This is a genomic window from Noviherbaspirillum malthae, assembly GCF_015352985.1.
GTDB lineage: Bacteria > Pseudomonadota > Gammaproteobacteria > Burkholderiales > Burkholderiaceae_D > Noviherbaspirillum > Noviherbaspirillum malthae.
The window spans coordinates 172,276-228,187 of record NZ_JACYXF010000005.1 but is presented as its reverse complement, the minus strand read 5'-3'; the positions used below and the strand labels follow the sequence as shown (position 1 = coordinate 228,187).

53 protein-coding genes (1 of these 53 cut by a window edge) are annotated in these 55,912 nt (G+C 63.2%); 23 read left to right on the top strand and 30 right to left on the bottom strand.

Annotated features, from left to right (window positions below; genetic code table 11):
- The 4 genes from IGW03_RS10690 to IGW03_RS10675 form a co-directional block, all read left to right on the top strand.
- On the top strand, positions 1–174 hold the 3' portion of the coding sequence (locus tag IGW03_RS10690; protein WP_194722538.1) for a hypothetical protein. The gene continues 33 nt to the left of window position 1, outside the view; the window shows 174 of its 207 coding nt (coding positions 34–207); the start codon falls outside the window, past its left edge; it ends in the stop codon at positions 172–174.
- 314 nt (positions 175–488) lie between these two features.
- Complete coding sequence (locus IGW03_RS10685; protein WP_194722537.1) at positions 489–863, top strand: response regulator; 375 nt, start codon at positions 489–491, stop codon at positions 861–863.
- Positions 864–1,004: 141 nt separating this feature from the next.
- Positions 1,005–1,205, top strand: coding sequence for a hypothetical protein (locus tag IGW03_RS10680; RefSeq protein ID WP_194722536.1), 201 nt, complete (start codon positions 1,005–1,007; stop codon positions 1,203–1,205).
- 65 nt (positions 1,206–1,270) lie between these two features.
- Positions 1,271–3,496, top strand: coding sequence for a PhoX family protein (locus IGW03_RS10675; protein WP_194722535.1), 2,226 nt, complete (start codon positions 1,271–1,273; stop codon positions 3,494–3,496).
- A 133-nt stretch (positions 3,497–3,629) separates the two neighbouring features.
- On the opposite strand, the gene IGW03_RS10670 is transcribed toward IGW03_RS10675, so the two are convergent.
- Positions 3,630–4,610, bottom strand: a complete 981-nt coding sequence (locus IGW03_RS10670) for a LysR family transcriptional regulator (protein WP_194722534.1) — start codon at positions 4,608–4,610, stop codon at positions 3,630–3,632.
- Positions 4,611–4,794: 184 nt separating this feature from the next.
- Between IGW03_RS10670 and IGW03_RS10665 the strand changes: the two genes are divergently transcribed.
- The gene (locus IGW03_RS10665) at positions 4,795–5,115 is read left to right on the top strand and encodes a hypothetical protein (RefSeq protein WP_228535315.1); all 321 of its coding nucleotides are present in this window, start codon (positions 4,795–4,797) and stop codon (positions 5,113–5,115) included.
- A 14-nt stretch (positions 5,116–5,129) separates the two neighbouring features.
- Positions 5,130–5,555: a hypothetical protein gene (locus tag IGW03_RS10660; RefSeq protein WP_194722533.1), complete on the top strand. Its 426-nt coding sequence runs from the start codon at positions 5,130–5,132 to the stop codon at positions 5,553–5,555.
- Between the two features lie 101 nt (positions 5,556–5,656).
- On the opposite strand, the gene IGW03_RS10655 is transcribed toward IGW03_RS10660, so the two are convergent.
- Genes IGW03_RS10655 through IGW03_RS10640 form a run of 4 tightly spaced genes read right to left on the bottom strand, consistent with a single transcriptional unit; the run spans position 5,657 to position 7,055 of the window.
- Positions 5,657–6,079, bottom strand: coding sequence for a hypothetical protein (locus IGW03_RS10655; protein ID WP_194722532.1), 423 nt, complete (start codon positions 6,077–6,079; stop codon positions 5,657–5,659).
- A gap of 59 nt (positions 6,080–6,138) precedes the next feature.
- Complete coding sequence (locus IGW03_RS10650) at positions 6,139–6,399, bottom strand: DUF5985 family protein (RefSeq protein WP_194722531.1); 261 nt, start codon at positions 6,397–6,399, stop codon at positions 6,139–6,141.
- A gap of 4 nt (positions 6,400–6,403) precedes the next feature.
- Entirely contained in the window at positions 6,404–6,661 is a 258-nt protein-coding gene (locus IGW03_RS10645; protein WP_194722530.1) for a DUF5985 family protein, read from the bottom strand.
- A 1-nt stretch (position 6,662) separates the two neighbouring features.
- Complete coding sequence (locus tag IGW03_RS10640; RefSeq protein WP_194722529.1) at positions 6,663–7,055, bottom strand: hypothetical protein; 393 nt, start codon at positions 7,053–7,055, stop codon at positions 6,663–6,665.
- A 210-nt stretch (positions 7,056–7,265) separates the two neighbouring features.
- Here IGW03_RS10640 and IGW03_RS10635 point away from each other — a divergent pair, with 210 nt between their 5' ends.
- On the top strand, positions 7,266–9,794 hold the full coding sequence (locus IGW03_RS10635; RefSeq protein ID WP_323744955.1) for a penicillin-binding protein 1A: 2,529 nt from the start codon (positions 7,266–7,268) through the stop codon (positions 9,792–9,794).
- Between the two features lie 10 nt (positions 9,795–9,804).
- Here IGW03_RS10635 and IGW03_RS10630 read toward each other — a convergent pair whose 3' ends face one another.
- A complete protein-coding gene (locus IGW03_RS10630; RefSeq protein ID WP_194722527.1) occupies positions 9,805–10,245 on the bottom strand; it encodes a GFA family protein in 441 nt (146 codons plus the stop codon).
- A 164-nt stretch (positions 10,246–10,409) separates the two neighbouring features.
- On the opposite strand from IGW03_RS10630, the gene IGW03_RS10625 reads away from it, so the two are divergent.
- Positions 10,410–10,880: a Dps family protein gene (locus IGW03_RS10625; RefSeq protein WP_194722526.1), complete on the top strand. Its 471-nt coding sequence runs from the start codon at positions 10,410–10,412 to the stop codon at positions 10,878–10,880.
- A gap of 21 nt (positions 10,881–10,901) precedes the next feature.
- On the opposite strand, the gene IGW03_RS10620 is transcribed toward IGW03_RS10625, so the two are convergent.
- From IGW03_RS10620 to ltaE, 3 genes are all read right to left on the bottom strand, one after another.
- Entirely contained in the window at positions 10,902–11,141 is a 240-nt protein-coding gene (locus IGW03_RS10620; protein ID WP_194722525.1) for a DUF2061 domain-containing protein, read from the bottom strand.
- 129 nt (positions 11,142–11,270) lie between these two features.
- Positions 11,271–11,945, bottom strand: coding sequence for a hypothetical protein (locus IGW03_RS10615; RefSeq protein WP_323744954.1), 675 nt, complete (start codon positions 11,943–11,945; stop codon positions 11,271–11,273).
- 293 nt (positions 11,946–12,238) lie between these two features.
- Positions 12,239–13,303, bottom strand: a complete 1,065-nt coding sequence (gene ltaE / locus IGW03_RS10610; RefSeq protein ID WP_194722524.1) for a low-specificity L-threonine aldolase — start codon at positions 13,301–13,303, stop codon at positions 12,239–12,241.
- A 310-nt stretch (positions 13,304–13,613) separates the two neighbouring features.
- Here ltaE and IGW03_RS10605 point away from each other — a divergent pair, with 310 nt between their 5' ends.
- The gene (locus tag IGW03_RS10605) at positions 13,614–14,042 is read left to right on the top strand and encodes a hypothetical protein (protein ID WP_194722523.1); all 429 of its coding nucleotides are present in this window, start codon (positions 13,614–13,616) and stop codon (positions 14,040–14,042) included.
- A gap of 540 nt (positions 14,043–14,582) precedes the next feature.
- Positions 14,583–15,470, top strand: coding sequence for a response regulator (locus IGW03_RS10600; protein ID WP_194722522.1), 888 nt, complete (start codon positions 14,583–14,585; stop codon positions 15,468–15,470).
- On the opposite strand, the gene IGW03_RS10595 is transcribed toward IGW03_RS10600, so the two are convergent.
- From IGW03_RS10595 to IGW03_RS10560, 8 genes are all read right to left on the bottom strand, one after another.
- Positions 15,467–17,200: a monovalent cation:proton antiporter-2 (CPA2) family protein gene (locus tag IGW03_RS10595; protein ID WP_194722521.1), complete on the bottom strand. Its 1,734-nt coding sequence runs from the start codon at positions 17,198–17,200 to the stop codon at positions 15,467–15,469. The two genes, IGW03_RS10600 and IGW03_RS10595, sit on opposite strands and share 4 nt — an antisense overlap.
- Before the next feature lie 115 nt (positions 17,201–17,315).
- The gene (locus IGW03_RS10590; protein ID WP_194722520.1) at positions 17,316–17,552 is read right to left on the bottom strand and encodes a hypothetical protein; all 237 of its coding nucleotides are present in this window, start codon (positions 17,550–17,552) and stop codon (positions 17,316–17,318) included.
- Between the two features lie 20 nt (positions 17,553–17,572).
- Complete coding sequence (locus IGW03_RS10585; protein ID WP_194722519.1) at positions 17,573–18,571, bottom strand: LLM class flavin-dependent oxidoreductase; 999 nt, start codon at positions 18,569–18,571, stop codon at positions 17,573–17,575.
- A gap of 119 nt (positions 18,572–18,690) precedes the next feature.
- Positions 18,691–19,464 carry a TSUP family transporter gene (locus tag IGW03_RS10580; RefSeq protein ID WP_194722518.1) on the bottom strand — a complete coding sequence of 258 codons (774 nt, stop codon included), beginning with the start codon at positions 19,462–19,464 and terminating at the stop codon, positions 18,691–18,693.
- Positions 19,465–19,545: 81 nt separating this feature from the next.
- Positions 19,546–20,433 (bottom strand): acyl-CoA thioesterase, encoded by an 888-nt coding sequence (locus tag IGW03_RS10575; RefSeq protein ID WP_228535313.1) that lies wholly within the window; start codon positions 20,431–20,433, stop codon positions 19,546–19,548.
- A 45-nt stretch (positions 20,434–20,478) separates the two neighbouring features.
- A complete protein-coding gene (locus tag IGW03_RS10570) occupies positions 20,479–22,044 on the bottom strand; it encodes a class I adenylate-forming enzyme family protein (protein WP_194722517.1) in 1,566 nt (521 codons plus the stop codon).
- Between the two features lie 130 nt (positions 22,045–22,174).
- A complete protein-coding gene (locus IGW03_RS10565) occupies positions 22,175–23,848 on the bottom strand; it encodes a GGDEF domain-containing response regulator (protein ID WP_194722516.1) in 1,674 nt (557 codons plus the stop codon).
- Positions 23,849–23,932: 84 nt separating this feature from the next.
- Positions 23,933–24,700 carry a substrate-binding periplasmic protein gene (locus tag IGW03_RS10560; RefSeq protein ID WP_194722515.1) on the bottom strand — a complete coding sequence of 256 codons (768 nt, stop codon included), beginning with the start codon at positions 24,698–24,700 and terminating at the stop codon, positions 23,933–23,935.
- 309 nt (positions 24,701–25,009) lie between these two features.
- Between IGW03_RS10560 and IGW03_RS10555 the strand changes: the two genes are divergently transcribed.
- Entirely contained in the window at positions 25,010–27,172 is a 2,163-nt protein-coding gene (locus tag IGW03_RS10555) for a putative bifunctional diguanylate cyclase/phosphodiesterase (RefSeq protein ID WP_438943635.1), read from the top strand.
- 626 nt (positions 27,173–27,798) lie between these two features.
- Here IGW03_RS10555 and IGW03_RS10550 read toward each other — a convergent pair.
- Complete coding sequence (locus IGW03_RS10550; RefSeq protein ID WP_194722513.1) at positions 27,799–28,965, bottom strand: mandelate racemase/muconate lactonizing enzyme family protein; 1,167 nt, start codon at positions 28,963–28,965, stop codon at positions 27,799–27,801.
- 90 nt (positions 28,966–29,055) lie between these two features.
- Here IGW03_RS10550 and IGW03_RS10545 point away from each other — a divergent pair, with 90 nt between their 5' ends.
- Positions 29,056–29,961, top strand: a complete 906-nt coding sequence (locus IGW03_RS10545; RefSeq protein WP_194722512.1) for a LysR family transcriptional regulator — start codon at positions 29,056–29,058, stop codon at positions 29,959–29,961.
- Here the strand turns inward: IGW03_RS10545 and IGW03_RS10540 are convergent.
- Positions 29,958–30,524 (bottom strand): NnrU family protein, encoded by a 567-nt coding sequence (locus tag IGW03_RS10540; RefSeq protein ID WP_194722511.1) that lies wholly within the window; start codon positions 30,522–30,524, stop codon positions 29,958–29,960. The two genes, IGW03_RS10545 and IGW03_RS10540, sit on opposite strands and share 4 nt — an antisense overlap.
- Before the next feature lie 243 nt (positions 30,525–30,767).
- On the opposite strand from IGW03_RS10540, the gene IGW03_RS10535 reads away from it, so the two are divergent.
- Positions 30,768–32,030, top strand: a complete 1,263-nt coding sequence (locus tag IGW03_RS10535) for a hypothetical protein (protein WP_194722510.1) — start codon at positions 30,768–30,770, stop codon at positions 32,028–32,030.
- Positions 32,031–32,110: 80 nt separating this feature from the next.
- Here IGW03_RS10535 and IGW03_RS10530 read toward each other — a convergent pair whose 3' ends face one another.
- The 3 genes from IGW03_RS10530 to IGW03_RS10520 form a co-directional block, all read right to left on the bottom strand.
- Positions 32,111–34,273, bottom strand: coding sequence for a DUF1631 family protein (locus IGW03_RS10530; RefSeq protein ID WP_194722509.1), 2,163 nt, complete (start codon positions 34,271–34,273; stop codon positions 32,111–32,113).
- Positions 34,274–34,555: 282 nt separating this feature from the next.
- On the bottom strand, positions 34,556–36,124 hold the full coding sequence (locus IGW03_RS38880) for a methyl-accepting chemotaxis protein (RefSeq protein WP_194722508.1): 1,569 nt from the start codon (positions 36,122–36,124) through the stop codon (positions 34,556–34,558).
- A 164-nt stretch (positions 36,125–36,288) separates the two neighbouring features.
- The gene (locus IGW03_RS10520; protein ID WP_194722507.1) at positions 36,289–37,191 is read right to left on the bottom strand and encodes a LysR family transcriptional regulator; all 903 of its coding nucleotides are present in this window, start codon (positions 37,189–37,191) and stop codon (positions 36,289–36,291) included.
- 119 nt (positions 37,192–37,310) lie between these two features.
- Between IGW03_RS10520 and IGW03_RS10515 the strand changes: the two genes are divergently transcribed.
- Both IGW03_RS10515 and IGW03_RS10510 read left to right on the top strand, forming a co-directional pair.
- Positions 37,311–37,958 (top strand): glutathione S-transferase family protein, encoded by a 648-nt coding sequence (locus IGW03_RS10515; RefSeq protein WP_194722506.1) that lies wholly within the window; start codon positions 37,311–37,313, stop codon positions 37,956–37,958.
- A gap of 8 nt (positions 37,959–37,966) precedes the next feature.
- Positions 37,967–38,941: a pyridoxamine 5'-phosphate oxidase family protein gene (locus IGW03_RS10510; protein ID WP_194722505.1), complete on the top strand. Its 975-nt coding sequence runs from the start codon at positions 37,967–37,969 to the stop codon at positions 38,939–38,941.
- On the opposite strand, the gene IGW03_RS10505 is transcribed toward IGW03_RS10510, so the two are convergent.
- From IGW03_RS10505 to IGW03_RS10490, 4 genes are all read right to left on the bottom strand, one after another.
- Positions 38,935–39,573 carry a 2-hydroxychromene-2-carboxylate isomerase gene (locus IGW03_RS10505; RefSeq protein WP_194722504.1) on the bottom strand — a complete coding sequence of 213 codons (639 nt, stop codon included), beginning with the start codon at positions 39,571–39,573 and terminating at the stop codon, positions 38,935–38,937. The two genes, IGW03_RS10510 and IGW03_RS10505, sit on opposite strands and share 7 nt — an antisense overlap.
- A 2-nt stretch (positions 39,574–39,575) precedes the next feature.
- Positions 39,576–40,424 (bottom strand): CmcJ/NvfI family oxidoreductase, encoded by an 849-nt coding sequence (locus IGW03_RS10500; protein WP_194722503.1) that lies wholly within the window; start codon positions 40,422–40,424, stop codon positions 39,576–39,578.
- A gap of 207 nt (positions 40,425–40,631) precedes the next feature.
- The gene (locus tag IGW03_RS10495; RefSeq protein WP_194722502.1) at positions 40,632–41,585 is read right to left on the bottom strand and encodes a DUF808 domain-containing protein; all 954 of its coding nucleotides are present in this window, start codon (positions 41,583–41,585) and stop codon (positions 40,632–40,634) included.
- A gap of 252 nt (positions 41,586–41,837) precedes the next feature.
- Positions 41,838–43,694 carry a phosphoenolpyruvate carboxykinase (GTP) gene (locus IGW03_RS10490; RefSeq protein WP_194722501.1) on the bottom strand — a complete coding sequence of 619 codons (1,857 nt, stop codon included), beginning with the start codon at positions 43,692–43,694 and terminating at the stop codon, positions 41,838–41,840.
- Positions 43,695–44,044: 350 nt separating this feature from the next.
- On the opposite strand from IGW03_RS10490, the gene IGW03_RS10485 reads away from it, so the two are divergent.
- The 4 genes from IGW03_RS10485 to IGW03_RS10470 all read left to right on the top strand — a co-directional run bounded on the left by IGW03_RS10485 (position 44,045) and on the right by IGW03_RS10470 (position 47,575).
- Positions 44,045–45,031 carry a D-2-hydroxyacid dehydrogenase family protein gene (locus IGW03_RS10485; RefSeq protein ID WP_194722500.1) on the top strand — a complete coding sequence of 329 codons (987 nt, stop codon included), beginning with the start codon at positions 44,045–44,047 and terminating at the stop codon, positions 45,029–45,031.
- A 247-nt stretch (positions 45,032–45,278) separates the two neighbouring features.
- A complete protein-coding gene (locus IGW03_RS10480) occupies positions 45,279–45,716 on the top strand; it encodes a CBS domain-containing protein (RefSeq protein ID WP_194722499.1) in 438 nt (145 codons plus the stop codon).
- 108 nt (positions 45,717–45,824) lie between these two features.
- Positions 45,825–46,988 (top strand): MFS transporter, encoded by a 1,164-nt coding sequence (locus IGW03_RS10475; protein WP_194722498.1) that lies wholly within the window; start codon positions 45,825–45,827, stop codon positions 46,986–46,988.
- On the top strand, positions 46,985–47,575 hold the full coding sequence (locus IGW03_RS10470) for an MOSC domain-containing protein (RefSeq protein WP_194722497.1): 591 nt from the start codon (positions 46,985–46,987) through the stop codon (positions 47,573–47,575). Before IGW03_RS10475 ends, IGW03_RS10470 begins: the two co-directional genes overlap by 4 nt.
- Here IGW03_RS10470 and IGW03_RS10465 read toward each other — a convergent pair.
- Positions 47,532–48,290, bottom strand: coding sequence for an L-asparaginase (locus tag IGW03_RS10465; protein WP_194722496.1), 759 nt, complete (start codon positions 48,288–48,290; stop codon positions 47,532–47,534). The two genes, IGW03_RS10470 and IGW03_RS10465, sit on opposite strands and share 44 nt — an antisense overlap.
- A gap of 11 nt (positions 48,291–48,301) precedes the next feature.
- On the opposite strand from IGW03_RS10465, the gene IGW03_RS10460 reads away from it, so the two are divergent.
- The 3 genes from IGW03_RS10460 (at position 48,302) to IGW03_RS10450 (ending at position 51,841) form a co-directional block, all read left to right on the top strand.
- Positions 48,302–48,592: a hypothetical protein gene (locus IGW03_RS10460; protein ID WP_194722495.1), complete on the top strand. Its 291-nt coding sequence runs from the start codon at positions 48,302–48,304 to the stop codon at positions 48,590–48,592.
- A gap of 103 nt (positions 48,593–48,695) precedes the next feature.
- Complete coding sequence (locus tag IGW03_RS10455; RefSeq protein ID WP_194722494.1) at positions 48,696–51,314, top strand: chemotaxis protein CheW; 2,619 nt, start codon at positions 48,696–48,698, stop codon at positions 51,312–51,314.
- Positions 51,311–51,841: a hypothetical protein gene (locus IGW03_RS10450; RefSeq protein WP_194722493.1), complete on the top strand. Its 531-nt coding sequence runs from the start codon at positions 51,311–51,313 to the stop codon at positions 51,839–51,841. Before IGW03_RS10455 ends, IGW03_RS10450 begins: the two co-directional genes overlap by 4 nt.
- An 18-nt stretch (positions 51,842–51,859) precedes the next feature.
- Here the strand turns inward: IGW03_RS10450 and IGW03_RS10445 are convergent, their stop codons facing one another.
- The gene (locus IGW03_RS10445) at positions 51,860–52,774 is read right to left on the bottom strand and encodes a LysR family transcriptional regulator (protein ID WP_194722492.1); all 915 of its coding nucleotides are present in this window, start codon (positions 52,772–52,774) and stop codon (positions 51,860–51,862) included.
- A gap of 112 nt (positions 52,775–52,886) precedes the next feature.
- On the opposite strand from IGW03_RS10445, the gene IGW03_RS10440 reads away from it, so the two are divergent.
- Positions 52,887–53,525 carry an NAD(P)-dependent oxidoreductase gene (locus IGW03_RS10440; protein ID WP_194722491.1) on the top strand — a complete coding sequence of 213 codons (639 nt, stop codon included), beginning with the start codon at positions 52,887–52,889 and terminating at the stop codon, positions 53,523–53,525.
- 42 nt (positions 53,526–53,567) lie between these two features.
- Here the strand turns inward: IGW03_RS10440 and IGW03_RS10435 are convergent, their stop codons facing one another.
- Both IGW03_RS10435 and IGW03_RS10430 read right to left on the bottom strand, forming a co-directional pair.
- The gene (locus IGW03_RS10435; RefSeq protein ID WP_194722490.1) at positions 53,568–54,617 is read right to left on the bottom strand and encodes an AbrB family transcriptional regulator; all 1,050 of its coding nucleotides are present in this window, start codon (positions 54,615–54,617) and stop codon (positions 53,568–53,570) included.
- Between the two features lie 130 nt (positions 54,618–54,747).
- A complete protein-coding gene (locus tag IGW03_RS10430; RefSeq protein ID WP_194722585.1) occupies positions 54,748–55,686 on the bottom strand; it encodes a tripartite tricarboxylate transporter substrate binding protein in 939 nt (312 codons plus the stop codon).
- Between the last annotated feature and the right edge of the window lie 226 nt (positions 55,687–55,912).

The following is a 55,912-nucleotide window of genomic DNA, read 5'->3' as shown; positions in this document are numbered from 1 at the left end:
CTTGAATCCCTGGCCATGGTGCTCTTCTGGACGCTGGTGATCGTCCTTGCCCTGGCCCCCATCAATTATCTCCGCGACCAGCTCAATGAGCAGATGCAGGAATCCGAACCGCCGCTGCCGCAAGCCGATGCACACGGCGGCAACGCGAGTCCGGCGTTCCGCGGCAAGACCTAGATACCCTATCCATCTTTGGTATGGCCGGGGATAAGTGATATCACTTATCCCCGGTGTGCCTTCCATTTCTCCAATGAATTTCCCGTTTGAGCGATCTCAAACGCGGCGCAGTTTGCGGTCATTGCGGATTGTCATCTACCCGACGTTTGAGAGAATACAGCCCGCGCCGTTTTCAGCGGTGTTTTTTCCATGTAACAGACAGGCGGTTATCAGATGCAGGATTCAGCACGTGTTCGACTTCTTCCCTTCAACCATTCCGTTATTGCCGACACCGGCTCGATCTGCCCGACACGCATGATCGCGGGATGCGCCTGATGGAAGCGACACCGCTCCGAATCCTGGTGGTTGAAGACAACGACTCCCTGCTGGAGATCCTGTGCGAGATGCTCGCCTCGCTCGGCCATCAGGCCGTGGCCGCCGCCAGCGGCGAGGAAGCGCTGGTGCATCTGCGCAAGGGCCGCTTCAACATGCTGCTGGCCGATATCAACCTGCCGGGCATTTCCGGCATCGACCTGGCAACGATGGCCGTTGAAATGGCCTCCAATATCAAGATCATCTTTTCCTCCGGTTTCGGCTACCTTGTGTCGGACCGGCTCGACTTCGACTTCACGCTGCTCAACAAGCCCTACTACATCCACGAGCTGGCGCATGCCATCAGCAGCTCTGCCAGGCAAATTTCGGCGCAGTGACGGGCCGGCAGTCCGTCACTGCCGACATGGGCTGTCATTGAACTGTCATCCGCTCTTCATGTCGCGGTAACAAATCCTCCGTAGCATCACGGCTCGTGAATCAAGCAGGCAACCTGCTCCTGCTGCAGCGGAGGAAACATCATGAATCCCGATATCGTGATCGTCAGGGAAGGCGATGGTTACCGGCTGCTGCATGGACATCTGCGGCTGGCGACCGAACTGGGACGGACCGGTGAAGTGGATGTTGACGTGCGGGGCGAAGGCAGGATAAGGATCGTCCGGGTGCAGGATGAATTGCAGGTATGTCGGGACGGGCGGCGGCTGCCGCTCTACCGGCAGTAAGGACGGATTGTGTCTGCCGGCCGGTTCACATCACGCGACACAACAAACTACATAGGACAAAAGCCATGAATGACCTGACCCGCAACGAGCTGCTGGAACCGGAAGATATTGGTACGAATCCCTCGTCCAATCCTTCCCTCGAGAGCGTGCTCAATGCGCGCCTGAGCCGACGTTCGATCCTCAAAGGCAGCTTCGGCCTCGCTTCCACTGCATTCTTCGGTACCAGCCTCGTTGCCTGCGGCGGCGGCAGCGATGTCATCGCCTCCACTGCACCGGAAATCACCAAGAGCCTCAAGCTCAATTTCAATGCCGTTGCCAAGAGCCTGGCCGATGCCGTCAGCGTACCGGCCGGCTATACCGCCACGGTGCTGTACCGCCTCGGCGATCCGATCGCCGCCGGTGTTGCCGAGTACAAGAACGACGGCACCGAGAGCGGCGCATCGTTCGCGCAGCGCGCCGGCGACCACCACGACGGCATGCATTTCTTCGGTCTCGGCAGCGACGGCAAGTACAGCTCGTCGGCCAGCGACCGCGGCCTGCTGGTGATGAATCATGAAGCCATTACCGGCGCATATCTCCATGCCGCCGGCCAGACCATCGTCGACAACGTGCGCACCGTCGCCGACGAAGTGCTCAAGGAAATGAATGCGCACGGCGTGAGCGTGGTCGAAGTCGTCCGCAACGGGAGCAGCTACAGCTACAAGAAGGATTCCGCCTTCAACCGCCGCGTCACCGCCCTCACCGACATGGCGCTGTCCGGTCCCGCGGCGAAGAGCCCGATGATGATCACCGCCTATTCGGCCGACGGCTCGAAGACCCGCGGCACGGTCAACAACTGCGCCAACGGCTATACGCCATGGGGCACCTACGTCACCTGCGAAGAAAACTGGGGCGGCTTCTTCCGCCGCGTCGCCGCGACCGACGATGCGAACCGCACCGCGAAGGAGCGCACATCGTTCTCCCGCTACGGCATTGCCGGCAACGGCACGCACCTGTGGGCCACTCCCACCACCGCAGCGGCGGGCGACACGACCTTCAGCCGTTGGAATGCGATGAAGCTCGGCGCCAGTACCAACGGCAGCGACGACTTCCGCAATGCGCCCAACACCTACGGCTGGATCGTCGAGATCGATCCCTTCAATCCGGCATCGACGCCGAAGAAGCGTACCGCGATGGGCCGCTTCGCCCACGAGAACGCCGCCTTCCTGCCGCCGGTCGCCGGCCAGCCGCTGGTCTATTACATGGGCGACGATTCGCGCGGCGAATACCTGTACAAGTACGTCTCCACCGCAGCCTGGGATCCGGCCGACGCGACCAGGGGCCTGGCAGCAGGCGACAAGTACCTCGACGACGGCAAGCTCTACGTCGCCAAATTCAATGCCGACGGCACCGGCAGCTGGGTCGAGCTCAAGTTCGGCAGCAACGGCCTGACTTCGTCCAACGCCACCTACGCTTTCGCCGACCAGGCCGACGTGCTGATCAATGCCCGCCTCGCAGCGGACGCGGTCGGCGCCACCAGGATGGACCGTCCGGAATGGGTCGCGGTCAATCCTGCCAACGGCGAGGCCTACCTGACACTGACGAACAACAGCAACCGCGTGCTGGCCAATCCGACTTCCAGCCAGCAGGTGGTCGATGCCGCCAACCCGCGCTTCTACAACGACCCGAAAGGCACTGCAGCGACCGCGCAGAAGGGCAATCCGAACGGCCACATCATCCGCTGGAAGGATGCTTCGGCCACGGCCACCACGTTCCAGTGGGATGTGTTCCTGTTCGGCGCGCGTTCGACCGCCGATGCGGCCAACGTCAACGTCTCCAACCTGACCGCCAACAACGACTTCTCCAGCCCGGACGGCCTGTGGTTCTCGAACAATACCGGCCTGCTCTGGATCCAGACCGACGACGGCGCCTATACCGATGTCACCAACTGCATGATGCTGGCCGCGGTGCCCGGCAAGGTCGGCGACGGCGGCAAGAAGACCATCACCAACGTCGACGGTGCGACCACCAGGGCGATCGACACCTACGTCGGCGCGGCGCCCGGCGACACCAACCTGCGCCGCTTCCTGGTCGGCCCGAAGGAGTGCGAGATCACCGGCGTGGCGGAAACGCCCGACGGCAAGGCACTGTTCGTCAACATCCAGCATCCGGGTGAAGACACCAAGCCGGCTTATAGCAATCCGGCCAGCTTCGGCAGCCACTGGCCCGACGGCGGCAATGCCCGTCCGCGTTCCGCGACCATCGTCATCACCAAGAATGACGGCGGCGTCGTGGGCGGCGGACTGGCCTGATCGCCGAGCGCAGACCCAAGCCTTCCCGAAGCCGGGGAGGTGAAAAAGGAAAAGCCCGCTTCGGCGGGCTTTTCTGTTTTTCATCGTGCGCAATAGCGGGGTCTGCGCCTGCTTTCGCTTTTCAGTCCCTGCCTCAGACCGCGCGCTTCTCGGCGGCGGCAGTGCCCAGCTTGACGAAGCTTTCGCTGGTGGTGCCGCTCAAGTGCGAGCGCAGCCACTTGTGCGCCGGGCTGCGGGTATCCCGCTCATGCCACAGCATGTCGACGTGCACGTTCGGCGTGGCGAACGGCAGTTCCTTGGTGATCAGCGCGCCGGTAATGCCGGTCGATGCGATCAGATGGCGCGGCAGCACGGTGATCAGGTCGGAAGTGGCCACCACGCGGCCGGCGGTGAAGAACTGGTTGACGGTCAGCAGGATGCGCCGTTCGCGCCCGAGCTGGGCCAGGGTTTCATCGATCAGGCCGTGCGCCCTGCCCGAGAAGCTCACCAGCAGGTGATTGGCGGAGCAGTAGCTGTCGAGCGTCAGCTCGTCCTTGGCCAGCGGGTGGTTCTTGCGCATCACGCAGACGTAATGTCCGGAATACAGCTGTTCATGGCGGATCGGCGATACCGAGGCGCCCTGCCCGCCCGCAAGCTGGGCCACCACGCCCGGGAAGAAACCGACCGCCAGATCGATGTCGCCGCGCAGCAGCATCGGCCGCGGTTCGCGCGTGGTGAGCGGCACCATGCGGATCGTCAGGCTCGGCGCCTCGCGTTCGATGGAGCGCACCAGCGCCGGCAGCCAGAGCGCGGCGGTGGCATCGGCCATGGCCATGCGGAAGGTGTTTCGCGCAGTTGCGATATCAAAATTCTGTTCCGGCGTGATCGCTTCTTCCAGTTCCGACAGCGCGCGCCGCACCGACGGCCACAGGGTTTCCGCACGCAGGGTCGGCTTGACGCCGTGCGCGGTGCGGATCAGCAGTTCATCGCCCAGAGCATCCCTCAACCGCCGCAGCGCGTTCGATACCGCGGGCTGCGTCATCGCAAGGCGGCTGGCCGCACGCGTCAGGTTCTGCTCGGTCATCACCGCATCGAAGACGCGCAGCAGATTCAGGTCAAGGGTAAGGAAACTCATGGTCTGGCTCGCAAGGAAAATGCTTCAAGACATAAAACACATCAGAACAGATTGCCCGATCAGCCGTTGATATTCATGCAAAGTATAGCTGATATGCAAAATGTAAATTGGTTTTATAACTTCCTTGTACTTATACTGCAATGCAGCAAAATAAGATAGTAGCAAGCAAAAATATTGGGAGTAAATGATGTCTTTGTTAACCATCGCGTTTCCGGCCGAAGCTGCCTTGCCCGCGCTGCAGGCATTTGCCGGAAACTTCGTCAGCCTGGTCCGCCCCATGGTGGGACTGAGCGTTCTCGCTGCGGTACTGCTCGCTTTCAGGCCGCTCCTGATCGGTCTCCTGCGCGCCGGCCTTCTGATTCTGAAACCGCGTCAGACCCTGGAGCAGCGCTCCGCCCGCAGCGTGCTGCACAGCATCATCATGCTCAACGGCATGGCGCGCGATCTCGATGGCGCACACCCCAGCCTGGCCAACGAATTGCGCGCGCTGGCCTCGCGCGGCTGATCGGGACGAGTCTCATGAACACTCTGTCGCGTTCCGTTCGCCAGTCCGGCATTTCGGCCGAGCCGCCGCGCCTGCTGACCGAATGCGCGCTGTTCGTGCGCCATTCGCGCAGCCTGGCGTCGATGATGCCGGCGTTGCTGTTCAGCGGTGCCGTCAGCCTGCTGGTAAGCGTGCTGCTGCACGGTTTGTCGCTCGATGTGGCCGAAGTCGCATTGCACGGCCGGCTTGAAGCCTGGCTGACCCTCTGGCCGCTGCTGTTCCCCGTGGCTTATCTGGCGAATTTGGCATTGCGCAAGGCGCGTCGCCTGGCCGCCGCCCGCGCGCAGCGCAAGCCGGGCCTGAGCTATGGGGATATCGCCGACGTCGGTGCGCAGGTCGATGCCGCTCAGCGCCTCACTGTCCTGCGCGGACTGAAGCCCGGCAGAGAATACTTTGCCTGAATTCCAGGCGCTGCAGTACGCATGAAAAAAGCCCTGCCGGCGCAAGCCGCAGGGCTTTTTTCATGCGGCTACGATGCGGCCTCCACTGCTGCGGCTCCGCGTTACAGCCTGCTCAGCAGCATATGGGTATCGATGATGCGCATGCCTTGCTGCATGTCCATCCCGTCGGTCGCGCGCTGCACGACGTAGGGGCCGTAGCCGGTCTCGGTGCGGATGGCAAACTGGAAAATGGCATCCCAATCATGTTCATGCGGCACGACCCATACCACCTGGCGTCCGTTGTCCTGCCCTATGCCCGCATGGCGCAGGTTGGCGCAGATGGTGCGGGCCCGTTCTTCCCGCGTCTGGTCATACCTGCCGTGCTCGTCCGGCATCGGCAGTACCGCGGGCACGCGTTTCTGCGACAGCGAGGACGCGCCGGTACGGAAGCGCGCCCATGGTCCGAGCAGGATGCCGGCAACGAAGTCCAGCTCGGCGTCGGACAGGGGCGCATCGAGGTAGTAGCAGGACAGTATGCGGGCCATGATCGCACTTTCTACATCGGCTCGGAAAAAGCCGGCAAGCTTGATGATAGCCCCGGAAATCAGTTCCTGGGCCTGTTCTTGTCATAGATTGCGAACAGGATCAAGCCATAGCTGACCAGGCGGATCAGGTAATAGAACGGCGAATTGTCTTCCGTCTGTGTCGCCGGCCCGAGGGCCAGGCGGTTGAGGGCGTCGATGATGAAGGAAAGCGCGAAGAACAGGAAGAAGCGGTCTCCCGTGCTGCGCCAGAAACGCAGGAAAAACAGGCCGATGACCGAGGAGGCCATGACGATCGCGCCAAGCAGTGTGGTATTGAGCATGTTTTCATTCTTCCCAGATCAGGCCGTAGAGAAGCGGCAGCAAGGCGATCAGGGTCGATGCCAGGCGCCAGGAGATCAGATCGACCGAGGTGGGGAACACGATCCGGTCCAGGATCAGCAGGATGTTGTTGACGGACATGCCGGCAAAGCACAGGCCGCTCCAGAACAGCAGTCGGTAGCCGTTGCGGCGGTAGGCGCGCAGCAGCATCCAGGTACAGAGCATCGATGTGATCGCGCAGAGCGAATAAATGATGGCGGGCATGTCAGGAATCCTTTCGCCATTTGAAGGCATCGGCAAACTGCTGCGCCTTTCTTGTGGAAGTGGAATGAACGAGATTGGTGATTTCGACCAGGTGCGCCGAGTAGCTTGCGGCCACGCGGTCGATGATACCGCGCAGGCTGTCCGATTCGGGCGCATAGAAATACAGTTTGGGAGTCTCTCCCTCGGCGCGCAGGATGCCCGCTTCCTCAAGGCCGGAGAGCAGTTCGGCTGAGATCTTTTCGCTCAGATAAAGGCGCTGTGCAAGGATGCGGTTGTCCCAGCCTGTGCCCTCCTCGTTGCGCAGCAGCAGCATGGCTTCGAGATACGGAATCGAAGGAATGCTGGTCAGCACGAAGCGGCGCACGTCGTCGGCAATGGCAGAAGCTTTGATCATCCGGCAGATTGCATGCAAAAAAGATGCAGTAAAGAAACAACATCTTACTGACCGTGCGGGGCGATGTCGATTCCGTGGGCAGCCGGATTGACCTGCATCAAATCATGGGCGCAAAACCATGGCAAGTCGTCAAGCTTTTTCCAGGGCGCGGGTAAAACCAAACAGGGTGCCTTTTGTCCAAATGTCCATCTTATCGAAAAGGCAGCGACGGTGGACAACAAGAGCAAGCCCGGCCCGAATTCGCATCAATCCCCCAGGAAGCCGCATCAATCCGCTCCGCGCCGCATACTGAGAGGCATCGTTCTCGCCATGACGGCGATCGTGGTCACGGTGCTGGTGGCGACGGCGGTGGCGGTCAGCAGCTATATCGCCAAGATCGCGCCGACCACGCCGGGCATCGAAGACCTGCGGGCCGTACGGGAGGCGCAGCCGAGCGTCCTGCTGTCCGCCGACGGCACGCACTTGGCCACCTTTGCCCGCGGCCAGCAGGAACCGGTCACGCTGGCCCAGATCTCTCCGCATGTGCTCAAGGCACTGATCGCCACTGAAGACCATCGCTTCTACGACCATCCCGGCATCGATATCAGCCGCACCCTGTCGGCCGTGGTGCACACGCTGCGCGGCGACGCCCAGGGCGGCTCCACCATCACCCAGCAGCTGGTGCGCAACGTGTTTCCTCAGGAGATCGGCCGCTCGCGCACCATCGAGCGCAAGGTCAGGGAAATCATCACGGCGATCAAGATAGAAAAGGCTTACGGCAAGGACCAGATCCTGGAAACCTACCTCAACAGCGTGCCTTTCCTGTACAACGTGATCGGCATCGAGATGGCGGCCCGCACCTATTACGACAAGCCGGCGTCGGACCTGGACGTGCTCGAAAGCGCGACGCTGGTCGGCATGCTCAAGGGCACCAGCTACTACAACCCCATTCTCAATCCCGAGCGCGCGCAGAAGCGGCGCAACGTGGTGCTGGCGCAGATGCACAAGCACGGCGTGCTTTCCGCGGATGAATACCAGGCGCTGCGCGGACAGCCGCTGCAGGTGACGCTGACGCGCCAGCCCGACCCGCTCGGTTCGGCGCCGCATTTCGCTGCCTATGTCCGGCGCCAGGCGCTGGAGTGGGCCGAGGCCAACGACTACAACCTCTATACCGACGGCCTGACCATCTACAGCACGCTGGACGACAAGCTGCAAGGCGCGGCCGAGGCGGCGGTGGAGCGGCAGACCAAGGTGCTGCAGGACATCGCCGACGTCGAATGGGGCAGCAAGACCGATCGCGTCGCTTCGCATACGCCGACGGCCTACACCGCCCTGCGCAAGAAGGTCGAGCCGTTCAGCCATTTCTGGAAGGAGCGCGCCGATCTGCTCGATGCCTTCATCCGTGAAACCGGCGAATACAGGAAGGCAGTCGCCGCCGGCCGCAGCGAGGAAGAGGCATTGGCCAGCCTCAAGGCCAACGACAAATTCATGACGCGCCTGCAGGAAGGCAAGACCCGGCTCGAAGCCGGCTTCCTGGCGATGGATCCGGTGTCCGGCGAAGTCAAGGCCTGGGTCGGCAGCCGCGATTTCGAGCGCGACCAGTTCGACCATGTCGCCCAGGCCGAACGCCAGCCGGGTTCCACCTTCAAGCCCATCGTCTACGGCGCGGCGCTGGAACAGGGCCTGCGCCCGGACCGCATCTATCCCGACGGCCAGGTCGAAATCCGGCTGGTCGATGGCGGCGTCTGGCGCCCGACCGACATGAGTGGCTTCAGCAACCGCATGATGAGCATGCGCGAAGGCCTGGTCTATTCAAAGAACACCATCACCGCGCAGGTCATGCAGGATGTCGGCCTGCCCAATGTGATGCGCATGGCGCGCGCGGTCGGCATCGAGCACAGCCGGCTCGATCCGGTGCCTTCCCTCTCGCTCGGCACCAGCCCGGTGACGCTGTTCGAAATGGTATCGGCCTACTCGACGATCGCCAGGGTCGGCGAATACCGCAAGCCGGTGGTGATGCGCAGGATCGCCGACCGCCATGGCAAGGTGATCGCCGAATTCGGTTCCGAGGCGCAGCGCGTCATGTCTGAAGACACGGCGGTGGAACTGATCGACATGCTGCGCGGCGTGGTGCGCTACGGCACCGGCACCGAGGTGCGCAACCGCTTCAACATCGCCGCCGACATCGCCGGCAAGACTGGCACTACGCAGAACAACACCGACGGCTGGTTCATCCTGATGCACCCCAACATGGTGGCCGGCGCCTGGGTCGGCTTCAACGATTCGCGCGTGGCCATGCGCAGCGATTACTGGGGCCAGGGCGGCCACAATGCCATCCTGCTGGTGGGCGACTTCTTTCGCGACACGCTCAAGGCCAAGCTGATCGATACCAAGGCCAAATTCCCGCAGCCCAAGCGTCCGCCGCCCATGATCGTCAAGGAACCTTCCGAGGAATGGGTCAACCGCGTGACGGAAAACATGGAGCTGGCGCCGCCGCCCGGCTACGGCGTGATCGAGCGTGACGGCACCACGGTGGTGGTCGGACCGGCGGCGCGGGAAATGCCCGCGGCCATGCCTGCAGCGGAGCGCGTGAGCGCGCCGGCTCCCCAGCCGGCAGAGGATGAACTCGCCCGCTTTCTCACCGACAGCGGACGCCAGCCATCTTCGCCCGGCATTCCGGTCAACAGCAGCGGCGGCGCGCCGGCGGGCACCTGGAGCGCCGGAGGCGGCGATCTGGGCTTCCCGGCGCCCGGTCAGTAGGGCGTGAATCCTACAGCGTCACTTCGTCTTCCGGTTCCAGTATCGGCGGCGACTTGAACATCTTGGGAATATGCCGGTCCATGTGCGCCCAGGGCAATGCATCGACGGTCCAGATATCGGCCACCGGCTTGAATCCGTCCGGAAAATCCAGCGCGGCGGCATGCACCAGCACCACGGCCGGATTGTTGTCGGGCAAGGCAAGCAGCGGCGTGCCGCATTCAGGGCAAAACAGGCGGGTCGCATGATTGCCGTTCGCCCGCTGCGGACGATGCCGCTTCGGATGGCCCGCAATGCGCAATGCCTGCCCCGGCACCACCAGCAGCGGCGCGCAGGCACCGCCGCTTGCAAGCTGACAACTGCGGCAATGGCAGTTGTACATCGCCAGCGGGGCCGCCGAACATTGAAAGCGGACTGCGCCGCATGCGCAGCCGCCTGGGTAGTCTTTCGTCATGGCAAGCCTCCTTGGTTCCATACCCTGTAGACCCCAGGCGCTGCGCAAAAATCTGCCGCAGTCCTTGCCGCGCTCAGGCCACGCAGCCGAACTGCATTCCGAACTGCGTGAAGGGCAAACGGTCGTAGCGTTACCAACACGACAATCCGACAGGAGTACACCACATGGAAATAGATATCGGAATTTCCGAACAGGATCGCCGCAGCATCGTCGACGGCTTGTCGCGCCTGCTGGCCGATACCTACACGCTGTACCTGAAGACGCACAATTTCCACTGGAACGTGACCGGGCCGATGTTCCAGACGCTGCATCTGATGTTCGAAACCCAGTACACCGAACTGGCTGCGGCGGTGGATGTGATTGCGGAGAGAATCCGTGCGCTGGGAAGCTTTGCGCCCGGCACCTACGGCGACTTTGCCCGCCTGTCCTCGATCAAGGAGCCCGACGGCGTGCCGAATGCGCAGGAAATGATCCGCCAGCTGGTGCAGGATCAGGAGGCCGTCATCCGCACCGCCCGCTCGATGTTCAAGGCGGTGGACCAGGCATCCGATGAACCCACCGCCGACCTGCTGACGCAGCGCATGCAGGTGCATGAAAAGACCGCGTGGATGCTGCGGTCTCTGCTGGAAAACTGAAAAACTGAAGGGCTGGGGATTTTATGTGGCGAGGGGCATGGCGGCAACCGCAGGGCTTGCCGCCTGCCTGCGCGCTTCCATCCGCTGCTGGATGCGCTCCCACAGCTTTTCGTGGAAGGGCATGACGATCACGTTGCAGATCGGTTCGAGCAGCGCGGCAAGCCCGCCGAAGGCCATGGAACCCGTGACCACATACATGGTGATGAAGGCGACGGCCATGTGAACGGCGATCTGGCTGACGGTTTTTGCGGCGGTAACCATGTTCTTGTCCTTTCTTTGCGAATCTCTGCTGCACTACTGCATGCAAGAGATGATAATGATTCGCATTTGATAGAACAAATTGATTTATTCAAGAAATCTGATAGGGCACCGCTATAAACCTCCTCATCTTCAAAACTTATAGCTGACACCGATACGCAGTACCGGATAAGCCTTGAAGCGCTTGACTTCATCGCGCAGCTGTTCGTTTTCACGCGCGAGATCGTTGGCGAACTGTGAACAGACCGACGCGGAGGCCGTACAGCCGCTGTTGCTCAGTGACGTGCGCGGCGAACCCTGCAGCAGGACGCCGATATCGGTGGAAATCGACCAGCCCTTCTCCTTGCTCGACGGACGGCCCCAGCCGATACCCAGATAGGGCGCGACCTTGTTGAAGCTCACCTTGCCATTGACCTGCCCCACCGCACCCGCGCTGTAGCTGCGGCCGTTGACGGTATAGTTGCCTGCTGCATTGGCCTGGCCGTCCACATCGATCTTGTTGCCGTTGTAAGCGAGGCCCGTAGTGAGCCGGAAGGAACTGTCCGCGCTCGGGTACCAGTCCAGCAGCGCGTCATAGGTATTGGCCTTGAGCTTGAGCTCGTAATTCATGTCGCTGGTGCTGCCGCTGTAGGAATAGCCCAGGTAGCCGAGGCCGAGGCGGGCATTCAGGTTGGGCTGCAAGGGAATGCTGGCGTGAAAGCCGATACCCGTCGTTCCGATCTCCCCTGCCACGCCCACGTCGGCATGGGAAGCGCCTGTCATCATCAGTCCTGCGATCAATCCAAAAGCTGCAAACGTTTTCTTCACTCTTTGTTTCCTATGGTAAAGCGGGTGGCCCGGCAAGATTTCGCTGTCGCAAAATTGCTCGGCGTACAGGCGTTTGTGACTATGGGGTAACCCGCCGGTTCCGGCTTTTCTCAGGAAAATGCGTGAAGTTGGGCAAAAATTGAAAGAAGATACAGGATATTGTTGCAGGCGGTTAATGGGTGTCGCCGCCGTCGCCTACTTGATGGAAGGATGAAAAGACAAACTGGAAAGAGGCTGGAATGCGTCCGGTGGCCCGTTAGATGCCGCCGGACGTGCTTTCAATGCAAAAAGAATCAGAAGCGGGCAACGGATTCCAAAGCGCGTTCGACATCGGTGCGATCGATATCCAGGTGCGTCACCCAGCGGATGCGCTTCATTGCCTTCTCCTTGGTCTTGTAATAACCGCTGGTGACGCGGATGTCGCTGGCTGCCAGATGCGCGATGAAGGCGTCTGCAATCTCCGCATCGATATCGAAGAACGCGATATTGGTCTGCGCCGGATGCACGTTCGCCCTGCCGGCCAGCTTCGAGTTGGCTTCAACCGCCTTGCCCAGGCCTTGCACCAGCAGCTGCGCATTGGCGTGGTCCTCGGCCATGCGGCGCACATTGTTTTCCAGCGCATAGATGCCGGCCGCCGCCAGAATGCCTGCCTGGCGCATGCCGCCGCCCAGCATCTTGCGCATGCGCCTGCCGCGTGCGATGAATTCCTTCGAACCCAGCAGCAGCGAGCCGACCGGCGCACCGAGGCCCTTGGACAGGCAGAGCGACAGCGAATCATAGGATTTGCACAACTGGCGCGCCTGCGCGACCGGATCGCCGTCGCCGGCGCTTGCCACTGCCGCATTGAACAGCCGCGCACCGTCGATATGGCTGCGCAGGCCGTGGCGTTCGGCCAGCGCCTGCACGTCGCGCATGTAGGCCGGCGGCAGCACCTTGCCGCCATGGGTGTTCTCGATGACGATCAGCCTGGTGCGGGCGAAATGCGGATCGTCGACCTTGATGGCCGCCTCGATGTCGGCCAGAGCGATGGTGCCGTCAGGCTGGTTCTCCAGCGGCTGCGGCTGGATCGAGCCCAGCACCGCCATGCCGCCCGCTTCCCAGCGATAGGTATGCCATTGCTGGCCGACGATGGCTTCCTCGCCGCGCTGGCAGTGCGCCATCAGCGCAATCAGGTTGGTCTGCGTGCCGCTGGGGGCGAACAGCGCCGCCTCGAAGCCCAGCATCTCGGCCGCCATCTCCTGCAGGCGATTGATGGTCGGGTCGTCGCTGAATACGTCATCCCCGAGCGGCGCCTCCAGCATCGCCTGCTTCATGCCGGGTGTCGGCTGCGTTACGGTGTCGCTACGAAAATCGCTCATGGTAGGCCCTTACAGATTTTTCAAACCGACATTATCGACGTTTTGAAAAAATCCCGCGATGCGAGCGGTTGCGCGATCAAGGCCGCCAAGCCAGGAATCACCCGTTGCCGGGTTCCGTATAAGAAGGACCTCCTTCAGGAACTGTTTGTTACCTCACTTCCACCTATGTAGGTCATAAGCTCATTCAGTCAGTGCGCCAGCATTTCGTCGGTTTTGACTAGTCTAGGCCTTGCAGAGCGGTGTTGCGCGGGCTGCACCGAATGAGCTAAGGACAGCAGCATATTTTTGCTCAGATTCCTAGGAGAATGAAATGGTTTCCAGTCCTACCTTGCGCAATCCGTCCACTATGGTCCCGCCCAGTATTGAAAAGAATCCGCAGGCATCCACGTCCTCTAGCAATAAAGAATTCAGCGACGCCAAACTAAAATTTTTGGAAGAAATACATAACCTCTATCCCACTGGAAAAATGGGAATAAATGATGATCGACAAGTTTTTTTCGATAAGAAACTTCTCGAGCATATAAGGAACGGGGAGCGGATAAATGACACGAACGGCAAGCCATACACTCCCTCTCCTGAACTCCAAAATGCGGCGCGGATCCTCTTGGAAAATGACGCACCGTCTTCGATTAATCCAAATGGGGATCCGTGGTTTAACAAAGGAGATTTGGAGCGCTCCATTGCGCCTTCTTTGTTTGATGATGACAAGGGAAATGCCAAGCGTGGTGACATATTTTGACATCGGTCACGGGGCCGCCTTATGACACCTGCATTCCGTTTGGACCAAATTGAAGCCAGTATGGGGCGGCTTCGGGCTTGGCACCGCATTGACATTCAATCTCGCGGTCGACCGTTCTGGCGGTGGTCAGCGTAGGCGGGGATACAGCCTTGCCCGACTTGTACCGATTCCGGAAAAGCATTCCATGACCTGAGAGATCGCATGATTTTTCGCGTGGTCTCATTGCATTGGTCATTCATTGCCGAATGGTGCGGATTAAAAAATTTGTTGATCAGATCATGGACGAGAATCATGCCGATACTGCGGCAAAAAGCGGGATTGAAAGTGCAACTTTCGGCAATTGAAAACGCACCAGCGATTGCTTGCCGAAAAATCTGAAAGCATTCCATCGCTCTGAAGAGCGCAACATCATCCAGGCAACACTTGGATATCCTGCTGAAGTTTATAGTGGACGATGACACTACCTCTGTTATCATTTATGCAATCAACGGCGGCAAAACTCTCTTTCTTGACGGCAAAGTGTAGTCATCGTCCATCAACATGCCCTTTCCACCTCATCACGATTCTTCCCTCGGCCAGCGCTTCGTTCTCGAGACCATCGGCTTCAGCGATGCCGAAACCAGCCTGCTGACCTCCACCTTCCGCCTCACCGGCCGGCGGCCCTTCCACTATGTCGAGGCCGCTGCGCCGCAGGAGCGCACCGACATCTATCTCGTCAATGCCGACAATCCTCTGGCCATGTGGCAGCTGCAGGCGCGTTCACCCAGTGCGCACGTGCCGGCGGTGCTGATCGGCAGGCAGCAGGAGGCGCTGCCGTGGCCGCTGGTGACCAAGCCGATTCACTGGATGCGCCTGTTCGAGCAGCTCGACCTGCAGATGCGCCTGGCGCTCAGGGAGCGCGCGCGCCGCCGCAATGCGGGCAATGCGGGCAATGCCGGCGGTGCGGAATGGCGCGGCGGCATGTCGCGCCGCGCCTGCGACCGCCATGCGCCGTACCGGCCGCTGTTCGAGGAATCCGGACTGCAGGAATCGGTGCTGGTGGTCGATGACAGCGCCACGGTGCGCGCCTTCATGCGCTCCCGGCTGGCGCCTTTCCGTTTCGATGTGGATTACGCAGAGAGCGGCGAGAAGGCGATCGACATGGCGCAGGCCAAGCACTACACCTGCATTTTTCTCGACATCCTGATGTCCGGCATGGACGGCTACCAGGTATGCAAACGCATCAAGTCCAGCAGCGCGACGCGCGACACCGCGGTGGTCATGCTCAGCAGCCGGGCCTCGGCCTTCGACAAGTTCCGCGGCAGCTGGGCCGGCTGCGACGCCTATCTCGGCAAGCCGGTCGCCGAGGATGAACTGCTGTCCACCATCGCCCGTTTCCTGCCGAGCGCGCGCGACACCGCGCAGGCGCTGCTGGCGAAGGCCGGCTAGCTGATTTCCTGTATCCGGCGTTCGCGTTCCAGCTGGATGACGTGGGCGGTGCCGCCTTCGGACATGCCCAAGCCCTGCAGCACCAGCGCCGACAGCTGCAGACCGGCTTCCAGCGTCTCGGGAATGACCTGCGTCGCACCCGCATGCCGCAGGGCCACCGCATGCTTTTCGTCGCGCGAGCGCGCATAGATCGGAATGTGCGGATATTCGCGCCGGATCGCCTTGACCGCATGCAGCGCCGATGCCGGATGATCCATCGTCAGCACGATCGCGGCGGCTTCCTCGGCCTTGACGGTGCGCAGCAGTTCCAGCCGGGCGGCGTCGCCGAAATATACCGGCAGCCCGAGCGCGTGCAGCCTGCCGACCAGGCGCGCATCGGTTTCGAAGGCCACGTAGGGAATGTCCTGCGCCGCCGCCATCTGCCCGACCAGCTGACCCACGCGTCCGTAGCCGGCGATGATGATGCGGCCGGCCGCCGGCTGCGGCATCTCTTCAGCAGCGTTGGGTATGGTGCAAGCACGTTTTTCGAGCGTGGCGCGCAGCATCTGGCCGGCCTTGGCGACCATCGGCGTGGCGAACAGGCTCAGGCTGACCACCAGCATGATGAACTGCCCAGTCGGCTCCGGCATCAGCTGCGTGGCGACGGCCTGGCCGACCACGATGAAGGTGAATTCCCCGCCCTGGCCGAGAAGCGTGCCGCCCTCGATCGCCCTGCCCCAGCCGAAGCCGCCGATGCGCAGGATCAGCGCGGTGACCGCGGTCTTGATGGCGAACAGGCCGAGCACCGACAGCGGCAGCAGCAGCGGCGCCTTCGCCACTTCCCGCACGTCGATCGCCATGCCCACCGACATGAAGAACAGGCCCATCAGCAAGCCCTTGAACGGCTCGATGGTGACTTCCACCTCATGCTTGAATTCGGTCTCCGCCAGCAGCAGGCCGGCGAGGAAGGCGCCGAGCGCCATCGACAGTCCTGCCCATTCGGTCAGCGCCGCAATGCCGAGCGTGCTCAGCAGCGTCAGCGCCATGAAGACATCCGGCTGGCGCTGGCGGACGAAGGCCTGGAACAGCGGCCGGATCACGCGCCGCCCCAGCAGGTAGATCAGCAGGATGGCGCCCGCCGACTTGAGCAGCGTCAGCAGCACCAGCGCCGCCACGCCTTCGCTGCTGCCCTTGGCCAGTACGCCCATCAGGATCAGCAGCGGCACCACCGCCAGGTCCTGCAGCATGAGGATGGAAAAGCCGGCGCGTCCCAGCGGCGTGCCGAGCGTGCGCTGCTCGTTCATCAGTTGCATTACCACCGCGGTCGAGGACAGCGACAGCACGAAGCCGAGGATCACGGCCGCTTCCAGCGGATTGCCGAACAGCCAGGCCAGCAGCCCGATCAGCGCGGCGCTGAGCATGACCTGCGCGGTGCCTGCGCCGAACACCCAGCGCCGCAATGCCCACAGCCGTTCGGCGGACAGTTCCAGGCCGATCATGAACATCAGGAACAGCACGCCGAATTCGGCCAGGGCGGCAACGCCTGCGCGGTCGGGAAAGGTGAAGTTGGACAGGACCGGCATGTCCTGCGTCCACAGGCCGAGGCCGAAAGGGCCGACCAGGGTGCCGGCGGCGAGAAAGCCCAGCACCTGATTGATGCGAAAACGCTGCAGCAGCGGGATGAGCACCCCGGTCAGGGCAAGGAACAGCAGGGTTTCACGCAGGTACGGCAGGGCTTGATGGACTTCCACTTCGACGATTCCGGGAGAAAAAGGGCGCTCCAAGTGTGGCACATCTTGACGCTTTCAAGCCCGAGCAAATCGCACGGATATTTCACCCTTCATCGAAGGTGGCACCGGCCTCCGCTCAGCGCCTGCGTTTCTTCCAGTTGTAGTCCGGCGACGGATCGGCCACGCCGGGGTGGCCGACCGAATCCGGGTTTTCCGACGACATGGTGACGAAGCAGATGCCCTCGCCGGCGCGTTGCCGGGTGCGCAATTGCTCCATGAACTTCAGCGCGGCGCCCATTTCCTCCGACGGAAAGTCCCTACCCTGCGCGCTGGATTCGCCGTCGGCGACTTCAGTCCAATACACCATGTACATCGCTGTCTCCGCTGCCGTGATCAGCCCTGCCAGGCCTGCGCGACGATTTCATACGAGCGCAGCCGGGCCGCATGATCGAAGATCATGGAATTGATGATGAGTTCATCGGCCTGGGTGGCTTCGATGAAGGACTGCAACTGTTCGCGCACCATCGCCGGGTCGCCGATGATGGAGGCGCGCAGCGTGGACTGCACCGACGCCTGTTCCGGCGGCGACCAGAGGCCGTCCATGCTCTTCACCGGCGGCGGGATCTGTCCGGGCGTGCCGCGCAGCAGGTTCACATGGCTCTGCTGGTGCGAGGTCGACAGGAAACGCGCCTCTTCCTCGGTGTCGGCGGCGAAGATGTTCAGGCCGACCATCGCATACGGCTTGTCCAGCACCTCGGACGGCTGGAAGCGGTCGCGGTACAGCATCAGCGCGGTCTGCATGTAGGCCGGCGAGAACTGGCCGGCGAAGGCGAACGGCAGGCCGAGGTGGCCGGCCAGCTGGGCGCTGAAATCGCTGGAGCCGAGCAGCCAGATCGGAATGTTGAGTCCCTCGCCCGGCACCGCACGCACCCGCGGCGCGCTCGTTTCCGGCTGCAGGTAGGCGCGCAGTTCGGCCAGCTGCTGAGGGAATTCATCGTCGCCCTGCAGCGTGCGGCGCAGCGCGCGGGCCGTCAGCTGGTTGGAGCCGGGCGCGCGACCAAGTCCGAGATCGATGCGGCCCGGATAGAGCGACTCCAGCGTGCCGAACTGCTCGGCGATCATCAGCGGCGCATGGTTGGACAGCATGATGCCGCCGGAACCGACGCGGATGCGCGAGGTCCGGCCGGCCACGTGGCCGATCAGGATGGAAGTGGCGGCGCTGGCGATGCCGGGCATGCCGTGGTGTTCGGCCACCCAGTAGCGGTTGTAGCCCCAGCGCTCGGCATGCTGCGCCAGGTCGACCGTGTTGCGGAAGGCGTCGGCGGCCGTGCTGCCTTGGGTAATGGGCGAGAGATCGAGGATGGAGAGCGGAGTCTGCTTGAGCTGTTTCATGACATGCAAGCCTTTGTTCGATGAAGCGGCCGCCGTATGGGTAACTGGAACAACCAGGCGGCCGAAATCAACTACATGGGCATGCCTTCCGTTTCTGCAAGCGCCTCATCCGCAGATTGTCAGAAAGAAAGCAGGCCCTTCTGCCACAGATAGCGGCCCAGCATCACCACGCATACCGTGACGATCATCGGCCGGATCAGCCTGGTGCCGCCGCGCACCATTGCGTGCGAGCCGCCCCAGGCGCCCAGCACCTGGCCGGCGACCATGGCCGCGCCGGCCGCCCACAGCACCTTGCCGCCGGCGATGAACACCAGCAGCGAGGCGAGATTGCTGGCGAAATTGAGGATTTTGGCCTGGGCGGTGGCCGTCAGCAGGTCGCGGCCGCGCAGTGCAACGCCGGCCAGCGAGAAAAAGGAGCCGGTACCGGGGCCGAACATGCCGTCGTAGAAACCGATGCCCGGCACCACCACGCCCTTGTAGACGGCCTCGTTGACGCGCGGCTTTCGCTCGACCGCGCCGGCATTCGGCGCCAGCAGGAAATACGTCGCAATGCTCACCAGCACGATGGGAATCACGATATCCAGCGTCGCCGCGCTCACGAACTGCACCGCGAACGCGCCGAGGCAGGAGCCGATCAGGGAGCAGACGAACAGCCGCCGCATTTCCGACCAGCGCACCAGCCTGCGCCGCAAAACCATCAGCGACGCCGTCAGCGAGCCGAAGCTGCTCTGCAGCTTGTTGGTGGCCAGCGCCTGCAGCGGCGGCACCTGCGCCAGCAGCAGCACCGGGATGGTGATCAGCCCGCCGCCGCCGGCAATCGCGTCGACGAAGCCGGCAATCGCGGCAGCCGCGAACAGGCCGGCGAGAATCTCCGGCGATAAGACAAAATCCATTCCACTTCCTGTTTTTGTTGCTGTTGTGTCGCCGGATCGCTCCAGGGATGAAGTCCGCCTGAAGCTTGCTCGGGCGTACTTTCAGGCTTTCTTGTCACGCAGGCGGATCAGGCCTTCCTGGGCCATGCTCGCCACCAGCACGCCCTGGCGGTCGTAGACATGGCCGAAGCACAGGCCGCGGCCGCCGGAGGCGTTGGGCGTCTCCATGGCGAACAGCAGCCAGTCATCCATGCGGAAAGGACGGTGGAACCAGATGGTGTGGTCGAGGCTGGCGATCTGCAGGCGCGGATCGCCGACGCGGATGCCGTGCGGCTGCAGCGCGGTCCACAGCAGGCCGTAGTCCGACACGTAGCCGAACAGGGATTCATGCATCAGCCGGTCCTGCGGCAGCGCGATCGGCGCGCGCGTCCAGATCTGGCGCGTGGTCTTGCCCTCGTTGCCGCTCAGGATGTCGCCCTGGAAGTCGGCGCGGAAGTCGACCGGCGTCGGCATGAACGGGCGCTTGGGATTGGGCGGCATCCGTTTCCATTCCTCGATGTTGGAGGCAATGGTTTCCGGATCGGAGAAGGCCGGCGCCGGCTTCTGGTGCGACAGGCCCTCCTCTTCCTGCTGGAATGATGCCGACATCACGAAGATGCGGCGACCTTCCTGGGTGGCGACCACCCGCCGCGTGCTGAAGGAGCCGCCGTCGCGCACCCGTTCCACTTCATAGTCGATCGGCAGCCGGAAATTACCCGGCAGCAGGAACATCGAATGCAGCGAATGCACGCGCCGCTCGGGCACCGTGATGCCGGCCGCATACAGCGACTGGCCGACGACCTGGCCGCCGAACACGTTTGGGCTGCCCATGAAATGGCTCTGGCCGCGGTAGCAGTCGGTGCCGACCTGCTCCAGCTTGAGCAGGTCGAGCACTTCCTGCGTATTGAAAAGAGAGGGATCCTGCATTGTGTCTTTGTTTTCGTTGTTCAAGTCAAAATTCCGGCGCTTCCTGCTTCCCTGCCTGCTTCCCTGATCTCAATCGAGCTTCGTCGCAAAGCCGTCGCGCAGTTCGCGCTTGAGGACCTTGCCGATGGCGCTGCGCGGCAGCACCTCGGCCAGCTCGACCGCGGCCAGCCGCTGCGTCTTGCCCAGCCGTTCATTGGCCCAGGCGCGCAGCGCGGGTGCATCCAGCGCCGATCCTGTTTTTACCACAACAAAGGCCACCGGTGTCTCGCCCCACTTCACCGAAGGCACACCGACCACGGCCGCCTCGACCACATCGGGATGCTGGTGCAGCACCGCTTCCAGGTCGCTCGGATAGACGTTGAAGCCGCCGGAAATGATCATGTCCTTCTTGCGGTCCATCAGCGTGAGGAAGCCCTCGGCGTCGAAGCGGCCGATGTCGCCGGTGCGGATGAAGCGCTTGCCGCTCGGATCGTACCATTCCGCCTCGGCCGTCTTCTGCGGCTGCTTGTGGTAGCCGGCCATCATCGCCGGCGAGTGGCCGACCACTTCGCCCAGTTCGCCCGGGCCGACTTCGCGGCCGGCGTCGTCGATCAGGCGGATGTCGTGGCCCGGCGCCGGCTGGCCGACGGTATGCAGCTTGTCCGGATGCTCGTGCGCGGCCAGCACGCAGGTGCCGCCGCCCTCGGTCATGCCGTAGTACTCGATCAGCCCGCCCGGCCAGCGCTTGAGGATGTCGGCTTTCAATGCTGCAGAGAACGGCGCGCTGGTGCAGAACTTCATGCGGTAGGACGACAGGTCGTATTGCCCGAAATCCTCGCGCGCCATGATGCGCTGGTACTGCACCGGCACCAGCATGGTGTGCGTGACGCGGTGCTGCTGCGCCAGCCCGAGATAGGCGCCGGCATCGAACTTGGCCATCAGCACCACCGTGCCGCCGAGCGACACCGTCGGGAAGAAGCAGACCAGCGTGGTGTTGGAATACAGCGGCGTCGAAATCAGCGTCACCGCATTCTGGTCGTAGCCGTTGACGAGGCCGCGCTGCACATGCGTCCAGCGCATCGAATGCGGCTGCACGATGCCCTTGGGCGCTCCGGTGGTGCCGGACGAGTAGATGATGTTGAAAGCCCAGTCGGGCCGGATATCGACTTCCTGCGGCCGACTCGCTTCCGGCGCCAGCCAGGCGTCGAAGGCCTGGCCGGCGTCGCTGCCGTCGAGGGCGATGACCGGCATGAACAGTTCGCCGCGCACCGGGGAAAGCTGCTGGGCGACTGCGCGGTCGACGAACAGCAGCCGCGCATCCGCATCTTTTGTCATGCCGATCAGGCTTTCCGGCGACGACGACGGCGCCAGCGGCGCCACCGCGACGCCGGCGCGCAGGCTGCCGAGGAAGACCACCGCATAGGACAGCGAGGTGCCGGCGCAGATGGCGACGGCGTCGCGCGGCTTGATGCCGTCGCGCTGCAGCGATGCGGCGACCCTGTCCATCAGGCGGTCGAGTTCGGCATAGCTGACGGTTTGTCCGTCCTGCACCAGCGCCGGATGATCCGGGCGCGCCCTGGCTTGCAGGTGGATCAGATAAGGCAGGGTATGAAAGCTGTCTTCGAGGATGGATTCGATGTGAAGTGGATCGCTCATGCTGTTCATCGGCGGAAAGGAAGGAAAGGAAGAAGCGTTGGCCTCCATACTATTCCAGTTTCAATTTTCGCGTTAGAAAACCGCAGAGCGAAACAGCCCGCCATAGGAAACGGCGACGCCGGCAAGCCCCTCAAGCCTTGGCAATCTGGTTGCGGCCGTCGTTCTTGGCCTGGTACAGCGCCACATCGGCCCGCCGCAGCAGCTCCTCCGCATCGATGTCGGGCGCGATCTCGGCCACGCCCGCGGAGAAGGTGACGCTGAAATCCTGGTGCTCCGCATGATGGCGGATATTGGAAAACGAAGCCCGGATCTGGTCGAGCACCGGCACCGCCGCCGAGGCCGGCGTGTGCGGCATGATGACCACGAATTCCTCGCCGCCGTAACGGCCGATGATGTCACTGCGGCGCAGTCGCTGCTGCAGCATGCGCGACAGCGCGCGGATCACCTGGTCGCCGACCGGATGGCCGTAGGTATCGTTGACGCTCTTGAAACGGTCGATGTCGAGCATCGCCAGCGACAGCGGCTTCTGCATGCGGCGCGCCGTGGCCAGTTCCCGCGCCAGGTGCTCGGTCACCGCCGAATGGTTGAACAGCCCGGTCAGGCTGTCGCGCATGATCAGGCTGCGCAGCTCGCGGTAGCGCTTGACGCGGCTGGTGACGGCGGAGATCAGGTGCAGCGGCCGGATCGGCTTGGTCAGGAAATCGTCGGCGCCGGATGCGATGGCGGTGAGCTGGTTGTCGAGGTTGCTGTCGCTCGACAGGAAGACGATGGGCACGTCGAGATAGAGGGCGTCCTGGCGGATCACGCGCGCCACGTCGATGCCGTCGCAGGCGGGCATGTAGACATCCATCAGGATCAGCTCCGGACGGAATTCACCCATCACCTGCAGGATGTCTTCCACCTTGTACAGGGCGCGCACGTCCATGCCGGCCTGGCGCAGCAGCGTTGCATGGTAGTCGGCGGTTTCCACCTCGTCGTCGATGATCAGGATGCGGCCGGGTTTCTCCTCTTCGCTTGCAAGCAGCCGGTCGAGCAGGTCGACCAGCGCCACCATGTCCAGCGGCTTGGAGAAATAGCCGTCGGCGCCGGCCTTGACGGTGGCCAGGCGTGCTTCGAAGGAACTGCGCGTGGAAATGAAGATGACGGCGAAACGGTGTTCGCTGCTGGCCTTGATGCGGGCGATCTGCGCCGCGCCGGCCAATATGCCGGAGGGAAAGGCAAGATCCATCACCACCGCCGCCGGCGCCTGCCGGCGGACAGCCTGCTCCAGTTCATCCAGTCCGCCGACGGCCAGGACCTCATAGCCGAACTCCCTGAACTGGGCGGCAATGCCGGAAGCCGACCCGGCATCGTCGCCGACCAGATAGATCCTGCGGCCGGCGCCGGCGTCGCTGCCGGCGGCCTGAGCGGCCGGGGAAGCGGCCTGCTGCGGATCGGGCGCACCTTCGCCGTCCTTGGGATCGAGCGCCGCCCAGCGCAGCAATTCCCGTATGCCGGCGGCGAGCGGAGGAAAGTCCTGGCCCGAGGAGCCGCCCTTGATACCCTTGATATAGGCGGTCAGCCGTATTTCCAGATCGCTGGCCTGCTGGCCCAGCCTGGCGAATCCGAAGGTGCCTGCCGAGCCGGCCAGGCCGTGCAGCTTGACCAGCAGCGCATTGAGCTGCGCGGCCCCTTCCGGTTCGCGGATGCACTGTTCCAGCGTTTCGCCGAGGCTGTCCAGCCGCGACGGCAGATTGGCGGCATAAGACGCTTCGATCGCGCGTAGCGTTTGTTCAAGATCACCGGCTTGGTCTTTGTTGTTCATGGCAATGATGACGACGATGCGAATTGCGAATGGTGGAACGATGAATTTCCCGCTTCTTTTCCGCACGTGGCGCTGGCCCAGGCCCTACCGGGTGACCGGCGCCTTGCGTTCCAGCTGCTGGAAATACTCGCTTTCAAGCTTCTTCAGCGGCATGTCCCGCAAGGTCCGGTTGAACGCCTGCTGCATTTCCCTGCCCTGCGGCGTGCGCTGGAAACAGACATGCAGCGGCAGCTCCGCCAGCGGCTTGTCATGGAAGGCGATCCGGTCGCGCTCGCGTGCCAGGCCCGGCTCGCTCAGCAGCAGATAGCGCATCACCAGCTTGTCGATGACCACCGCATCGACCCGGTTGGCCAGCAGCTTGCGCAGGTTCAGCATGTCGTTCGGCGACGAGTCGATGTTCAGCTTGCCTTCCCGCACCAGGGTATCGAAGGCGGGGCCGTTGGAAAATCCGGCGACCACGGCGATTTTCAGCGGCGCCAGGTCCTGCAGGGTATTCCAGGCCAAGGGCGTCCCCTTCAGGTAAGCCAGGCCGACATTGCTGCTGCCGATGGGCACCGAAAAATGGCATTGGCGCGCCCGTTCCTCAGTGTAGTACGCGGGAAAATAACCGGCGTACTGCGCATCGCGCATGCCCAGCTGCACCGCCCGCGTCCAGGGAAAGTAATCGATCCGTACCTGATAGCCGCCCGGCTTGGCCGCCATGGATGCCACATGACCGGACCACCCTTCCCTGTCGAGCATGGTGCCGACGTACGGCAGCCACTCCAGGCTGGCAAGCCGCATGACTTTCGGCGCCTCGGCAGCCGCAGGGGCCGCTGCGAATGCCAGGGCCATGATGAGGCCACGCATCATTGTCATTTCCTTGTTATTCACCGACTGCGTCGCTGTCTCCTCCGCGGCCGTTTTCATGCAACTCCCATAAGTATGGGAAGAGTGTAGCCCAGAGCCGAAAGTATGTCTTCCGGGAAATGGCTCCATTCCCCTGAATTTTTCGCGTTCGGCTGCATTGCCGATTGAAGCGGCGCCGGCAGAGTGCACAGAACCGGTGCGCCGGCCGCCTAGATGGCATGGTATCGAAATTGCTTATAAGAAAGCCAATCATTCATGAAGCCGGGCCGGACATGCCGCAGCCCGAAGACAAGGGACTTGACCATGGCAACGATGCCGATGACGCCGATGACGGCATCTCCCCTGCCATCCGGCCGGACCGACGAGGCGCGCCTGCCTGGCGAACTGCTCGCCAGCTTCGACGGCATGGTATATCGCTGCCGCATCGATGAACACTGGAGCATGGAGTTTCTCAGCAGCGGCTGCGAGCCGCTGACCGGCTATGCCCCGCTGCTGCTGACGAGCGGCCGCATTGCCTACGAAGACATCACCCATCCGGAAGACCGGACGCGGGTGCGCGACTGCATCTATGCCGCGCTGGAAACCAACGAACGCTTCAGCATCGAGTACCGGATCGTGCGCCGCGACGGCGCGGTGCGCTGGGTGCAGGAAATGGGCACCGGCGTGCGTGCCGCCAGCGGCGGTTATGTGGCGCTGGAGGGATTCATCCAGGACATCACCCGCCGCAAGGAATCGGAGCAGGCGCTGCACGAGGCCGAGCGCCGTTTTCGCAGCCTGTTCGACAACGCGGTCGAAGGCATCTTCCAGTCCACGCCGGACAAGGGTTATCTTGCCGTCAATCCTGCGCTGGCGCGGATGTACGGCTATGCATCGCCCGAAGACATGATCGAAACCCTGCGCGACATCGACCAGCAGCTTTATGTCGACGGCGACCGGCGCCAGGAATTTCTGGACCAGATGAATCGCCATGGCCAGGTGATCAGCTTCGAATCCCAAGTCAGGCGGCGCGACAGCAACATCATCTGGATTTCCGAAAATGCGCATACCGTGCGCGACGACGACGGCCGCATCCTGTTCTTCGAAGGCACGGTGGTCGACATCACCGAGCGCAGGATGTACGAAGCCAAAATACGCCACCAGGCCACGCATGACGCGCTGACCGGCCTGCCCAACCGCAACCTCCTGTACGACCGCCTGCAGCAGGCTATCCACGGCAGCCGGCGCAGCCAGGACATCGCCGCGGTCGCCTTCATCGATCTCGACCAGTTCAAGTTCATCAACGACAGCCTCGGCCACCAGGTCGGCGACGAACTGCTCAAGGCGGTGACCGCACGCCTGAAGTCCTGCCTGCGCGCGACCGACACCGTGGCCCGACAGGGCGGCGATGAATTCGTCCTGGTGCTGGCGAACCAGAAAAGCATGGAGGCGATCACCGATACGGTGCGCCGCATCATCGCCGTGGTCGCCGAGCCCTGGCCCCACGGCGGCATCGACCTGCATGTGACCTGCAGCGTCGGCATCAGCGTCTATCCCGGTGACGGGCAGGATGCCGAAACCCTGCTGCGCAATGCCGATTCCGCGATGTACAAGGCCAAGGAACTCGGGCGCAACAACTTCGAATACTTCACCGCCGAGATGAGCCTCAACGCCAACGAGCGGCTGGAGATGCTCAACAGCCTGCGCCAGGTGCTGGCCAACGACGAACTGCTGCTGCACTACCAGCCCAAGGTGGATCTGGCCAGCGGCCGCGTGGTGGGTGCCGAAGCGCTGCTGCGCTGGCGGCATCCGGTGCGCGGCCTGATTCCGCCTGCGAGCTTCATTCCGCTGGCCGAGGAAAGCGGCATGATCGTGGCGATCGGCGAATGGGTGCTGCGCGCGGCTTGCGCCCAGAACGTGGCCTGGCAGCGCGGCGGCGGCCCATGCATTCCGATCTCGGTCAACCTGTCGCCGCGCCAGCTGGCGCGGCACGACATCGTCGACCTGGTTGCCGACGCCTTGCTGACCACCGGCCTCGATCCCGGCTGCCTCGAACTCGAAATCACCGAGACCGTACTGATGCGCGACGTCGACAATTCACTGGTCATACTCCGGAAGCTCAAGGAGCTGGGCGTGCGCATCTCGATCGACGATTTCGGCACCGGGTACTCGAGCCTGAACTACCTCAAGCGCTTCCCGGTGGACACGCTCAAGATCGACCGTTCCTTCGTTCACGACATCGCGACCGATCAGGACGATGCGGCGATCGTGAAGGCGGTGATTTCATTGGCGCATATTCTCAATCTGCGGGTGGTGGCGGAGGGGGTGGAGGAAGAGGAGCAGAAGAGGTTCTTGATGGAGAACGGGTGTGATGAGGTGCAGGGGTTTTATTTTGGGAAGCCGGTGGAGGCGGAGGTGTTTGGGGAGATGTGCCTGAAGCGCAAACCTGATACAGGCGACCAAGCCCGCACAAAGAGGCTGTTGAAAGCTCCCTTCTAACGACGCCAAAAGAGCGTGGCGCCAAGCGGATAAAGAAGCGCGGCTGTCTGAGCCGAAGGCGAGTTTCCGCGCTTCCCGCTTGGTGCCGTGCTCTTTTGGGGACCCCGCAGGGGCGGCGGTAGAGGGGTCGCCTTTCTTTGCTTACTTTCTTTGGCGAAGCAAAGAAAGTAAGTGGCCGCCGGGCCACCCCCGGCTAGCCTCTACGAAGAAATGACCGCATCAGCAACGCGTTGAATGGCGCTGGTGGGAGTGAATCATGGACCTCAGCCTGAGGTCGCCTGAACCTTGTGCGCTCCGTGGAGACTAGCCGGGTCTGGCCCCGGCGGGCCACCTACTTTCTTTGCTTCGCCAAAGAAAGTAGGCAAAGAAAGGCGACCCCGTTGCCAATGCCCCTGCGGGGTCCCCAAAAGAGCGGGCGGCAAAGCGGGAAGCGCGGAAACTCGCCTTCGGCTCAGACAACCGCGCTTCTTTATCCGCTTTGCCGCCCGCTCTTTTGGCATTGTCAAAGGGGATCTGAAAAGCCTTTATGTGCGGGCTTGGTCTCTTTTTCGGAAAGCTTCTCCTAGCGGTAGTGCAGGCCTCCGTGCCTGCACCAAGGACGGCCGTCGAAGAAAAACTTCTTCCCCTTAACTGCTCAGCGCCCGCATCTCGCTATACAAATTCGCCTTCCCCTCAAACCCGATCCCCGGCAACTCCGGCATCGTCACCCTGCTGTTGACCACCTGCACCCCATCCGGAAATCCGCCGAACGGCTGGAACAGGTCGGGATAGGACTCGTTGCCGCCCAGGCCGAGACCGGCGGCGATGTTGAGCGACATCTGGTGTCCGCCGTGGGGAATGCAGCGGCTCGCCGACCAGCCGTGCTGCTTCAGCATGTCGAGCGTGCGCAGGTATTCCACCAGGCCGTAGCTGAGCGCGCAGTCGAACTGCAGCCAGTCGCGGTCGGGACGCATGCCGCCGTAGCGGACGAGGTTGCGCGCATCCTGCATCGAGAACAGGTTCTCGCCGGTGGCCATCGGCTTGTCGTAGTAGTTGCGCAGCACCGCCTGCAGTTCGAAGTCCAGCGGGTCGCCGGCTTCCTCGTACCAGAACAGGTCGTACTGCGACAGCGCCTTCGCATAGGCGATCGCGGTATCCATGTCGAAGCGGCCGTTGGCATCCACGCACAGCTTTTGCCCGTCCTGCAGCACCGACAGCACCGCGTCGATGCGGCGCAGGTCGTCGTCGAGCGAAGCGCCGCCGATCTTCTTTTTCACCACGGTGTAGCCGCGGTCGAGATAGCTGCGCATTTCATCTTTCAGCGCATTCAAATCCTGGCCCGGATGGTAGTAGCCGCCCGCCGCATACACGAACACGTCCTTGTTGACCGTGCCGTCGCCGTAGCGCTCGGCCAGCAGGCGGAACAGCGGCTTGTTTTCGATCTTGGCCACCGCGTCCCAGATCGCCATGTCCATGGTGCCGATGGCCACCGAACGCTCGCCGTGGCCGCCCGGCTTTTCATTGGTGAACATGCAGTCCCAGATCTTGTGCGGATCGAGGTTGGTGCCCTCGTCGTTGACCAGCGAGGCCGGATCGGCGCCAAGAATGCGCGGGATGAAGCGCTCGCGCATCAGGTTGCCCTGGCCGTAGCGGCCGTTGGAATTGAAGCCGTAGCCGACCACCGGCTTGCCGTCGCGCATCACGTCGGTGATCACAGCAACCAGGCTCAGCGTCATCTTGCTGAAGTCGATGTAGGCATTGCGGATGCTGGAGCTGATGGGCAGGGTCTTTTCGCGGATTTCAACGATCTTCATGGCGTCCTCGTGTGTGGGATCAGGAATGGCGCCAGTGTAGACCCGCCGCGGCCGCATATAATTTCTCTACTTTCAAAGCATCCTTCACCCATGGTTAAAAACGACAATCTTTCGGAACTGGCGTTTTTCAGCGTGCTGGCGCGCAAGGACAGCCTGTCGGCCGCCGCCCGCGAACTCGACATCACGCCGCCGGCCGTTACCAAGCGCCTCGCGCAAATGGAGCAGCGGCTCGGGGTGCGCCTGGTCAACCGCACCACCCGCACCCTCAGCCTGACCAGCGAAGGCGAGCTTTACCTGGAGCATGCCGGCCGCATCCTGGCGGCGATGAAGGAGATGGAAGAACAGCTGCGCGCCGGCCGCGATGCGCCGCAGGGCCTGCTGCGGGTGAATGCCACCCTCGGTTTCGGCCGCACCACCATCGCCCCGCTGGTGTCGAAATTCGCACGCCGCTATCCCGACGTGGAGGTACAGCTGCAGCTGACCGACAGGCCGATCAATCTGGTGGAGGAAGCCTTCGATCTCGGCATCCGCTTCGGCGAATTGCCGGATACCCGGCTGAGCGCGCGCCGCATCATGTCGAACAAGCGCTTCCTGTGCGCCGCGCCGGCCTACCTGAAAAAACACAGCGAGCCGGCGTCACCGGAAGACCTGGGCAGCCACAACTGCATCGTTCATCGGCAGAACGACGATGCCCACGGCATCTGGCGCTTGCAAAAGGGACGCCGCACCGACACCGTGAAGGTCGGCGGCACGCTCTCGAGCAACGACGGCGACGTGGTGTTGAACTGGGCGCTGGAAGGCCACGGCATCCTGGTGCGTTCCGAATGGGATGTGGCCAAGTACCTGCAAAGCGGCCGGCTGCGCATCGTGCTGCCCGACTACAACCTCGAGCCGGCCGACCTGTTCGTGTTCTATCCCAGCCGCCGCAACATGCCGGCCAAGGTGCGGGCCTTCATCGATTTTCTGGCGGAAGAATTCGAGGCCGATAAAAGCTAGATTCCCCATGGCACCGAGGCCACGCCGAACAGCTGGCGATGGAAAGTCATTACCAGCAGCGCCAGCAGCACGCCGCCGGTCACCGCCATCAGGTCCTGGCGCGCCACGGGCGTGAACTGCTTGACCGCATGGCGGCTGGTGGCCGAGATCAGGTCGATCACCGCATACGCGAGGAAGGCGCCGAACAGGATGGTGGTCCTCAGTTCGCCGTTGGCCAGCAGGTGCACGCCGGACCACAGCAGCAGGCCGAGCAGCATCGGATGCTTGAGGCGGCTGCGGATATGGGTCTTCATGTTGGCCGAGGCGAACAGCACGAAACTCACCAGCATCACCAGCGGCGCCGCCATGATGGCGGCCGGGAAAGGCGCGAACAGCCGAGGCTCCGCCGGAGCGCGGCCGAAGCCGATGATGATCAGTATGAGGCCGAGCGCAGACGCCAGCGAAAACACGGCCTTGTAGCGCTTCTCCCCGAGCGCGCTGAACAGGCTGTTGCGCAGCCCGGTCAGCACGGGAACAAGATGGATGCCGATGAACAAGACGATGCCTGCAATCAGTAATGTCATGAAGCCTCCTCGGAGTGATTGGAACCACGTTGTCGACGTGCCGCTGTGATTATCGATATTTGATCATGCAGGCGGAACAGAGAAGCTGGGTAATTGCACATATATCTTATAGAACCTTTCGAACCGTGATTTCATGGCTCCACCTACCGCACCAGTATACGCATTGTCCCGGCGGGTATCGCGCCGATGGCCTCGTGCGCACTGGCTTATTGGTGGACGAAATGCGGCCGGAGGTATGCGGCAATGAACTGGCTTCGGCTTCCACGCTCATGTATCCCCTCTCCTTCTGCTCCGGATGTCGACACCGCAAGCAAAAAGACGTTAACGCCTGCCGTTGAGCCGCAGGCCCCGAACGGGTCGGCGCCGGACTCCCGCGTTGTACCTAAGTCCCGGATCGGCAGCCGAATGGCTTCCCGCCTGAACGACATGTGGAAGCAGAATCCAAAGGAAGCAGACGTCAATAACAAGAAGGCGTCTCGGCATGCAAAGGTCAAGATAAACAGCTTGCCTTCCGAAAAGAGGATCTATGCAGACCATGTCACAACGCTCAGCATGGATGAACTGGTAGCCATGTCCTCCGCCTTGAACATTCCATGGACGGGAGATTGCGCACACCTTGAAATGAAAATTGCTGCCCGGCTTGGAAAAGTGTGCCAACTGACCAATTTTGTGTTCAATGGCGCAACGAATCCGCATGGCATGAAGCAAGAATTGACCATGGCATATATCAGTAACAACGAGCTTGACGATCAGAATTTTCGGGCCAACTTCGGCATGACCGTCGAGCAGGCGCGCATCCTGAAGCGAGCGCAGACACTCGCCAATCTCGATATCGTCATGGTGGCCGGGGGCGAAAAGCTGGGGCTGGCGCTCTATTTCGATTCCGCGCGGGCGGCATCGAATCGGAAGGAATGGGCGCAGGCTCTCGTCTTGAGAGGGCGAATCGGCCGTAACACCAAGGAGATCATGAATACCGCACTGGGAACGCACGGTGAGGTGTTTGCGGCAGTAAAGGAAGCTGCGGACGTATTGTCCAAGCTGTCCGAACAAGGATATTTTCGCGTCGATATGGTTGCGGGGCATTCACTGGGAGGCGGCTATGCACAGTATTTCACGGCAGCCTACACAAGCCGGATCAAGGCGGATGGCGTAAAGCCCGCGATGGTGCTGTTCGATCCCATGCTGCTGAATGACAGGCAGGCCGCCGATGCCATCAAGGGGGCACCCTATGGCTATGACTACAGCACGCCGCGAGGAGTGGCCATCACCCTGAATGACTCGAAAGCGCCGGCGCCAACCTTGTTAAGCCGGATGAAGGGAGCGGGATTCAGGCACCCTGGCCTGGTAGAACTCAGGCTCGATGTGCATCCCGGGGATGCCGCTGATAACGGTCAAGGGCTTCCAGTCCACCTCGGCAATCCCAGCCCCGGCTGGCTGCTGGGATATCACGACGAAATGTCGGTATTTGAAATGGCGATACGGCGCTTCACGAAAAAGGAGACATGACAGACGATGCCGCCGCACCGCGGCGGCCATGACATGCCGATACAAGTCTTCTACGTTGTTTGTGCCCGGCCGCCAGCCGTTCAGGCCGCCGATTTGTCGGACGGCCCTGATCCGGCATTGGCGGCATCGGCACCGCCGCGGTCCACGCCGAGCGCCTGCGCCAACGCCTTGCCGATCAGCCCGGCACCCGGCGCGACATGCGCGCGGCCTTCGCGGATGGCCTTGGCCAGTTCCTGCGCGGTCAGCGACAGGGCTTCGCGCCGTTCATGCGTGGCAAAAACATACAGGTTGCGCAGCGGGCTGACCCAGCCGAGGCGCAGCCTGCGGGTGTGGTCTTCGCGGCCGAAGTCGACCCAGTTGCCCTGCTCCAGGCCGGCCACCAGGGCATCGAATTCATCCGGCGCCGGCTCGGGTGCGGCGCTGGCCTCCTTGCGCAGGCGGCGCTCGGCCGCATGCTTGGCCACTGCCAGCGCCATCTGCACCTGGCGTTCCGGCGACAGCTCCACCGGCGCGCGCACGATGGAGGCATGGCACTTCGCCAGGTCGCTGAAGAATTTGGCGCGCGCTTCGTCATTCCAGCGGATCACGTCCAGCCACTTGTTGAGCGACGCGACGATGGACGGCAGCCTGGACAGCAGTTCCTTGCGCTCCTCCGGCGTGATCTTGGGCTTCACGCTCCACACCAGGTCATCCATGGTCTTGAGCGCATTGTCCAGCGCCTGCGGCTTTTCATCCCTGACACTGTAGGCCAGCGTCAGCACCGGCACCCATCTGTCCTGCAGGAAGGCTTCGACGAAGGCGACCACTTCACCGGTGCCGATGCGCAGCGCGACCTCATGCCTGGCCGCGCGCTCGGCTTCCAGCATTTTTTCCCTCTGCAATGCGCCGGCGATCGGCGCGGCCAATGTCTGCGCCGCGGCGGTCTGCTCGCGCTGGCGGTAGGCTTCGAGATCGGCGACCACTTCGGCGAAAACGGCGGGGCGTCGGTCGCCTTCCTGGGCAATGCGGGCGATGCTGCGCTCGATCAGCAGGTAGAGCGGGTCGGACAGGCCTCGCTGCGTTTCCCATCCGCCGCAGAGGCCGACCAGCAGTTCCACGGCACGGCGCGGCGGGTGATTGCGCTTGAAGAAGAATGCCTGGTCCGACAGCGCGGCCTTCAGGGCCGGCAGCTGCAGCTCGAGCAAGGATTTCTGCAGCTGGGGGGCGATGCGCGGATCGGCCTGGACGACTTCGAAGATCCTGGCCAGCAGCCTGAGCACATGGTCGTCGGTTTCGCTCAGCGCATCGCGCGGCGCGCTGCGGCGGATCTCGTCGAGCAGCCCTGCCGGCGGCGGGCCGGCGCGGTGCTTGTCGAAGCCGGTCAGATAGCCCAGGAGCGCATTGCGCGCGACGCTGGCGACCACGGCATCATCATCGAACAGCGATGGAAAGCCGCCGGTCAGCGGCCGGTCGGCCGGCTTGCCTTCCCGGTCGGGAAACAGACGGCGCAGGCGCGGCAGCAGTTCGTCATTGTCGGGTTCCTCGACCGCGGCGGCAGTGGCCACGCCGTTGGCGTCGCGGCTGACCTGCATCAGCTGCGGCATGACGCCGAGCTTGACCAGGGCCGAGTTCACCGCATGCAGTACCGGACCCATGTCGAAGCAGAGTTCGGGGCCGAGCAGCGGAAATACCGCATGATGGGATCGGGTGTCGGGCTGGAATTCGCACCAGGCATCGTGCACCACGGCCAGGAAGAGATGCGGGCGGAAGGGGTTTTCCGCGGTGATCAGCGGCGTGCGTCCGAGCAGGCAGCCCAGCCGCATGCCGAGCGCGTGCAGGCGGTCGGCATGCTCGTTCTCGATCGCCCGGCTGGCCTTGACCAGCGACAGCCGCTTGTCGATCTCGACGTCCGGATCCAGCGTCGGCGGTGCTTCGCTGCCGTCTTCCGGCGGCAGTTCCGGGTTGGCGGCCATGCGGATTTCTTGCGCCAGCACCGCGCCGAGGCGCTCGGAGACCACGTAATAGAACGGATAGCGGTTTTTCTTCAGCAGGGCAGCGGCGTTGAAACGCAGACGGGCTTCAGCCGGATCGATGCAGGCCGCCGAGGCGCGCAGCAGGGCTTCCGACAATCGCGTTGTCAGGCTGTCGATCTGCGCATTGGCGGCGTTCGACGCCAATGCGGCGAGTTCCCGCAGGATCTCGCCGCGCCGTTCCGCCGGAATCGTACAAGCAACAGGGTTGCCGCCGCCAAGTTGGGAAGCCATGAATGACTGCCAGGTCAAGTGGGCATGCAGAGCATGCAAATGCCCGAAAGTTGAGGGGATGAAAAGCGATACCGTTTCATTCTTGCTTAAATATTGCCGTAGGGCAAGTTATGTGCAAGTCTGAAATTGTAATGTTTCGTTACTTTGAAAGCTCCAGGACTGCGTATCGGCCCTACTTTAGCATGCCGCACGGTAAGAAATGGCGTGTTCCGCCAAAGTAGGTGCTTACCTGTCATGCTGGTAATCGCTTATTCCATCAACTGCAGGAACAGGGACCGGCTTTCAAACGAGCTTGAACACCGCGACAGCCACCGACAAATTGTTCGCCTGCTGCTGCAGAGCCGATGCTGCCGCTGCGGCTTCTTCCACCAGTGCCGCATTCTGCTGGGTCGTGCCGTCCATGTCCGCTACGGCGGCATGCACCTGCTCGATGCCGGCTGTCTGTTCCCGGCTGGCCGTGCTGATTTCGCCGATGATCTCGTTCACCTGATGTACGCTGGCTACGACTTCCTTCATCGTTTCGCCCGCCTTGTCGACCAGAACGCTGCCTGTTTCAACGCGTTGCATGGAGTCGCCGATCAGTGCCTTGATTTCCTTGGCCGCCGCCGCGGAACGCTGCGCCAGCGTGCGCACTTCCGTTGCCACCACGGCAAAACCCCTGCCCTGTTCGCCCGCCCGCGCCGCTTCCACTGCGGCGTTGAGCGCCAGGATATTGGTCTGGAAAGCGATGCCGTCGATGACCGAAATGATGTCGGCGATGCGTCGCGCGGAATCATTGATCGACGCCATGGTATCGACTACCTGCGAGACCACCGCGCGCGCCTGCGTCGCCACGTCCGACGCGGAGCCGGCGAGCCGGCTTGCCCGGAGGGCATTGTCGCTATTCTGCCGCACGGTGCCGGTCAGCTCTTCCATGGACGAGGCGGTCTCCTCCAGCGAGCTGGCCTGGTGCTCGGTTCGCGCCGACAGGTCATGGTTGCCGGCGGCGATCTGCGACGATGCGGTGGCGATCGTGTCGGTGCCGCTGCGCACATCGGCGACGATGCGCGCCAGGCTGGCATTCATTTCCTGCAGTGCGCGCAGCAGCTGCGCGGTTTCATCCTTGCCGGCGGCATCGATGCGGGAGCGCAGGTCGCCGGCGGCAACCGTCTGGGCGAACTGCACGGCCCGGTTCAGGGGCTGCGTGATGCTGCGGCCCAGCCAGGCAGTAACAAGGCCGCCGAGAACAACAACCGCCAGCGTGCTCGCCAGCAGCAGCAATTCGGCTTGCTCCATGCGCGCTTCGGATGCCTTGCCGGCCGCTTCCGTCCTGCGTCCGGACTGCTCCACCACGAAGGCAACGATGTCATCGATCTTCTTGTTGGGAGCGCGGTCCATTCCCTTGACCTTGGCGTCGACCTGATGAGCGCTTTCCGGATTGGCGCTGTCATAGCTGCCTAGCGCTTCGAGGTAGCGTTCGCCCAAGGTGCGATGCGCATTCGCCGCGTCGCTCACCTGCGAGATATCCAGGCCGAGATCCTGCATGGTCTTCATGAGCTGCTGCAGCTGATCCTGGGTCTGCTTGCCGGTCTTGATGAAGTCGTCACGGTATTTGGCGAACAGCGCCGCATCGCCGCCGCGCAGCAGAATGTTTTTCCACTCCTGCACCTGGATCTTGAATTGCACCTGCGCCGTCCTTGCCTGGTTGACCGCATCCTGCATTTGCGCGGCGCTGCGCAGGGCGGCAGCTTCGGCGCGATGGCTGGCGTCCAGCGTCAGCCAAGCCTGCAGGCCGATGCCTGCCAAGGCGGCAAGCAGGCAAGCGGCCAGGAGACCAAGGCGGGTGCTGATTCTAAGGTCATTGATTCGCATGGATGGCGTCCGGAAAAAAATGAAAAATCAGCATAACACTCCATGCAAAGTCTTGCATAAAGGAAAGGGAGTATTTCAGAAGAAGAGCGTAGATAGAGCGAAAAAATGTGAGATACGCTGAATTTATGCCCTAAAGCAGTGCGCTAACCGGTTTCCAACGGCATTCAGAAGCGGATGAAATCCTGCTCCCGCAGCCGCGGCACGGCGAAATCGATGAAGGCGCGCACCCGGGCCGACAGCAGCTTGGAATGCGGGTAAAGGAAATGGATGGGCAGCGGCTCCGATTCGTACTCGCGCAGGATGGGCTTGAGTTCGCCCGCGCGGACCGGCACCTGGACCATGTAGGACAGGAAGGCGCCGATGCCCAGGCCGTCGCGGCAGGCATTGATCGCCGCATCTACGGAATTGGTCATCAGGCGCGGGGTGAAGCGTATTGTCAGGTTGCGGCCGTTTTCGCGGTACTGCCATTCCGACAGCACGCTGCGTCCGGTGAAGCGGATGCCGGCATGGCCGGCGAGCTCTTGCGGATGCTGCGGCATGCCGTGCTGCTCCAGATAGGCCGGGCTGGCGCAGAAGACCCGCTGCAGCTCTCCGGCGGGCACCGCATGCAGCGCGGAGTCGGCCAGATGCCCGATGCGCACCGCCAGGTCGACGCCCTCCTCGACCAGATCGATGCTGCGGTCGAGCAGCAGCATCTCCACCGACAGCGCCGGATGCATGCGCATGAATTCCGCCACCAGCGGCGCCACATGCAGCCGCCCGAACAGCACCGGCGCCGTCAGCACCAGCTTGCCGCGCGGTTCGGCCTTCGCATCGAACAGTGCTTCCTCGGCTTCCTCCAGCTGGCCGAGCGCGGTCTTGCAGATAGCGAGGTAGCGATGGCCTTCATCGGTCAGGTGGATGCGGCGGGTGGTGCGGTTGAACAGGCGCACGCCGAGGTTCGATTCCAGCTCCGCCAGCTTGCGCACCACCGTCGGCAGCGAGGTGTCGAGCGCTTCCGCCGCCGCGGTCAGGCTGCCGCGCTCGGCAATGGCGATGAAGGTCTGGATGCCGCGAAGTTTGTCCATGCTGCATGGTTCGATGGTCGATTACTCCGGATTATGAAGCAATTTGCTTTGTTTCCCGCCATTTATTCAGCAATCCGGAAGCGGCAGAATGGGCTTCCCAACTCACCAAGGAGGCCTTCATGTCCGCCGCATCCATCAAGCCCATCAAGCTCTACCGCAGCATCGTTTCCGGACACGCACATCGCGCCGAGCTGTTCCTGTCGCTGCTCGGTCTTCCATATGAAGCCGTCGACATCGACCTGCGCGCCGGCCAGCAGAAAAGCGAGGAATTCCTCCGGCTCAATCCCTTCGGCCAGGTGCCGGTGATCGATGACGCGGGCACCATCGTCAGCGACTCCAATGCCATCCTGGTCTATCTGGCGCTCAAGTACGGCGGCGACACCTGGCTGCCGCGCGACCCGGTGGGCGCCTCCAATGTGCAGCGCTGGCTTTCGGTGGCCGCCGGCGAGATCGCTTTCGGCCCGGGACTTGCGCGCATCGGCAAGCAGTTCGGCCGGCCGGTCAACATGGAAGCGGCGGCAAGCCTCGCCCACCGCCTGTTCAATCTGATGGAATTGCACCTGCAGGAGCGCGCCTATCTGGCATCCGGCCATCCCACGATCGCCGACATCGCCGCCTACAGCTACATCGCCCGCGCCCCGGAAGGCGACGTCTCGCTGGACGCCTATCCGGCGCTGCGCGCATGGCTACAGCGCATCGAAGCGCTGCCGCGCTTCCTGCCGATGATCGAACTCGTCAAGCCCGCCGCATCCGCCAACGCCGCCTAGGAGGCATCATGGAAACCAGATTTCCCGCTGAATCGCGCAATCCTGCCCCCTTCCATCGCGGCGAGATGGCAGCGCAGGAGCGCGCCGGCGTGCGCGAACAGATGGCCAGGGTCGGCGCCGTCGTCATGCGCGACTACATGCCCGAGCAGCATCGCGAATTCTTCCCGCTGCTGCCGACGCTGCTGCTGGGCGGCATCGACCGGCATGATGAAGTCTGGGCTTCCATTCTCTGGGGCGAACCCGGCTTCATCAGCTCGCCCGACAACAGAACGCTGCGCATCGATGCGCTGCCGGCGGCGCAGGATCCGCTGGCGGCGTCGGTAATGCCGGGACAGCGCCTGGGCGCGCTCGGCCTGCAGTTCGAGACGCGCCGCCGCAACCGCGCCAACGGCACGGTCGGCGAACTGGACGAGCACGGTTTTACGCTGGCGGTGCAGCAGAGTTTCGGCAATTGCCCGAAGTACATCCAGACGCGCGAGCTGACAACGGTCGCCGCGGCCGGCGGGCAAACAATTGAAACGATAGCGGGAGAAGGCGCGCTGCCCGAGGCAGCACTCGCGCTGATCCGGCACAGCGACACCTTCTTCATCGCCACTGCCGCCGAGGCGTCCAACGGCGCGGCGCATGGCGTGGACGTATCGCATCGCGGCGGCCGGCCGGGCTTCGTCTCGGCGGAAGCCGACGGCACCCTGTGCTGGCCGGATTTCACGGGCAACAACTTCTTCAACACCATCGGCAACCTGGAAGCCGACGGCCGCGCCGGTTTGCTGTTCATCGATTTCGTGCAGGGCGACATCCTGCAGATGACCGGCCGCGGGACGGTGGAATGGGAAGGAGAAAGACTGCGGCAGTTCGCCGGTGCGAAGCGCCTGCTGCGCTTCGAGGCCAGTCGCTGGCTGCTGCGCAAGGGCGCGTTTCCGCTGCGCTGGGCGCTGCAGGAACAGTCGCCGTCTCTCGAGAATACCGGCGTCTGGGATCAGTAAGCGGCAAGGCGTTTCCGGGCGCAGGCGATCGCGTCTTCGAGCCGGTCGTCGCCCCAGAACATCTCTTCGCCGACAAAGAAGGTCGGCGCGCCGAAGATGCCGCGCCGCCGCGCTTCTTCCGTCTGCCGGCGCAGGGCAAGCTTGTTGCCCTCGCTCTGCGCTTCACGCAGGATGACCTCCGCATCGCCGACGAGCGGCTGCAGGGCGAGCCTGACGCTGCCGGCGCTGTCGATCTCGATGTCATCCACCCAGTTCTGCTGCATCACGGCGCGGCAGAAGGCCGGCAGCCAGGCCTGATCGGCGCCGAGCAGCGCAACCCGCAGCGGCAGCACCGCCGACCGCGGAAAGCGGCTCGGCTTGTTGAACGGCAGACCGTATTTTGCTGCCTGCCGAGCCATGTCGCGCCAGACATAGCGGCCCTTCTCTTCCTGCAGCACGAAGGGCGAACTGCTCCAGCCAAGCTCGCGAAAGATCGGCCCCAGCAGGAAAGGCCGCCATGCGACGACTATGCCGGCATTGCGCGCCAGCGCCTCGATGCGCATGACGCTCAGGTAACTGTAGTTGCTGCCGAATTCGAACCAGAATTCCAGCGTGGGCTGCTGCGGGGCGACATCGGTGCTGATTGCGTTCATGGTCAGTCCAGGATGACAAGGCAACGGGCTTCGATGCTGCGGCGGGGCGGCGCGTCTTCCGGCGCCGTCGGGTCGTCGAAGGCGCAGTGCGGCGTCATGCGCGCCGTGCTGTCGAGCCGCGAATCGAAGGACACGAAGACCAGCAGTTCCTGCGGCGTCATCGCCGGGTAGTAGTACCAGCGGTGTTCCGGCGCGTAGCGGCCGAGATAGATCTCCCCCTTGCGGTCAGGGTAGATCAGGTCCGCGCTGGCCCAGTCCTGCGTCGCGAAGCTGCGCGCATCGCACAGCGCCAGCGGCGTGTCGAGCGCGGCATGTGCCACCGGCCGCCAGAAGTTGAGGATCAGGAAAGGATGATCCTGCGCCATGTCCGGCATCAGCTGCCGCAGGCGGCGCGGGCCCGACAATTCGGTGTAGTCGTTATGCACGCGGCCCAGCGCCGCAGGCGTGGCCGAGGCGGTTTCGCGGCCGAAACCCAGCGCCGGGCGGCCGGCTTCCCGCTGCCGCAGCTGGTGATCGAACACCAGCGCGCGCAGGCCGCCGGTCAGTTCGAGAGCAAGCTGCTCCAGTTCGCGGTAATAGATCTCCTGTACCTGGGCTGCATCATGGAAATCGGCCAGCTTGCTCGGGCGCTCGAGCAGTTCGAAGCCGTTGTCCTGCAGCGACAGCGATGCTGCAACCTGGCGAGCATTGACGATGCGGCAGGCGCGCTGTTCATAGTCGGTGTTGTGCCATGCGGCGCCGGCCGGCGGCGGCGTCATGTACTGGTAAGGTCTGTGCGGCGACGGCATGAGATAGCCGAGCTTTCCCGTCACGTAACCGTGCTGCTGCGTTTGCCTTGCGCGCGCATCCATGTTTGCTCCTGCTTTCTCGACGGATTGGCAGCGGATTGTCAACGTATTGCATGCGGAATTTGCATGCATCGCAGTCGCTGCAGATGTGTTCAGTCTATCGATCGGAGCGGATGTCTCAAGCGCAATTTATGCATGTTTCACATGCCTTTCACGCATGAGAAACGGACGCGCCGCGGTAAGCGGCAGGCCGGAAACGGTATGGATTGGTCAGGCGTGTTTGGGACGCTTGCCGAACAGGCGCTTGCCGACATGCACCAGTGCCAGGACGATGGCGCCGGCCACCACGCCGGTCAGCGCATTGAGCAGCGTGGGCAGCAGCGCGCCGAATACGCTGCCAACCACCGGCCATGCGTGCGCCGACTCGGCGCTGTGCTCGATGAAATGATGCAGTGCCGAAATGCCATGCGTCAGGATGCCGCCGCCCACCATGAACATGGCCGCGGTACCCAGGATGGAAAGGGCCTTCATCATGTAGGGCGCGGCATTGAGCAGCGTCCGTCCGACCGCGCGCACACCTTGGCGCCAGGCGCTGTCTCCCGGCTTGCGGCTGAGATACAAGCCGGCGTCATCGAGTTTGACGATACCAGCAACGAAACCGTAGACGCCCACCGTCATGATGAGTGCGATGCCGACCAGCACGGCGACCTGCTGCGTGAAGGAAGCCTCGGCCACGGTGCCTAGCGTGATGGCAATGATCTCCGCCGACAGGACGAAGTCGGTGCGTACCGCTCCCGATACCTTTTCCTTTTCGAAGGCGACGATATCGACATTCGGATCGGCGAGTGCGGCGGCTTCCTTTTCATGCTCACCCGCTTCGTCCGCCCCGTGCAGCCAGGGATGGGCAAGTTTTTCAAAACCTTCGTAACAAAGAAACGCGCCGCCGACCATCAGCAGCGGAGTAATCGCCCATGGCGCGAAGGCACTGATGGCCAGCGCCGCCGGCACCAGGATGGCCTTGTTCTTCAGCGAACCCTTGGCCACCGCCCATACCACCGGCAATTCCCGCTCGGCTCGCACGCCTGCAACCTGCTGCGCATTCAGCGCCAGATCGTCTCCCAGCACGCCGGCGGTTTTCTTCGCCGCTACCTTGGTCATCAGGGATACGTCATCGAGTACCGTGGCGATGTCATCGATCAATGCAAGCAGGCTGGCTCCGGCCATGGGAATTCCTTTTTCTGTTCAAATTGGAAAGATTGCATTTTTAACCAGCATGCCGGATGCTGCAAGCGCTGCGCCGATCATCCGGTTTCATGCACCGTCTACTCCTTGTCTTTCCAAGCCTTATGCAAAAAACGTGACTGCCGCATCCGGAAAGCGATCCGCAAAAAGGAAAAGGCACCTTGCGGTGCCTTTTTGCCTTCGTGCTTCCCTGCTTTCTTGTCATGCGGAAAGCGAAGCCTGCGTTTTGGAAGCTTATGCCGCCAGACGCTTCTCCAGCTGCGTCTTGGTCGACTGCAGTTCGCTCGGCAGGTGGTACTTCAGCTTGTCGAACAATTCCTCGTGCAGCTTGAGTTCAGATTCCCACGCCGCCTTGTCGATCGAAGTGATGCGGTCGAACTGTTCGCGGGTGAAGTCGATGCCTTCCCACTGCAGGTCTTCGTAGCGCGGCGTCACGCCGAAGATGTGCTCGCTGCCGCCGGCATTGCCTTCGATGCGGTCGAGCATCCACTTCAGAACGCGCATGTTGTCGCCGAATCCGGGCCAGACGAACTTGCCGTTCTCGTCGGTGCGGAACCAGTTGACGCAGAAGATCTTCGGCATTTCCGCCGGCGACGCGGCAACCTTCTTGCCGATGTTGAGCCAGTGCTGGAAGTAGTCGCTCATGTTGTAGCCCATGAACGGCAGCATCGCGAACGGATCGCGGCGCACCACGCCTTGCTGGCCGGCAGCGGCGGCGGTGGTTTCCGAACCCATGGTCGCGGCCATGTACACGCCTTCGACCCAGTTGCGGGCTTCGGTCACCAGCGGCACGGTGGTCGAGCGGCGGCCGCCGAAGATGAATGCCGAGATCGGCACGCCGGCCGGATCGTCCCAGGCCGGATCGATCACCGGGTTCTGGGTCGCGGCGACGGTGAAGCGCGCGTTCGGATGGGCAGCCTTGCGGCCGGTTTCCTTGGCGATCTCCGGTGTCCAGTCCTTGCCCTGCCAGTCGATCAGGTGCGCCGGCGCTTCCTTGGTCATGCCTTCCCACCAGACATCGCCGTCGTCGGTCAGCGCGACGTTGGTGAAGATGGTGTTGGCGTTGAGCGAAGCCATGCAGTTGGCGTTGGAGTTCGCATTCGTGCCCGGCGCCACGCCGAAATAGCCGGCTTCCGGATTGATTGCGTACAGGCGGCCGTCGGTGCCCGGCTTGATCCAGGCGATGTCGTCGCCGATGGTGGTCACCTTCCAGCCGTTGAAGGCTTTCGGCGGGATCAGCATCGCGAAGTTGGTCTTGCCGCAGGCGGACGGGAATGCCGCAGCGACATAGTGCTTCTTGCCTTCCGGCGATTCGACGCCGAGGATCAGCATGTGTTCGGCCAGCCAGCCCTGGTCGCGGCCCATGGTGGAAGCGATGCGCAGCGCGAAGCACTTCTTGCCCAGGAGCGCATTGCCGCCGTAGCCGGAACCGAAGGACCAGATTTCGCGGGTCTCGGGGTAGTGAACGATGTACTTGGTGTCGTTGCACGGCCACGCCACATCCTTCTCGCCCTTGGCCAGCGGCTTGCCGACGGTGTGCACGCAGGGAACGAAGTCGCCGTCGGTGCCGAGCACGTCGTAGACGGCCTTGCCCATGCGGGTCATGATGCGCATGTTGACCGCGACATAAGGCGAGTCGGACAGCTCGACGCCGATGTGGGCGATCGGCGAACCGAGCGGACCCATCGAGAACGGCACCACATACATGGTGCGGCCGCGCATGCAGCCGTCGAACAGGCCGTTGAGGGTGACGCGCATTTCGGCGGGGGCCATCCAGTTATTGGTCGGGCCGGCGTCTTCCTGCTTCGCGGAGCAGATAAAGGTACGGTCTTCCACGCGCGCCACGTCCGACGGATCGGAGCAGGCGAGGTAGCTGTTCGGGCGCTTGGCTTCGTTGAGCTTCTTCAGGGTGCCTGCTTCGACCATCTCGGCGCACAGGCGGTCGTACTCTTCCTGGGAGCCGTCGCACCAGTAGATGCGCTCGGGTTTTGTAAGGGCGGCAATTTCTGTAACCCAGTTGATCAGCTTCTGCTGTTTGACATAGCTAGGTGCATTCACGGCTGCGATGCCTCCCATTACGGGTTGGTTCATAGGTACTTCCTCCAATGCCAATAAAGAATTCTGTCTTGTCCCGGCACGGCAGGATCGTCGTCAGCTTTTGGCTCGGCTGGCGCGTCTGCCAGCGGTACGGCGGTCTGTCGGAGGCGATCAAATATGACCGCGCATCAGCCCGAAAAATGGAATAATCAAACGGGCCGGTGGGTTCGCAATGTTGTTGACAATGCGAAAAATAGGAGCCGATTGTACACGCCGGGATACCCGTTCTCAATGATTTACAACAAAAATGTAGGAAAAATTGTTGAGTTTTGTAGTAGGGATTTACCGGATTTTCGCATAGTCGTATTTTTGTTACGGATATATTAAAAAATTGCAAAAACAGCATGAAAATCGCCATTCTCGATGACTACCAGGACTGTGTTCGCCATCTCGACTGTTTTCGGCTACTTGATGGGCATGAAGTCAAGATCTTCAACAATAGCGCGCGCGGCATCGGTCAGCTTGCGATACGTCTAGCCGAATTCGAGGCGCTGGTGCTGATCCGCGAAAGAACCGAGTTGACGCGCGCCCTGCTCGGCAAGCTGCCGAATCTCAGGCTGATTTCCCAGACCGGCAAGGTGAGCGGCCATGTCGATGTCGCGGCCGCTACCGAGCGCGGCGTCGTCATCGTCGAAGGCGTCGGCGATCCGACCGCGCCGGCGGAACTGGCCTGGGCGCTGATCATGGCATCGTCGCGCAAGATTCCCCAATACGCCGCCAACCTGCGCGACGGCCTGTGGCAAACCGCTTCGGTGACGCCGGAACTCAATACGCTGGGCACCGTGCTGAAAGGCCGCACGCTGGCCATCTGGGGCTATGGACGCATCGGCAGGATGGTCGCGGGCTACGGCAAGGCGTTCGGCATGAAGGTGGTGGTCTGGGGCCGCGACGCCAGCCGCGAAGCCGCCGAGCGCGACGGCTACCAGGCCGCCGCATCGCGCGAAGCCTTCTTCGAAGAGGCCGACGTGCTGTCGCTGCACCTGCGCCTCAACGATGCAACGCGCGGCATCGTCACCGCCGGCGACCTGATGCGCATGAAGCGCTCCGCCCTGTTCGTCAATACCAGCCGCGCCGAACTGGTGGCCGAAGGCGTGCTCGATGCGGCATTGCGCGCAGGTCATCCGGGCTTCGCCGCGCTCGACGTCTTCGAAAGCGAGCCGCTGCCGCCCGACACGCCGCTGCTGCGCTATGCGAACGTGCTGGCCACGCCGCATCTCGGCTATGTGGAAAAGGACAGCTACGAGCTGTACTTCGGCGCGGCATTCCGGAACATCGTCGACTTCGCCAACGGCACGCCGAAGAACGTGCTCAATCCGGACGCGCTCGCCTGAACCTCCTCGAGCCATCACTCGCATTAGGACATCCTCTGTTACTAGGGTGATTTGGCTCGTGGGAAAAAGAGAGTGGCCGGAACTTCCCGATACCATTGCCCTGACATGCACTCGGGAAGTTTCTCGCAGTGAAATGCAAGGCGCCGGCGCACGCTGCAAGCTCGCAATGTCTATCCGATGTCAACAAACCGGCGCGCGGCATTGCCTAGAATGGATTGACCGACACGTTCACGTTCAGGAGATCGCCATGCATTGCGTTGCACAGATTCTCAAGTCCAAGCAGGACAACAAGGTATTCACGATCGCGCCGGATGCCAAGGTGATCGATGCCATCAAGCTGATGGCGGAACGGGGCATCGGCGCACTGCTGGTCATGGAACAGGACAACATCGTCGGCATCGTCACCGAACGCGACTATGCGCGCAAGGTCGTGCTCAAGGGCCGCACCGCCACCGAAACGCCCGTGCGCGACATCATGACCACGTCGGTGATGTATGTGCGTCCGGACACCACCAACGAGCAGTGCATGGCACTGATGACCGAGAACCGCCTGCGCCACCTGCCGGTCATCGACAGCGGCAGGCTGGCCGGCCTGATTTCCATCGGCGATCTGGTGAAGGACATCATTTCGGAACAGCAATTCATCATCGACCAGCTCGAACATTACATCCGCGGCGAGCGCTGAGTTTCACCATCCATCGCCCCGCCGCAATCGCAGCAAGCGATGGCGCGGGGCGCTTCAGCGCGGCCGTGCGCCTTTCGCTACACTGGAGCCTCACTTCGCGGAGTCTCCATGCAATCCAGACTGTGGTCTCTTACCCTCGGCAATTTCGCCATCGGCACCGGCGTCATGGTGGTGCCGGGCATGCTCAACGACCTGAGCGCCGATCTGGGCGTGCCGCCCGCGCGCATCGGCTGGCTGATCTCCGCCTTTGCAATGACCATCTGCATCAGCGGCCCCTTCCTTGCAAGCTGGACCAGCGCCATCGACCGCCGCAAGCTGCTGACGGCATCGCTGCTGCTGTACGCGGCCATGCACTTTGCCGCCGCCTTTGCGCCCGGCTATGACACGCTGCTGGCGGCGCGCATCGTCACTGCCATCGGCGGCGCGATCTTCACAGCGCAGGCCGCCGCCACCGCCGGGCTCATGGTGCCGGCCGACATGCGCGGCAAGGCCATCGGCCTGGTGTTCCTCGGCTGGTCGATCGCGGCCGTGGTCGGCACGCCGATCGGCTCCTACCTCGGCGCGCACATCGGCTGGCGTCCCACGCTGGCCCTGGTCGGCCTGCTGTCGCTGGTCTTCGCCGGCGCGGTGTGGGTGCAGATCCCCGCCAGGCTGTTCGTCGCGCCGATGGACGGCGCCGCATGGAAGGCGCTGTTCGCCGACACGCCGCTGCTGCTGGCCATTTCCGTCACCGCCATCCAGGCGCTCGGCATGTTCAGCATGTTTTCCTACATGGCGCTGGTGCTCAAGGACGGCATCGATGCCACGCCCGCGGTCATCAGCATGATGTTCCTGTGCTTCGGCGTCACCGGCGTGATCGGCAACATCATCGGCGCGCGCGTCATGGACCGCATCGGGCCGATGCGGGTCGGCATCGCCGCCATGGCCTGCATGCTGGCGGCGGTGATGCTATGGCCGCTGTCGCAGGGCTCGCTGGCCGCGGTGACCGTGCTGGTGCTGCTGTGGGGACTGGGCTGCTTCGCCATCAACGGCTCGCAGCAGGCGCGGCTGGTCGCGATGGCGCCCAGGCTCGCCTCCGCCTCGGTGTCGCTGAATTCCTCAGCCATCTATCTCGGCCAGGCGGCTGGCGCCTTCTTCGGCGGCCTGATCATTTCCATGCTGGGCACCGCCGCCCTGCCGTATTTCGCCGCGGCGCCGCTGGCGGCGGCGATCGGCGTGTCCTGCCTCGCCGGCAATCTCGCGCTGCGGCGCGGCGCCATGGAGGCGGCATGAAAGTCCTGAACATCAGCGTCGGCACGGTACGCGATCTCTTCGTTCCTCAATCCGATGCAATGCGCCGCGTCGCCACCGGCATCCACAAGCAGGCGGTCGAAGGACGCGTCGCGGTCGGCAAGCTCGGCCTGGCCGGCGACGAGCAGGCCGATCTCACCGTGCACGGCGGCCTGAACAAGGCGGTGTACGCCTATCCCTCCGAACACTATGCATTCTGGGCGAAGCAGCGCGCCGCCGCGCTCAAGCGCGACGAGCCGCTGGCGCCCGGAACGATGGGCGAAAACCTGACGCTGCAGGGGCTGCTGGAAAGCGATGTCTGGATCGGCGACAGATTGAGGATCGGCAGCACGCTGCTGCAGGTGACCGAACCGCGCCATCCCTGCTACAAGTTCAATGCGAAGATGGGCTTCGGCCATGCCGCGAAAATGATGCTGCAGTCAGGCTACAGCGGCTTCTACCTGCGCGTGCTGGAGACGGGAGAGATTGCCGCCGGCGATGCGGTGGAACTCATCGCCGGCCCGAGGGAGACGTCGATCGTGCAGATCAACGAACGACGCCGGAAGGGGCGTCAGCAGGATTTATTCTGAACGGGGACGTGACCAGCGAGCGTCCGCCGGTCCACAGTTTGGTCCAGCCCGGCGGCCAGGGCAGCGGCGGTCCGGAATAGGCGGGCACGCCGCGCCGCACCGGGATCACCGGCAGGTGATCGGGCACCGGCCCGTCGCGGTAATCCCAGCCCAGCGTATAGGCGTAATTCGGCAGCAGCGCTTCGCATACCGCATCGAACCAGGCAGTGTGATCCTCGTCCAGCTTGAGCGCCTGCGCCAGTCCCTGCGGATCGAAGCGCTCAAACGCAGTAGCGAGTTCCTTGGCGGTGGCGCCCGGCTGGTCGCCCCAGCCCAATACCGGATTGAAGTTGTAATCGGCGCCGGAACCATACCAGCCCTCGCGCCAGGCGCGGTCGATCCAGTTGCGCTGGCCGGTGAACAGGTGCCAGCGCCAGTGCAGGCCGGACGGCTTGGGCCAGCTGTACAGGTAGAGCCGCTGGTAACCGGCGCGGTGCAGTTCGCGCACCATCGCCATCAGCCGCGCATGCGGCATGCGGTCGGGCGCATCGCGCCGGAAGCGGATCGGCTCGCCGTCGGCATGCTGCAGATCGTCATGCGACAGATTCAGATCGAGCGTGCGCACCTCGTCGCCGAAGCGGGCCGCGACCCAGCCGGTCAGCAGATTGACCGAGGTGATGACGCCATAGCCGCGGTGGCGATGGAAAATGACGGTGCCGGGTGCAACAGGTTTCATAGCGAATTCACTTGCAATATAAGTCCAGTGTAACGGGATTCCCAAAACGGGCACAAAAACAGATCGGTTGGTCGCTCTTTATCAAGCACCAATATCGAGCAGGAAATTTGCGGGAACTTTATCGAAGCACCATTTCGGGGCTGCGTTCCGGCTTGCCCCGGAAATTCCGCAGGCCGGCAGCCCTGCTCATGCACTCCTTTACGCTCCTTGGCGTTGCTTTCGGCTCCGTCAACCATGCGGGCCGGGCCGAAACCTTCATTGGAGAGCGCAACGACAGGGAAATTCCCCGGCTGGCCTATTAATTGCAAGATTGTTGCAGCGCACTAATTTGTGTCGCGATGTCGTCGGACCTTCCCTACCCGGGCAGGTCCCGGGCGGTGCAAGAACAATACAAGGACAGCTGCCATGCGTGGATCCACACCCTTACCTGTTGACACCTTTCTTCCGTATATGCGCGACGTGGTGCGCTGCGAGCAGTCGCTGCGCGAGCTCAACCTGATGTGGCGCATGATCGAAGCCTCGGCCAAGATGAACTGCCCGGTCGAAGCCAAGACCATTCTTCCCACCATGGCGGCAACCCGCGCCGGCTTCAACCGCCTCGAACATGAACTGGTGCACAGCTTGGTCAGCGAAAAAGTCGGCAACGTGCTCGACGAGATCGCCACCAAGGCTCAATATGTGATCGATATCGTGGTTCGCAACCTCTTCGAGCGCACCGCCGACGTCGGCTTTCTCGCCACCGACCGCGAACTCTGCGCTTTCGTCGCCGGACTGCACGACAATACCGATGCCATCCGCTACCGCCTGCGCGCCTACCGCAGCAAATACACCGTCTACGATGAAATCCTGCTGCTCGATACCGCCGGCAACGTGCTGGTGCAGATTGACGAAGCTTCCCCCATCGAAGGCAGCACCGATCCGCTGATCGCCGAGACGCTGGCCGCCGACGGCTATGTCGAAACCTTCCGCGCCACCGACCTTCGCCCGCTCAAGAAGGAAGCGCTGGTCTATTCGCGGCGCATGCTGCATCCCGACACCGGCGCGCCGGTCGGCGTGCTGTGCCTGTGCTTTCATTTCGAGGAGGAGATGGCCGGCATCTTCCGCTCGCATCGCGATGCCGACGAGCGCGCCAACATGCTGCTTCTCGACGGCGACAACCGCGTCATCGCCAGCGCCGACGAACTCTGGATCCCCGTCGGCGCCACCGTGCCGGTCAACCGCTCGGCCGAACCGAAGCTGATGATCCATGGCGGCCGCGAATACCTGGTGCGCACCCTGGCCGCCGCCGGCTACCAGGGTTACATGGGGCCGCCCGGCTGGCAGGGCCAAGTGATGATTCCGGTCGATGTCGCCTTCCACGGCGGAGTCTCCAATGCCCTGTCCACGCTGGACCCGGCCATTGCCGAAGGCCTGCTGTCGCATGCGCGCTCCTTCTGCCCGCCGCTGTTCGAGATCATGACCGCCGCCGACACCATCCGCCGCGTGGTCTGGAACGGCCAGGTCATGACCGCCGGCCAGCGCGGCGAACTCTTGAAGCTCAAGACCATCCTCGACCAGATCAGCGAAACCGGCATGCGCAGCAATGAACTGTTTTCGCAGTCCATCCGCGACCTGTACGAAACCGTGCTGGCATCGAGCCTGCGCGACGCGGAATTCGTGTCGCACCTGCTGGTGGATCTGCTCGACCGCAATCTGTACGAACGTTCGGACGACTGCCGCTGGTGGGCATTGACGCCGGAACTGCGCACCGCGCTCGCCGCCGACGAACGGGATACGGAAACGCTGCAGAACCTGGGCGCCATCCTCGATTACATCAACCGCCTCTATACCGTCTATACCCGCATCTTCGTCTACGACCGCGAAGGCCGCATCATCGCCAGCACGCACGAGATGGAAAACGGCGCATCGGTGGTCGGCACCGCCGTCGACGCCGCCGCGCTGTCGAACGTGCTGGCCCTGCGCAGCGAGCAGGATTATTACGTGTCGCCGTTCGAACCCTCGCCGCTGTACGGCGGCCGGCCCACCTACATCTACCATGCGGCCATCCGCGATCCGCACAACGAAAGCACGGTGGTCGGCGGCATCGGCATCGTGTTCGATGCAGAGCCGGAATTTGCGGCGATGCTGCGCGGCGCGCTGGCCGACAAGGCAGGCATGACCGCCCTGTTCGTCGATCGACGGGGCCGCGTGATTTCCAGCACCGATCCCTCGCGCCCGGCCGGCGCGCAGCTCGATCTCAAGCTCGACGTCGATGGCAAACTGCTGGCGCTGGCCAACGGCAGCAGCGCCTCGCGCATTGTCGTGCACGACGGCCATTATGCGATCATAGGCTGCAGCGTCTCCAGCGGCTACCGCGAATTCAAGGTCTCCGACGGCTACAAGGAAGACGTGATCGCCCTGGTCTACGACAGCTTCGGCGAAGTGCGCGAACGCAGCGGGGCGGTCAACCGCGAGGATGCGGTGATCGAGAGCGACGTCACCGCAAGCGGCGGCATCGAATACGCGACCTTCTACATCGACGGCATGCTGTTCGCGATACCGGCGGCGCAGGTGATGGAAGCGCTGCCGGCCTCGGAAGTGTCGCCGGTGTCGATGGGCGGCCGCGCCGAGCGCGTCGGCGTGCTGTCGCTGCAGCGCCATGGCGAGAGCCGGCATTTCGTCTGGGTGTTCGACCTGCGGCACTTGATGCGCGGCGCGCCTGCGCCCATCGAGGCCGGCAGCCAGGTGATCGTCGTCAAGCACAACGGGCAGGACATCGGCCTCCTGGTCGACGAGCTGCACGGCGTGCCGGAATTCCGGCCGTCGCAGATCATTCCGACGCCCTTCGCCATTGCGGCGGAAGGCTTGCTGGTCAAGCAGGTGATCCAGGCCAATGAAGGCCGCCTGCTGGTGCAGGCGCTCGATGTCGCGCAGCTGTTCGCCTGCCTCAAGGATCCCGCCCTGCCGACGGTGCTGAACCTGTCGGATGCAACACTGTTGAACCACATGCAACTTGAACATGAAACACTGGAGAATGCAGCATGAACGCCGCTGACGAATATCTGCTGGGCGACAGCGCCTTGTACGGACGCCTGTGCCTGGTCACCGAACTGCTCGGCCACTTCGTGGCCAGCGCGCCGCGCGCGGTCAGCCTTGAGCAACTGGAAAAACTGAGCGGGCGTCCTGCCAGGGAACTGATCAGACTGTGCAACATCTTCTGCCGCGAACAGGTGCTGCAGCCGCATGCCGGACAGCCGCAGAGCTGGACGCTGGCCTGCGAAACCAGCCAGCTGACGCTGGAAGACGCCTTCCGCTGCGCGATGTCCGAGCAGGCATCGCGCGCGCGGTCGGCGAAGCAGAAAAGCGCCGCCGAGCAGCAGGACGCGGTGCGTCCGGAAATCGGCATGCTGGTGATGCAGGCCACCATGGGCATCAACCAGAGCGTGTTCCAGCACCTGCGGCAGTTTTCCCTGGACCGCCTGAAGGTGACTGCGGCCGGCATGTTCTCCTCACGTCGCTCGTCCGACGACGCCCTGCGCGCATGGCCGCCGGCGCGCTTGTCGTTTTCCTAACGGAGGTGCTTTTGCGGGTCAGCTTTTTCCGAGATAGTCCCGATAGAAGTCGATGAAGGCGCGTACCCGCGCCGGCATGTGCCGCCCCGGCGGCACGACCGCATAAATGCCGCCCTGCGGCAGCGACCACTGCGGCAGCAGCCGCACCAGATAACCTTCGCGCATGCCTTCCTCCGCGCTTTGCTGGGCCAGCACCGACACGCCCGCGCCTTCGCGCAGCAGGGCGCGCAGCGCCGCGGGCGAATTCACCCTGATGCGCGACTTCACCTGCACCGAGCGCGTCTCGCCGGCGCGCGAGGTGAATTTCCAGGTCAGCGGCGTGGGCAGCAGACTGAGCGCCAGCCATTCGCAGCTTGCGAGATCCTCCGGCCGGCGCGGGCGGCCGTGCTGCTCAAGGTATTGCGCCGAGGCCACTACATACTGCGAGAATTCGCCCAGCTTGACCGCGCGCAGCGAGGAGTCGCGCAACCAACCGTAGCGGATCGCGAGATCGATGCCTTCGTCCACCAGGTCGGCCACCATATCGCCGGCGCGCAGGTCGAACTGCAGCGCCGGATGCAGGCGCGCGAACTGCGCCAGGGCCGGGGCCACCGACAGCACCGTCTGGTCGAGCGCCGAGGTGATGCGCAGCATGCCGGTCAGCTGCGCAGGCTGGCCCGATTCCTGGCCGGCCTGGGCGACCGCGTGTTCCAGGCCGTCGAGCAACGGACGGCATTGCGCATGCAGCGCGCGTCCTGCATCGGTGAGGCTGACGCGGCGGGTAGTGCGGTGGAACAGCGTTGCGCCGATCGCCTGTTCCAGCCGGCTGACCTGGATGCTGACCTTGGCCTTGGCCACGCCCAGGCGTTCGGAGGCGGAGGTGAAGCTGCCGCTGTCGACGACCGCGTCGAACACCAGCAGGCTGTTGAGGTCGATCTGTCCGAGCAGTGACATGATGGGGAGATTGATAAGAATGCGATAACAATGAATTATCGTTGCAGCGGTTTATCGAATCAATCGTTTCAGCGATGATGTGTCCACTTCATTCACTTTTGGGGAGATAGACATGAACATCGCATTGATCGGCGCCACCGGCTTCATCGGTTCCGCCCTGCTGAAAGAGGCGCTCGCGCGCGGGCACCAGGTTACCGCGCTGGTGCGCCATCCGGAGAAGCTGCAAGCCGCCGCCAACCTGCGCGCGGTCGCCGCCGACGTGGTCGACCAGGCCAGCCTGGCCGAGCAGCTGGGCGGCCATGAGGCCGTCATCAGCGCCTTCAGCGGCCATGCGCAGGAAGACGTGCTCGGCTATTACGTCAAGGGTTTCCGCGCCATTCTCGGTGCCGCGAAATCGGTGCGCGTGCCGCGCCTGCTGGTGGTCGGCGGCGCCGGCAGCCTGGAAGTCGCGCCCGGCCTGCAGGTGCTCGACACGCCGGATTTTCCGCCGCAGTACAAGGCAACCGCCGAAGGTGCGCGCGAGGCGCTCAAGCTGCTGCGCCAGGAAGAGGAACTGAACTGGACCATGCTGAGCCCGTCGGCCATTATCGCGCCCGGCGAGCGCACCGGCCGCTTCCGCCTCGGCGGCGATCAGCTGCTGGTCGATGCCAACGGCGAGAGCCGCATTTCGGTCGAGGATTACGCGGTGGCGATGATCGATGAACTGGAGCGGCCCGGCCATGCGCGCCGTCGCTTCACCGTCGGTTACTGAGCCGGCAGCGGCGAATAGGGGAGCGGCGCCGCACCGCTCCCTTTAATTTCTGCCGCGCTGCAGATACTGCCCGAGGCGAAACAGCGGGCCGATCATCATGACCAGCGACGCCAGCCGCGTCACATGGAAGGCGGTCACGATCGGCACGCCAAGCTGCAGCGTCTTCGCCGTCAGGCTCATTTCCGCAATGCCGCCCGGCGAAGTGGCGAGGATCGCGGTCGCGGGATGAATGCCGCTCACCGACGCCAGTCCGAAGGCAAACGACGCCGCAATGGCCAGCGCCACCAGCGTGCACAAGGCCACGCTGGCCAGATAGCGCGGCGCGGTATGCAGGAATTCCGGCGTGAAGCGGGTGCCCAGCGAAATGCCGATGAACAGCTGGCCCAGGTGCACCATCCATTCCGGCAGCGCCGACAGGTTGATGCCGGAGGCAGTCAGCGCGATCGCCACCGCCATCGGTCCCAGCACCCAGGAGTTCGGCGAGTTCAGGCGCTTGAACAGCAGCGCCCCGGCCGAGGTCAGGACGATCAATGCCAGCAGGCCGCCATAGTGAACCACCCGCGCACCCGGAATGAACACGTCCAGGCCATGCACGTCGGCGAACTTGAACAGGAAGGGGATGAGGATCACCACCATCATGATGCGCAGGCTGTGCGAGGCGGCGACGCGGTCGACCTGCGCGCCGTGGCGTTCGCCCTGGCTGGCCATTTCCGAGGCGCCGCCGACGGCCATCGCGAAGAAGGCGGTGGTGCGGTCGACGCCCGAGAGCTTGTGCAGCAGCCAGGCGCAGACTGCGCCGAGCAGCAGCGCAAACGCCACGCCGGCGGCGATATAGCCGATATAGGACACCAGCACCTTCACCACCGCGGGCGTGAAGTACAGGCCGAGCGCCGTGCCGATGGCCCACTGCCCGCCCTCGCGCACCTGCACCGGGGCCTTCAGCCGCAGGCCGGCCATGCAGGCTATCGCCGTACTGCAGAGCGGGCCGATCATCCAGGGCAGCGGCGTGCGCAGCCAGACGCAGAGGCCTGCCGCGATCAATCCGATGCCGAGCGCGAGAAGAAAGGGTTGTTGCCTGTTCAGAAATGCCATGGTGTGATGCTTGGTTTCTTGCCTTGATGAGTTGGATGCGAATGACGCCTGCCGCGTGGACTCCGGTACGCGGCGGCACGGGAAGAATGGCGGGTTGATGCCGATGAAATGCTTGCCGGTCTGCTATCCGTTATCTCGACAGCCCCAGTTCCTTTGCCTGCCTTCCATAGTCGTCGACGGTCTTGCGGACGTAGGAAGTCAGCGCATCGCCGGTGAGCGCGAAGGGATACAGGCCGTGCGCCGCCCGCAGCGCATCGAATCCCGGATCCGTCATCATCCTGTCGAAGGCGCTCACCCACTTGCGGTAGTGCTCGTCGGAGACGCCCGGCCCCATGTAGAAGCCGCGCACGATCGGCCAGGTCACGTCGTAGCCCTGCTCGCGCGCCGTCGGCACATTGGACAGCACGCCCGGAAGGCGCTGGTCGCTCATGACCGCCAGCACCCGGATATTGCCGTTGGCGGCGTACAGCGCCGCCTCCGAGGCATCGCCCGACACCGCTTCCACATACCCGGCCAGCAGCGCGGTGATGGATTCCCCTCCGCCCTCGAAGGCCACGAAGCGCAGCTTCTTGGGAGAGATGCCTGCCTGTCTGGCGATGATGGACACCTTTAGCCAGTCCTGGCTGCCGACCGTGCCGCCGGCGCCGATCGAGATTTTACCGGCATTGCGCTTGAGCGCATCGAGCAGGTCGGCCAGGGTCTTGTAGGGCGAATCGCTGCGCACCGCGATCATGCCGTAGTCGGCGCCGAGCGCCGCCACCCAGCGCACATCCGCCGCCGAGGCGTTGCCGTATTTGCCCTGCGCGAGGTTGAGGAGCGAACCGCCGGAAAACACGATCAGCGTGTCGGATTCCGCTCGCCGCTGCGTCAGGATGGAGTTCCAGGCCACCGCGCCGATGCCGCCGGGCAAATAATTGATGTGCAAGGCCGGATCGACTCCGGTTGCCGCGGACACCGCGTTCAAGCCCTTGCGCGCCAGCTTGCAGGTCAGGTCCATGCCGCCGCCGGGCTTGGCCGGGACGATGCACTCCGGTCCGCGCGCCGCCGCCGGCAGGGCAAATGCCGCCATGGCCAGCCATGCCGCCGCGAACAATGCCTTTCCCGCATGCTTCCCTTTCACTTCGCCTCCTGTGCCTGCAGCCTGGCTGTTAATGATGCCCATGATTATCCCGCATCGCGTGCAGGCACGCTTTTGCAATGCGCTTGAAATGCGTATCATGAGCGGCCTGTAAGGCAGCGCCGCATGCCGCCGCTGTTGCAGCAACCGGGGCAACATATAGCCGCCGCAGCTTTCA

Excerpts from the sequence above, each read along its gene's own strand:
- IGW03_RS10540 (WP_194722511.1), bottom strand. The coding sequence starts at position 30,524 with ATGACATTACTGATTGCAGGCATCGTCTTGTTCATCGGCATCCATCTT.
- IGW03_RS10655 (WP_194722532.1), bottom strand. The coding sequence starts at position 6,079 with ATGGCCCGCATACTGTCCTGCTACTACCTCGATGCGCCCCTGTCCGAC.
- IGW03_RS10625 (WP_194722526.1), top strand. The coding sequence starts at position 10,410 with ATGGAAATAGATATCGGAATTTCCGAACAGGATCGCCGCAGCATCGTC.
- IGW03_RS10550 (WP_194722513.1), bottom strand. The coding sequence starts at position 28,965 with ATGAAGATCGTTGAAATCCGCGAAAAGACCCTGCCCATCAGCTCCAGC.
- IGW03_RS10455 (WP_194722494.1), top strand. The coding sequence starts at position 48,696 with ATGCGTGGATCCACACCCTTACCTGTTGACACCTTTCTTCCGTATATG.
- IGW03_RS10600 (WP_194722522.1), top strand. The coding sequence starts at position 14,583 with ATGCCCTTTCCACCTCATCACGATTCTTCCCTCGGCCAGCGCTTCGTT.
- IGW03_RS10535 (WP_194722510.1), top strand. The coding sequence starts at position 30,768 with ATGAACTGGCTTCGGCTTCCACGCTCATGTATCCCCTCTCCTTCTGCT.
- IGW03_RS10645 (WP_194722530.1), bottom strand. The coding sequence starts at position 6,661 with ATGCCCGCCATCATTTATTCGCTCTGCGCGATCACATCGATGCTCTGT.
- IGW03_RS10485 (WP_194722500.1), top strand. The coding sequence starts at position 44,045 with ATGAAAATCGCCATTCTCGATGACTACCAGGACTGTGTTCGCCATCTC.
- IGW03_RS10650 (WP_194722531.1), bottom strand. The coding sequence starts at position 6,399 with ATGCTCAATACCACACTGCTTGGCGCGATCGTCATGGCCTCCTCGGTC.
- IGW03_RS10515 (WP_194722506.1), top strand. The coding sequence starts at position 37,311 with ATGTCCGCCGCATCCATCAAGCCCATCAAGCTCTACCGCAGCATCGTT.
- IGW03_RS10680 (WP_194722536.1), top strand. The coding sequence starts at position 1,005 with ATGAATCCCGATATCGTGATCGTCAGGGAAGGCGATGGTTACCGGCTG.
- IGW03_RS10450 (WP_194722493.1), top strand. The coding sequence starts at position 51,311 with ATGAACGCCGCTGACGAATATCTGCTGGGCGACAGCGCCTTGTACGGA.
- IGW03_RS10555 (WP_438943635.1), top strand. The coding sequence starts at position 25,010 with ATGCCGATGACGCCGATGACGGCATCTCCCCTGCCATCCGGCCGGACC.
- IGW03_RS10665 (WP_228535315.1), top strand. The coding sequence starts at position 4,795 with ATGATGTCTTTGTTAACCATCGCGTTTCCGGCCGAAGCTGCCTTGCCC.
- IGW03_RS10605 (WP_194722523.1), top strand. The coding sequence starts at position 13,614 with ATGGTTTCCAGTCCTACCTTGCGCAATCCGTCCACTATGGTCCCGCCC.
- IGW03_RS10660 (WP_194722533.1), top strand. The coding sequence starts at position 5,130 with ATGAACACTCTGTCGCGTTCCGTTCGCCAGTCCGGCATTTCGGCCGAG.
- IGW03_RS10685 (WP_194722537.1), top strand. The coding sequence starts at position 489 with ATGGAAGCGACACCGCTCCGAATCCTGGTGGTTGAAGACAACGACTCC.
- IGW03_RS10445 (WP_194722492.1), bottom strand. The coding sequence starts at position 52,774 with ATGTCACTGCTCGGACAGATCGACCTCAACAGCCTGCTGGTGTTCGAC.
- IGW03_RS10500 (WP_194722503.1), bottom strand. The coding sequence starts at position 40,424 with ATGGATGCGCGCGCAAGGCAAACGCAGCAGCACGGTTACGTGACGGGA.
- IGW03_RS10620 (WP_194722525.1), bottom strand. The coding sequence starts at position 11,141 with ATGGTTACCGCCGCAAAAACCGTCAGCCAGATCGCCGTTCACATGGCC.
- IGW03_RS38880 (WP_194722508.1), bottom strand. The coding sequence starts at position 36,124 with ATGCGAATCAATGACCTTAGAATCAGCACCCGCCTTGGTCTCCTGGCC.
- IGW03_RS10440 (WP_194722491.1), top strand. The coding sequence starts at position 52,887 with ATGAACATCGCATTGATCGGCGCCACCGGCTTCATCGGTTCCGCCCTG.
- IGW03_RS10630 (WP_194722527.1), bottom strand. The coding sequence starts at position 10,245 with ATGACGAAAGACTACCCAGGCGGCTGCGCATGCGGCGCAGTCCGCTTT.
- IGW03_RS10465 (WP_194722496.1), bottom strand. The coding sequence starts at position 48,290 with ATGAAACCTGTTGCACCCGGCACCGTCATTTTCCATCGCCACCGCGGC.
- IGW03_RS10495 (WP_194722502.1), bottom strand. The coding sequence starts at position 41,585 with ATGGCCGGAGCCAGCCTGCTTGCATTGATCGATGACATCGCCACGGTA.
- IGW03_RS10510 (WP_194722505.1), top strand. The coding sequence starts at position 37,967 with ATGGAAACCAGATTTCCCGCTGAATCGCGCAATCCTGCCCCCTTCCAT.
- IGW03_RS10435 (WP_194722490.1), bottom strand. The coding sequence starts at position 54,617 with ATGGCATTTCTGAACAGGCAACAACCCTTTCTTCTCGCGCTCGGCATC.
- IGW03_RS10545 (WP_194722512.1), top strand. The coding sequence starts at position 29,056 with ATGGTTAAAAACGACAATCTTTCGGAACTGGCGTTTTTCAGCGTGCTG.
- IGW03_RS10490 (WP_194722501.1), bottom strand. The coding sequence starts at position 43,694 with ATGAACCAACCCGTAATGGGAGGCATCGCAGCCGTGAATGCACCTAGC.
- IGW03_RS10475 (WP_194722498.1), top strand. The coding sequence starts at position 45,825 with ATGCAATCCAGACTGTGGTCTCTTACCCTCGGCAATTTCGCCATCGGC.
- IGW03_RS10640 (WP_194722529.1), bottom strand. The coding sequence starts at position 7,055 with ATGATCAAAGCTTCTGCCATTGCCGACGACGTGCGCCGCTTCGTGCTG.
- IGW03_RS10505 (WP_194722504.1), bottom strand. The coding sequence starts at position 39,573 with ATGAACGCAATCAGCACCGATGTCGCCCCGCAGCAGCCCACGCTGGAA.
- IGW03_RS10530 (WP_194722509.1), bottom strand. The coding sequence starts at position 34,273 with ATGGCTTCCCAACTTGGCGGCGGCAACCCTGTTGCTTGTACGATTCCG.
- IGW03_RS10580 (WP_194722518.1), bottom strand. The coding sequence starts at position 19,464 with ATGGATTTTGTCTTATCGCCGGAGATTCTCGCCGGCCTGTTCGCGGCT.
- ltaE (WP_194722524.1), bottom strand. The coding sequence starts at position 13,303 with ATGAGCGATTTTCGTAGCGACACCGTAACGCAGCCGACACCCGGCATG.
- IGW03_RS10520 (WP_194722507.1), bottom strand. The coding sequence starts at position 37,191 with ATGGACAAACTTCGCGGCATCCAGACCTTCATCGCCATTGCCGAGCGC.
- IGW03_RS10565 (WP_194722516.1), bottom strand. The coding sequence starts at position 23,848 with ATGAACAACAAAGACCAAGCCGGTGATCTTGAACAAACGCTACGCGCG.
- IGW03_RS10590 (WP_194722520.1), bottom strand. The coding sequence starts at position 17,552 with ATGTACATGGTGTATTGGACTGAAGTCGCCGACGGCGAATCCAGCGCG.
- IGW03_RS10480 (WP_194722499.1), top strand. The coding sequence starts at position 45,279 with ATGCATTGCGTTGCACAGATTCTCAAGTCCAAGCAGGACAACAAGGTA.
- IGW03_RS10430 (WP_194722585.1), bottom strand. The coding sequence starts at position 55,686 with ATGGCGGCATTTGCCCTGCCGGCGGCGGCGCGCGGACCGGAGTGCATC.
- IGW03_RS10585 (WP_194722519.1), bottom strand. The coding sequence starts at position 18,571 with ATGAAACAGCTCAAGCAGACTCCGCTCTCCATCCTCGATCTCTCGCCC.
- IGW03_RS10675 (WP_194722535.1), top strand. The coding sequence starts at position 1,271 with ATGAATGACCTGACCCGCAACGAGCTGCTGGAACCGGAAGATATTGGT.
- IGW03_RS10570 (WP_194722517.1), bottom strand. The coding sequence starts at position 22,044 with ATGAGCGATCCACTTCACATCGAATCCATCCTCGAAGACAGCTTTCAT.
- IGW03_RS10470 (WP_194722497.1), top strand. The coding sequence starts at position 46,985 with ATGAAAGTCCTGAACATCAGCGTCGGCACGGTACGCGATCTCTTCGTT.
- IGW03_RS10560 (WP_194722515.1), bottom strand. The coding sequence starts at position 24,700 with ATGATGCGTGGCCTCATCATGGCCCTGGCATTCGCAGCGGCCCCTGCG.
- IGW03_RS10670 (WP_194722534.1), bottom strand. The coding sequence starts at position 4,610 with ATGAGTTTCCTTACCCTTGACCTGAATCTGCTGCGCGTCTTCGATGCG.